Source organism: Microbispora sp. NPDC049125, from assembly GCF_040802045.1.
Taxonomy (GTDB): Bacteria; Actinomycetota; Actinomycetes; order Streptosporangiales; family Streptosporangiaceae; genus Microbispora.
Genome location: NZ_JBEZDW010000001.1, coordinates 115344 through 173014 on the forward strand (window position 1 = coordinate 115344; position 57671 = coordinate 173014).

The window sequence follows — 57671 nt, forward strand, 5'->3', positions numbered from 1 at the left end:
TTCACCCGCGCCTTGACGCATGCCAGGGCGTAACGGCCGTCCTCCAGCGACGAGGTGACGTTCCGGAGGTCGTCGGGGCGCTTGGCCGCCGCGAGCTCGGTCTTGGCCCGCTCGTAGGAGTCGAGCGCGCGCTGCCAGTCGGTGGTCGTCTCCGACTGCGGGAGCATCCTGACGTCCATGTCGAGCGCGGTGATCTCCTCACCGAACTTCGTGACGTCCTCCTCGACCGTCTGCTTGACGGCGGCGAGCTCGGCTGCCGCCTTCTCCTCACGCTTGCGCTTGCTGCGGCGAGCGAAGATCCACAAACCGGCACCTCCCAGCACCGCGATGCCCAGAATGCCGATCAGTACACCGGATCCGCCGCCTGAGCCGCCCTGGCTGCCCTTCCCCAGGGCGCCCTTCCGGTCTCCGGCCGCGAATTTGTCGACCCGGCTCACGAAGTCCTGCATGCCTGCGACGGGGTCGCGCGGGTTGTTGGCCACCGCGAGATTGGCGAGCTGCCCGGCGGCTCCCTGAGAGTTCTTCCCGAGCGCGCTCGACCCCGCGAACAGGTTGGTGCCGTCGAGCACGGCGACGGTCGCCGCCGACCGGCCCGCGTTGGTCAGCGCCTTGCCGAGCTCGGTGATGTACGCGCCCGCCTGCTGGCCGGACGTGATCGTCCCGTCAGGGAGGGCTACGACGTAGATCTTGGTGTTCGCGCCTTCGACTGCGTCGCGGATGCCCGACTGCTGATCCCGCGACAGGGATGAGCCGCTCTGGACGAACAGCGGGTCGCCGCCGTGCCAGGACGCCAGGACCGTGTTCGGGTCCGGAGGGGCCGCCGCGAGGGCGGACGGCGAAAGGGCGAACAGGGCGCACAGGCCGACGAGCAGCGTCGCCACGGCGGCTCCCACGCGGCCCAGCGGTTTGTTGATGGTCACGGCTTCAAGCCTCCTTCGCCCTTCAGGACGAACGGCGATGCGTGATTGTTCCTCTGCACAGCCACCGTATCCCGTCTGGCCGCGCCGCAACCGCGCTCGCATCCGCCTGTGGACGAAGGGCGGGCTCAGGCGTCCTTGATCTCGCAGATCACCGCGCCGGCGGTGACGGTCTGGCCCACGGCGGCGGCCAGGCCGGTCAGCGTGCCCGCCTTGTGGGCCGTGAGCGGCTGCTCCATCTTCATCGCCTCCAGCACCACGATCGTGTCCCCCGCCGCGACCGTGTCGCCCTCCGCCGCGACGACCTTGACGATCGTGCCCTGCATGGGGCTGACGAGCGAGTCGCCGCCCGCCGCCTTCCTGGCGCCGTTGGACCCGGCGCGCCTGGGCGCCTTCCTCGTCTCAGCCGGACGGCTCGCCGCGCCGAGCCCGGCGGGGAGCACGACCTCCAGGCGCTTGCCGCCGACCTCGACGGTGATGCGCTCCCGCTCGGCGGGCACGCCCCCGTCGACGTCCCCCTCGTACGGCGGGATCTCGTTGGCGAACTCGGTCTCGATCCAGCGGGTGTGGATCGAGAACGGCTCGCCGGTGAAGGCGGGGTCGTCCACGACGGCCCGGTGGAACGGCAGCACGGTCGGCATTCCATCGATCTCGAACTCGGCCAGCGCCCGCCGCGACCGCTCCAGGGCCTGCCTGCGGGACGCGCCGGTCACGATCAGCTTCGCCACCAGCGAGTCGAACGCCTGCGGGACGCTCATGCCGGTCTCGTAGCCGGCGTCCAGCCGTACGCCGGGGCCCGCGGGGACGCGCATCGACGTGATCGTCCCCGGTGCGGGCAGGAAGCCCCGGCCCGGGTCCTCCGCGTTGATCCGGAACTCGATGGAGTGGCCGCGGAGCACGGGGTCGTCGTAGCCCAGGGCCTCGCCCTCGGCGATGCGGAACATCTCGCGTACCAGGTCGACGCCGGCGACCTCCTCGGTGACCGGGTGCTCGACCTGGAGCCGGGTGTTGACCTCCAGGAAGGAGATCGTGCCGTCCTGGCCGACGAGGAACTCGCAGGTGCCCGCGCCGACGTAGCCGGCCTCGCGCAGGATCGCCTTGGACGACGAGTACAGCAGCTCGCGCTGCTCGCCGGACAGGAACGGCGCCGGCGCCTCCTCCACGAGCTTCTGGTGCCGCCGCTGGAGCGAGCAGTCGCGGGTGCTGACCACCACGACGTTGCCGTGCGTGTCGGCCAGGCACTGCGTCTCGACGTGGCGGGGGCGGTCGAGATAGCGCTCGACGAAGCACTCCCCTCGTCCGAAGGCCGTCACGGCCTCGCGTACGGCCGATTCGTAGAGGCCGGGGATCTCCTCGCGCGTCCTGGCGACCTTGAGGCCGCGGCCGCCGCCGCCGAACGCCGCCTTGATGGCGACCGGCAGCCCGTGCTCGTCGGCGAAGGCGATCACCTCGTCGACCCCGGAGACGGGGTCGGCCGTGCCGGCCACGAGCGGCGCGCCGACGCGCTGGGCGATGTGCCGGGCCTGGACCTTGTCGCCGAGCGCGATGATCGCCGCCGGCGGCGGGCCGATCCAGATCAGGCCCGCGTCCTCGACGGCCCGCGCGAAGTCGGCGTTCTCCGACAGGAATCCGTATCCGGGGTGAACGGCGTCCGCGCCGGTCTGCCGCGCGACGGCGAGGAGTTTGCCGATGTTGAGATAGGTGTCCGCGGGGCTCTGCCCGCCCAGCGCGTGCGCCTCGTCGGCCACCCGCACATGGAGGGCGTCCAGATCCTGGTCCGCGTAGACCGCGACGCTCGTCAGCCCGGCGTCCTGGCAGGCCCGTGCGATCCGGACGGCGATCTCGCCCCGGTTGGCGATCAGAATCTTCTGCACCGGCTTCTTTCCTTCCTCAAGGGCTGGCGAGCCTTCCTGGAGTGTAAGCGGGAGCCCACCGTCCGACATGACCACCCCCGGAGATTAGGACCCGTTAAATTCGCCGAAATGCCCCCTATAGGGGCCCCCGTCGTTATCGTGGACGCGGTTGACCATGAGACAAGAGGGACGAAAGGGGAAATAGGATGGGTGACAAGGTCGGCGGAATCCTGCCCGACATGGACAAGATGGCCCAGACCTTCCGCACGCAGTCCGACGCGGTGATCTCCGTCCAGAAGGCCCTGGACGCCGAGGCCAAGAAGATTCCGGCCTCCTGGTCCGGCCCCAACGCTCAGAAGTTCCTCGACGCGTGGGAGGGCTACAAGAAGACCTTTGAGAACGTCCAGCAGACCCTCATCGAGGCTCAGGACGGGATCAAGAAGAATCGCGAGGCGATCGCCGCCGCCACCGGCTCCTGATCCGTGGAGTCACGAGGGGGTCCGGCCTGACGGCCGCGACCCCCTCTTTTTTCTGCCACCTCGCACACGCCCCGCGGGTGTCGCCCGCCTCATCCGGGCAGGCCCTGACGTCAGGGCCGGGCGACCTGGATCTGCTCCCAGGCGCCGCCGAGCACGAGCAGGCCCCGCCCGGCCGGTCCCGTGCCGCCGGCGACGCTGCGCGGGAGCCGTACGCCGAGCAGGTCTCCCTGGCCCGGTGAGCTCGGGCGCAGCAGCAGGCCGCAGCGGGACTTCTTCATCGCCACGACCGGCCCCCGGTACATGGAGTCCAGATCGTCGGCGCTGCCCGCGCCGATCACCAGCGACCCCGTGTCGCGCAGCTCGGCGACGTGCTCGGTCACCCACTCCGCCAGCTCGCTGTCGCCTCCCAGCAGCTCCAGGTCGTCGATCATCAGCACGTGGCGGCCCTCGCCGATCGCCGCCTTGACCTCCTCGGGCGTCGAGTCGGCCGTGAACGAGCCCCGCACGCCGGGGCGTCCCGCGAAGTCGCGCAGGGGGCTGCGCCGGGGCGTGATGATCACGGCTTCGTACGACCGGTCGAGCAGCCAGGTCAGCATCGTGCACAGGGCCGTGCTGCGCCCGCTCTTCGGGGGGCCGCCGACGACGATGCCCGGGCCGTGCTCCTCGGCCTTGAAGTAGCGCGCTCCGAGCGTGTCGCCGCCCACGCCGAACAGGACGGCGTCCGCGGGGAGCGGTTCGTCGATCAGGGCGACGGCCTCCGCCAGGTCGAGGACGGGCGGCAGCGCGTCCACCCGGAAGGGCCGTGCCGCCCGGGGGAGGTCGCCCGCGCGTGCCCGTGCCGTACGGGCGATCTCGTGCAGGGCGGCCACCTGCGCCGTGCCGGCGGGATCGTCGGCGAGCAGGGCCACCTGCACCTCCCGGATGCCGGTGGCGGCGCGGAAACCGCGTCCCGGGGGGAAGTGCACCGGCACGTCCTTGGCCTTGATCCCGGCGTAGGAGTAGTCGATCGGGTCGGTGAGCTTGAGCACGAGCCGGTCGTCGAACTGCGTGGAGATCCGGCCGACCAGCGTCGACCGGTCGCCCGTCATCACGATCTTGACGCCCGCCCCGGCGCCTTCCTGGAGGATCTGCAGCCACTTGTCGATCAGCGTGCCGTTGTCGTACGACTCGAAGGCCGCCATGAAGCCCTCCCACCGGTCGAACAGCACCAGCAGGTACGGCAGGGGCCGGTCCGAGCCCGCCCGCTGCTCGGCCACGTCGGCGAAGCCCTGGGCCGCGAGGAGCTGCTGGCGGCGGGTGATCTCGTCGAGCAGACGGTCGGTGAGCCGGCCCAGCCGGTCGGGCGAGTCGCGGCCGACGACGGCGCCCGTGTGGGGGAGCCCGACCAGCGGGAGCAGGGCGTTGTTGCCGCAGTCGACGGCGTAGAGGTGGACGTCGCGCGGGTCGGCGTACCGGCCGACGGCCCCGGCGATCGCCCGCAGGACGGTGGATCTGCCGGTCCGGCTCGCGCCGCTCACCAGCAGGTGGCCGCCGGCGGCCAGGTCGTAGCACTCGGCGGCCCGCTGCTGCAGCGAGGGGATGTCCGCGAGCCCGAACGGCAGGCGTGTCCAGTCCTCCGCCGGCAGCGTGTCGAGGGTGAGCGTGTCGGGCAGCGGCGGCAGCCACGGGCTGCGCTGCCGCTCGGCGCCGAGCGCCCTGGCCGCCTGACCGATCGTGTCCACGAGGACGGCGAGGTCGGTGACCATCGTCGACTCCTCGCCGTCGTCGCCTGCGGCGGGCAGGGGCAGGCCGAGCCGCGGCCAGGTGAGCGGGAGCACCTGGACCGGCTCCGCCTTCGCGGGGCCGGTCCCGGGCCGCCGCCCCCCGATGCGGGCCGACTGCACGGCGTGCAGCGACGAGGCGCCGGAACGGACGTAGCAACGTCCGGGGGTGGACTTGGAGATCGACGCGGCGGCGGGGGAGTTGATCACGTCGCTCGACTCGGCGCCGCTGGTGACGCGCAGCGCGATCCGAAGGTTCGTGTTGGCCGCGATGTCGGGGGTGACCACGCCGGCGGGGCGCTGGGTGGCGAGGATCAGGTGGACGCCGAGTGAACGGCCCCGTCGGGCGATGTCGACCAGCCCGACCACGAAGTCGGGCAACTCCTGGACCATCGCCGCGAACTCGTCGATGACCAGCAGGAGCCTCGGCATGGGTTCGAGATCTTCGCCGCGGTCGCGCAGGTCGTTGTAGTCCTCGACGTCCTTGGCGTCGGCCCGCAGCAGCAGGTGCTCGCGCCGCTTCAGCTCGGCGGCGAGGGACTCCAGGGCGCGCTCGGTGAGATGGCCGTCGAGGTCGCTGACCATGCCGACCGTGTGCGGCAGCTTGGCGCAGTCCTTGAAGGCGCTGCCGCCCTTGTAGTCGATCAGCACGAACGTCATCTCGTCCGGCCGGTTGGCCACCGCCAGCGACGCGATGAGCGACTGGAGCAGCTCCGACTTGCCCGCGCCGGTCGTGCCGGCCACCAGGCCGTGCGGGCCGTCCAGGCGCAGGTCCACGAGGAACGGCCCGTCGGAGCCGACGCCGATCGGCACCTTCGTGGTCCGCCCCCGGCGCCAGAACGCCTCGATCTGCTCGGGCCGCGGGTCCGGCATGCCCAGCAGGTCGAGCAGCCGGGCCGAGCCCGGGATGGCGGAGTCGGCGTCCTGCCTGCTGACGTCCCTGACGGCGGCCATCGCCCTGGCCATGCGGTCGCACCAGCCGAGCGTGACCTGGTCCCCGATCACGTCGCCGGGCAGGTCGAGGCCGCCGCCGCGCAGCCGTACGAGCCAAGGGCGCTCGTAGTCGCAGACGGCCACGGCCGCGCACTCCTCGGGCAGCAGCCGCTGGTCGTCGTCCACACAGATGGCGTAGACCCCGGCGGTCGGGCCGAGCTGGAGCACCTGCGGCATCCCGGGCAGGCCGCGCAGCATCCGCGCGCCGTCCAGGACCACCAGGACGTTGTACGGCAGGGAGCTGGCGTAGCCCTGCGGCGAGTCGCCGAAGGCGGCGTCCTGCCGTCCGGCCCGGCGTTCGTTGATCTTGTTGACGAGCTCGGTGACCCTGCGGCCCGCGGACTCCGGGTCGGCCCCGACGAGCGCGACGCAGTCCTCGCCGTCGTGCGGGGCGCAGTGCGGCAGCCAGCGCACCCAGCTCCAGCTGCTCGCGGCCTCGGGGTCGGCCGAGAGCACGACGATGGCAAGGTCACGCGGGCTGTGGAGGGCCGCGGCTTGGGCCACGAGCCAGCGGGCCAGCGCCCGGGACGCCGGGCGGGAGCCGGTCACGCCCACCACGCCGAGCTGGGGGAGGGGCAGGGTCACGGGCACCGCGTGCGACATGGGGATCTCGGGCAGCTCCTTGGCCGAGGCTCCCATGCCCCGCTCGGCCACCAGCTCGATGTTGGCGGGCTGGTCGGCGAGGCCGACGCGCAGGTGAAGGGTGTCGGCGTCGTGGGCCCGGCGCTCCCACAGGCGGCGGCGCGGGCCGGTCGCGGTGAGCAGCACCTCGGCCGGGTCGGGGAACTCGGCCCTGCGCTCGGCCTGATCGACCCGGGTCAGCCGGTCGAGCTCGCCCGCGAAGGCGGCCTTCTTCTCGCGGTACTCCTTGAGCGCCTGGCGGTGCCGCTTCTTGCCGTACCGGCGGTCGCTCCACCACTGCCCGACCATCGACAGCGGGGTGAGCAGGGCCATGAGCAGGAAGAGCGGCTGATGGAACGCGATCGCCATGACGACGCCGCCGACGGCGAAGATGAGGGTGGAAAGCAGCTGCAACCGGTGGTGGTCCGGACGCGACGGCTCCACGGGCACCTCGACGGTGCGCGTACGCGACGGCCCGGCCAGCCGGGGCGGCCGGTTGTAGGCGAGCCCGCCGTCCGGCAGCGGCGTCAGGTGGGCGTCGGGTTTCTCGGGGACCCGGAGCGTGAAGACCGACGCCCCGGCGATCAGCACCCCGCCCTCGGGCCACGGCCGGGCCTCGGTGAGCGGACGGCCGTCGAGAGTGGGGGCCGCCGCCCCCGCCACGGGCTCCACCAGGGTCTCGTGGGCGGACACGTGCACGTGGACCGCGACCGGGGGCAGCAGCGGGTCGTCGACGGCGACGGTGGCGGCGGCTCCCAGCCCGGACGTGCCGAACCCGAGCCGGTGGACCGACCCGGCGGACGGCCCGCCGCAGACCCGGATCTCCACGATGCCGCTCGGCTCGCTGCGCCAGGTGGCGGCGGCCGCCGCCGAGTCGAGCGTCACCAGGTCGCCGTCCCGCAGGGCGGCGCCGACCGGGACGGCCGGGTCGAGCCGCCGGCCGTTGGCCCACATGTCCACCCGGGCGGGGATGCGGCCCTCGCCCCAGCGTGGATGGGGGACGACCTCGGCGAGCCGCTGGCCCGGCACGGTGAGGGAGCGGGCGAGCGCCTCCGCCAGGCCGCCGACCGTCGTGCGGTCGTCGCCGCTGGCGATCACGTCCGTCGGGCCGTCGCCGGTCAGCGCGGTGAGAGAGATGCGCACTTCGCCTCTTCCTAGGTCGAGGACGCCGCGCCCTGGCGGGGGCTGTCTCCAGCGGCGCTTCCGCTGTCATGGCTCCCGCGGCGTCCGAGTCCCCCCTTGGGTCCGCCCTTGGGTCCGCTCCCGGTGCCGCCCTGCGTGTCGCCGGCATCCGTGAACGGGCCGTACCCGGCGCCGATCTCCCCGGCCCGCGCGTCTGGTGAGCCGGTCAGCCCGGTTTGATCGGAAACATCCGTAGCATAGCCAACGTGATCCCGGCGTTCGGTGGAGTCGCCGGGGTGGCACCTGCTCGCGCTGGTCACGGAGGTGGCCGCGTCGGCCGACCTGACCGAAGGCGGGATGAACGGCACACCTGGGGGCTCAATTGGGGGCTCAATTGGGGGCTCAGTTGGGGGCTCAGTGAGCGGCCTTCTTGGCGTCCTCACGCAGCTTCGCGGCCGAGCGGCGCAAGTTGGCGGCGGCCGTCCGGCAGCTCTCGGACAGGGCGCCGGTCTCCGCCCTGCGCTCCCGCACGCCGCCGCTGAACCGGTCGGCCGCGGGGCCCGTCCAGACGGCGGCGCCCTTGGCGGTCACCGAGACGCCGTCCAGGAGGCCGCTGAGCTGCTGGGCCCAGCTGTCGAAGCGCGTCGCCAGGCGCTCCTTGTCCTCCGCCTGATGCAGCAGCGAGGCCTTGCTCGGGCCGGTTTCGTCGCGGGGCTCGGCCACGGTCAGCCTCCTCTGTCCTTCAGCGCGTCGATGATCGGTTCGAAGTAGAGGCCCTGGACCGCGTTGAGCAGCATGACCTCGTCCGCCTGGCTCAGCGGCGGCTTCCCGGCGTCGGCGAGGCGCTGCTTGAAGTGGTCGATCTGCTCCTGCGCGAGCGACTTGGCGAGGTCGCTCGCCTCCCCGTTGTCGTTGCCGTGATTGAACAAGCCGCCGATGACGGGAAGGCCGCTCAGCCATCCTCCGTCGTCCTTGTCGAGGTCCTTGGTGATCAGGTCTTCGAGCTTGCTCATTCCGAGGCCGTGGATCTCGCCGGGCACCGGCTCGACGATCTTGCCGATGGTGAAGTCCACCGGCATGAGGGCCAGCTGCACGGCGAGCTTGCGCTTGTCCTCGGCGCTCATGTCGAGCGCGTGGACGCCGCTGACCATCAGCCCGCCGATGCCGGCGGCCTCGGCCATCGCGAGGGTGAACTTCTCCCGGTCCGAGGGGTCGTTGAGGTTGCCCCCGCCGACGTCGAGTGTGCCGAGGTAGGTCGTGAAGGCGGCCACGACGGCGTCGCGGCCCTCCTTGCGCTGGAAGACGCCGGCGAACAGGTTCCCCAGCTCCTTCTCGTCCAGCCTGCCCCAGTCGCCTCCGGGGTTGAGCGTGGCCAGGGCCGGGTCGTGCCGCCAGGCCTGGAGCCGGGACAGCTCGGGCAGGTACTTCCCCAGGTGCTCGGTGAAGATGTGGTTGACCTGATCGTCGTTGAGGATCGCAGGCGGCTTGCCGCCGTGGGCGAAGATGTCCGCGATCTCTTGGAAGGCCGCCTTGCCTTTCTCCGGATCGTTGAGCTCTCGCTCGAGGGCGGTCACGAAGACTTGCTTGAGTTCGGGATCCCTCGACAGCGTGTGCCATCCCGCCTCGCCGCCGTACACCCGGGCGACGTTGAAGAACGCGGCACGCCGCTGGGCGTCGGTTCCGGTGCCGGGCGCGATCGCGCTCTGGAGCGCCTTGACCAGCAGAGCGTGGACCCCCGGGGAGGCGTGGTCGCCGCTGACGGCCGGCTGCAGGAGAAGCTCGGCGTTCTTCGGGTCCTTGGCGAGGAGCTGCTGGAGCGCCTCGGGGTCGGCTGTGAGCGCCTGCAGGAACCAGTGCAGCCGCCAGTTGTCGCCGCCCGGCACGGAGGTGGTCGCCGACAGCAGGTACTGCCCCGTGTCCAGCAGGAACTGTCTCGACTGCGGCGCCGCCGCCAGCAACGCCGTGAGGAGGTCCGGGCCGCCGCTCTCCACCAGGAGCTTGTGCAGGGAGGGGGCCAGGCCCGCGGCGTCCGCTGTGGTGAACGCCTGGATCAGCGGCCCCAGGTCGGTCTTGAAGCGCTCCAGATCCTCAGGGGTGAGCCCGACGCCCTGGGGGTTCTTGTCGCTGTCGAGCACCAGCGAGAAGACCCCGTGTGCGGCGGCGGGGGTGAGCCCGTTCAGGAAGCCGGCGGCGTACTCCGGGTCGCCTGTCGCGTTCGCCGCCTTGAGCGCCTCCATGAGCTTGTCCCGGGTGTCTGCGTCCCGCGCCCTGTCGTAGGCGTCGTAGGCCTCTTTGAGCTTCTTGCCCGCCTCTGCTCCGGCGTTGCGCGCCTGGTCAGGGGTGTCGAAGACGAAGGTGGCCGAGCGGAAGCCCCCGGCCCCGACGGTGTTGCCGGGCACCGAGGTGATCGTCTGGATCCGCCACTTCAGGTCGCGCTGCGCGTCGGTCAGGAAGGATCCCGACCGGTTCAGCGCCTCGGCGCCCCCGGCCGCCGCGGGGTAGTCCGTGCCGGCCTGGCCGATGCCCTCGGCGAGCGCGGCCTTGATCGTGGACACCTGGGAGAGCACGGTGCCCATCGTGGTGCACAACGCGCGGGCGCCCCCGGGTTCGAGGCCGACGAACTCACCCATGGGGTCTGGGCCCGCCTTCGGCGCCTGTGCCGTCGGCGGCGATCTCGGTCAGGAAGGCCACGATGTCGGCCTTCTCCTCCTCCGTCAGGTCACCGGTGGCGAGGGGGGTCAGGTCCTCCACCTGCGCCGGCTCGTCGCCAGGCGGATGGGCGGCCTCGATCAGGATCCACCTGGCCCCCGGGACGCCGTCGTCCTCCCCGGCCTGGGTGGCGGCGCGGTCCGCGTCCCATACGGCGTCGGCGGCGTCCTCGTCGCCGCTGAAGTGCCAGCCGGTCAGGGGCAGCCGGGCCGCGAGCCGGGCCACCACGTCCTGGGCGTCGTCACCGGGCAGCTCGCCCACGACCGCCGCGTTCAGCCAGCAGCCGGGGAACTTGTCGTACCGCTCCGGCTTCCCGCGGCCGGCCCCCGGCGCCTCCAGCGCGGACAGCACCTGGTCGAGCACGGCCGCCGTCGCGGCCGGCCCGTCCGCGCGCGCGATCACCGTGACGTTGACTCGCCTGCTCATCCGTGCGTGACCCTTCCCGTTCCCCATTCGACGTTGAGGTGGCTCCCGTCGCCGGTCAGGGTGGAGATCCCGCCCTGGCCCTTCACCTGCACGTCCCACTCGTACGGCTGGCCGCCGCGGCCGGGGCCCTTGTGCCACACGTTGCCATAGGCGTCCACGAAGCCCTCGCGGCCGTTCAGTACGTCCTTCTGCGGATTCCTGGGATTCCAGTTCTTCGGCGGGACGAACGGCACCGGGCCGTCGGTCGGGAGGTTGAGGCTCTTGGCCTTCTCCGCCCACCTCGGGTACCGGGCGTACAGCTTCTCGGCGTCGGTGTGCAGCCGGTTGACCACGCCGAGGGCGTCGAGCAGCTTGCCCGGGTTGTTCTTGAGCACGACCTTGACGGTGTTCTTCAGGTCCTCGAAACCCTTGGTGATCGCCTCGACGTACTGCTGCAGCTTGGTCAGGTCGCCGAGCGCGTCGTCGGGCACCTTGAAGAAGATCTTGAGCGCGGGGTAGACCTTGATCAGCTTCAGGAAGGTCTGGATCGGCTTGGCGGCGGCGTCCCCGAAGTAGGGGATCATCGCGGCCGCCGACAGCAGCGCGCCCTTCCAGTCGCCCTGCCCGAGCGCCATCAGGCCGGACACGCCGTCAGAGATCGGCGTCGGGTCGAAGATCCCGGCCAGGTCGGCGCACAGCTGCGCCGCGTCGTACCAGGTCATGCCGCCTTCGGGCAGCAGGTCCTCGGTGTAGGTGCCCTTGAAGAACCGCTGGACGACGTCGACGAACGCGTTCTCGACCCCGGGGAAGGCGAAGCGCTCACCCGGGTGGGCGCCCACGGTCTGGAACAGCCGCAGGGCGAGCTGGTCGGCCGGGTTGACCCAGCTCTGGTCGCCGGGAGGCCGGCTGCGCTCGAAGACCTCGGCCGCGTCCACGGTGGCGGCCTTCATGAACGCGCCCAGCGGGTCGCCCAGCTTGGGGTTGGTGGTGTTGGTCCAGCCCGGCAGCTTGCCGTACGCCATGTTGTTGATCAGGTCGAAGTTCTCGCTGTAGAGCTGGTGCGCGGCCAGGGGGTTGTGCGAGATCCCGTCGAGGATCTGGGCGGTGAGCACGTTCCCGCCGCCGAGCTGGCTGCCCTTCAGTGCCCGGTTGCCGATGTTCACCAGGGTCTTCGTGTCCCACACGCCGTACTGGATCAGCGCGGCGACCGTGTAGAGGTCGGGGCCCTGTCCGCTGGTGGTGAACTTCTCCAGCCAGGCGTCGTCGATAACGCCCCGGTGGCTGGCCACGCCCATCAGCGTGGCGAACGCCTTGAGCCGCTCCTCGTGGCCCTGCTCGCCCCACGTGCGCAGCCGGCCCGCGATCCAGGCGGCCTTCTCCGGGCCGAGCGCCTTGAGGAACGCCTCGGCGAAGTCGGGGTCGTTCTGGTACTTGACGATCTGGTCCCAGACGTCGTCGGGGAAGCCGCCGGGCTGCTGGTACTTGCCGGCCAGCTCCTTGGCCTTCGCCTCCGCCTCGGCCTTGCTCGCGAACAGGCCCGTCCACTCCGTCTGCACCATCGGCGAGGTGAAGCCGTACTGGCCGTTCTCCTTGAGGAGCTGCTCGGCCATGCCCTGACGCCGGTTCAGCATGGGCAGCTCGCCGCCGACCCAGGCGGCGACCCCGGTGAGCGTGGTGATCGGCTTGGTCGACAGGCCGACCTTGTCGAACTCCGCCTTCAGCCCCGGAATCCGGCTCTCGACCAGGCTCTTCGCGTTCTCCAGATCCTTGATCATGGCGCGCATGAGCGCGGGATCGATCCCGGCGAACTCCTGACCGTCGTCGTCACGTGGTGCCATCGCTCCGGAAACCCCAGTCGTTCGCGGCCCTCGACGTGCCCGCCGAACTCCCCCCGCTTCGGCCTGGTCGGCGGAAAACATCCGTAGCATAGCCACTTGATCCGCTCGCCTGCCCCGGAAAACGCACAGACCCGTCGTCGGTGGTCAATCGAGGCGCATGGACCTGCTCAGCTTCTCCCAGCGCTCCAGATCGTCCGCCAGCAGCCGGTGGTGGGCGCGGATGGCGTCCACCGCGTCGTCGCCGAGCGCGAGCCGCAGCGGAGGGTCGCCGGAGTCGAGCACCTCGACGATCGCCCGCGCCGCCCTGGCCGGGTCGCCCGGCTGCGTTCCGTCCATCCCGTCGACCGCGGCCCGCGTCGCGGCGGTCGAGACCCGGTAGGCGTCGATCTCCCGCGAGCGGTGCATGCGGTGCCCGCCGAACTCCGTGCGGAAGGCCCCCGGCTCCACGATCAGGACCCGTACGCCGAACGGCGCGACCTCCGCGGCGAGCGCCTCCGAGAGCCCCTCAAGGGCGAACTTCGCCGCGCAGTACGCGCCGAAGCCGGGCATGCTGAGCTGCCCGCCCATCGAGCTCATCTGCACGATCGTCCCGCCGCCCCGCTCGCGCAGGTGCGGGAGGACCGCCTTGGTGACGGCGACCGCCCCGAAGAACATGACCTCCATCAGCGCCCGCAGGTCGGCCATGTCCAGCTCCTCGACCGCGCCAACCGATCCGTGGCCGGCGTTGTTCACGACCACGTCGATCCGGCCGAACGCGGCCAGCGCCCGTGCCACCGCGGCGTCGGCCGCCGCCGGGTCGGTGACGTCGAGTGCCGCCGTCAGCACCCGGTCGCCGCCTGCGGCGGCCAGGTCCGCCAGCGTCTCGGGGCGGCGCGCCGTCGCGACGACGCGGTCGCCCGCCTCCAGCGCGGCCTGGGCCAGGTGACGGCCGAACCCCGCCGAGCAGCCTGTGATCAGCCAGACCCGTTCCTGTCGCTCGGGCATCGTCGTGTCCTCCCTCCGATGGTGTCCCCTGTGGACGCGGACCACTGTGCCGCCGGTGCGGCCGGCGCGGCCAACACCGGCTTCCTCCGGCCGTTACAGTCGTGGACTGTGACCCCCGAGCTGCGGCACCTGCGGTACTTCGTCGCCGTGGCGGACCGGCTGAGCTTCACCCGGGCCGCCGAGGACCTGCGCGTCGCCCAGCAGTCGCTGTCGCAGCAGATCACGGTGCTCGAACGGACACTGGGCCTGCGGCTGTTCGACCGGGACACGCGCGGCACCCGGCTTTCCGAGGCGGGCCGCGTCTTCCTCCCCGAGGCCCGCGCGGTCCTGGCGCGTGCCGAGGAGGCCGTGGCGGTGGCCGGCCGGGTGGCGCGCGGCGAGATCGGGCGGCTCCGCCTGGCCTTCCTCGGCAGCACGACGCACTACATGCTGCCCACGGTCGTACGCGCCTTCAGGGAGCGCTTCCCGGAGGTGGAGCTGACCACCGACGACGTGGGGATCGGCGACCTGGTGGCCGGCCTGCGGGAGGGGCGCTATGAGGCCGCGTTCACCCGGCCGCCGCTCGTCGGCGACCTGGCGACGCGGACTCTGATCACCGAGCCGGTGTGCGCGGTCCTCCCCGCGGGCCACCCCCTGGCGGGACGGGCCGAGCTGCGGCTCGCGGATCTGGCCGGTGAGCCGTGGGTGCTCACGCCGCGTGAGTCGTGGCCGCCCTGGCACCGCAAGTACGACGAGGAGTTCCGCGCGGCCGGCTTCGAGCCGCGGGTCGAGCAGCGGGCGTCGAGCGTTCCCGGCCTGCTCGGCCTGGTGGCCGCCGGTGTCGGCGTCACCCGGCTGGCCCGGTCGGCCCGGACCATTCGCCGTACCGGCGTGGTGTTCGTGCCCCTCGCCGGTGAGCGCGCCGAGACGGTCGTGGCGTGGCGGCCGGAACCCGGCGACCGCGTACGTGGCGTGCCGGATGCCGGCGGGCAGGGCGGGGGAGCGCCGGATGTGCGTGAGCCGGTGCTCGCCAACCTGCTCACGCTGGTCACGGAGCTGGCCGCGTCGGCCGACCTGACCCAGGCGGGATAGGCGGCACCGGCCGGGGTTCGGAAAGCGGCGCGGGCGTCCCCGGGGCCGGCGCCCTTACCGGCCCAGCTCGGCGCGCCAGATCCTGGCCTCCTCGGGGGAGCACTTCTGCGGCGTGCGCGCGATCATGGCCGCCAGCTCGTCGTCGAGACCGTTCACCGCGCCGTTGTACGCGTTGCACTGGCTGGACAGGCGGTTACTCCAGTCCTTGGCCGTGCTGCTCGTCCACACCGCGCCTCCGGCCATGTTCTGGGTGGGCTTGTCCAGCTTCGCCGTGAGCTCGTCCTGGATCCGCTGAACGCGGCTCAGAAGCTGGGTCAGGTGGGTGTGCAGGGGATTGGTCACTTCCGCCACGGCGGCAGCATAGCCACCTCACCGCCGCTCCGACCGAAAGTTGCGTAGTTTGTCCGGTTTGTCAGATTGCGTGACCGTAAAGGTTGAAACTTGCATCACATTGCGATGTCCTTGCGACCTGGGAAGACGTCTGGTGGGGTTGTTGACTACGGGCTTAATGTGACCACGCCGGTTTTATCTCGCTATTGTCGTGATTTGTCACCAGCGTCCTCAACTTTGGAGTCCCCGCTGATGAGGGTCACCGAATCACCGCCTTTTCGCAGCCCGGAGGCGCAACGGCTGGCCGATCAGACGCCGTCGAAGCCGGGCGCCCAGGGGCGCCGGCTCCCCGTCTCCCCCCGGGAGCGCAAGCCCGCGCTCGCGGCGCTCGCCGTGCTGCTCATCGTCGGCGGCGCGATGCTCACCGTCACGCTCGTCCTGCGCAGCGGGGACCGGGTCTCGGCGATCGAGATCGGGCAGCGCGTCGGAGCCGGGCAGCCCATCCCGCTGTCGGCGCTCAGAGAGGTGCAGATCGCGGAGGACGGGCCGGGGTTCGTGTACTGGTCGGCCGCCCAGGACATCACCCGCTACTACGCCGCGGTCGACCTGGTGCCGGGCACGCTGCTGAACCAGAACATGATCTCCGAGAGCTCGGCCGAGCTCGTGCCGGGCAGGGCGGTCGTGGGCCTGTCGCTCAAGTCCGGTCAGGTGCCGCCCGGCCTGCAGACCGGGCAGCGCGTCCAGGTCATCTACGTGCCGGGGGAGAACAGCGAGGGCCAGCCCAAGATCCTCGCCCACAGCGCGCTGGTGAACGCGGTGCTCGGCGGCGACGCCACCACCGGCAACCTCACCGTCGCGGTCGTCGTGAGCGACACCGTCTCCCCGGTGATCGCGGCGTACGCCTCCACGGGCCGGATCGCGCTGGCCTACCTCCCGGGGGCGGGCCCCTCGGGCCAGGCCGAGCCTCCCCCCACGCCGGAGGCGAGCGCGAGCCCCGGCGTCCAGCCGACGCCGACCAAGCGGCGCAAGACGCCCGTGGCGACGCCGCCCCCGGTGGACGAGCAGCCGAGCAGCACGCCGACCACCCCGCTGGGCACGGTCAAGCCCAAGGTGAGCGGCACCCCCGGCGGCCTCGTGGACGGGCAGGGCTGACATGGCGCTGATCGCGCTGGCCGCCGACAAGGGGGCTCCCGGCGTCACCACCGCGGCCACGGCCCTGGGCGCGGTGTGGCCCCGCGCCGTGCTGGTCGCGGAGTGCGACACCGCCGGGGGCGACCTGGCCTACCGCCTTCCGGCGCAGGGGGGTGGGGCGCTGAACCCGGCCAGGGGCCTGCTGAGTCTGGGCGCCACCGCCCGGCGGGGGCTGCAGCCGCAGCAGATCCAGGAGCACACCCAGCAGCTCGTCGGCGGCCTGGAGGTGCTGATCGGGATCAACGGGGCCGAGCAGGCGGCGGGCCTGACCTGGCTGTGGGACCCCCTCGCCCAGGCGCTGAAGGCCATGCCCGCCGACGTGCTGGCCGACTGCGGCCGCATCGGGTCCAACCCGGAGATCCTCGACCTGCTCGTCCAGGCGGACCTGGTGGTGCTGTTCGCGCGTCCCACCCTTGACCAGGTCGCGCACCTGCGCGAACGCGTCGTCACGCTCGGCCGGGCGCTGGCGGAGCGCGGCCGGAGGCATCCCGAGATCGGCGTCGTGATGGTCGCCGAGCAGCGCGAGTACGGCAGGGCGCTCGCCGAGGTCAGGCGGGTCATGCAGGGCGCCGGGCTGCCCGACGTCGTCCTCGGCGGCCTGGCCTACGACGTCAAGGGAGCCGACCTGCTGCGCGGGGAGTGGGGCGGGCGGCTCGATCGCACGCTGCTCATCCGCTCGGCGCGGGAGGTCGTGGGCACGCTGCTCGCCCGCGTTCCCGGGCCGGTCGGCCCGCCCGCCAGGGAGGCCGCCCGATGAGACCCGTGAAGATCGACCACGGGCTGGTGAAGCGGTTCCGGCAGGAGGTCGGCGACCGGCTGGCCCATCAGCGGCGGCTGGACCAGGCCAGTGGTGTGCCGGCGATGACGGGGGAGGACGAGCGGCAGTTCGCCCGCGCCCTGATCGCCCAGGTGCTGGAGGAGCACGCGCGCACCGAGATCGGGGTGGGCCGCACGCCTCCCACCGCCGAGGAGGAGGAGGCGCTCGCCGGAGGCATCCACGCCGCGCTGTTCGGCGTCGGCCGTCTCCAGCCGCTGCTCGACGACACCGAGATCGAGAACATCGACATCAACGGCCACGACCGCGTGTTCGTCAGCTACGCCGACGGGCGCGAGGTGATGGCCGATCCGGTCGCCGAGTCCGACGAGGAGCTGATCGAGCTCATCCAGATCCTCGCGGCGTACTCGGGGTTGTCGTCGCGGCCGTTCGACACCGCCAACCCCCAGCTCGACCTGCGCCTGCCCGACGGCTCCCGGCTGTCGGCCGTCATGGACGTCACCGTACGGCCGTCCCTGTCGATCCGCCGCGCCCGGCTCGGCAAGGTCTTCCTGAGCGATCTGGTGGGCAACGGGACCATCAGCCGGGAGATCGGCCGGTTCCTCACGGCCGCCGTCGCGGCGCGGAAGAACATCATGATCGCGGGGTCGACCAACGCGGGCAAGACGACGCTGCTGCGGGCGCTGGCCAACGAGATCCCGCCGAACGAGCGTCTGATCACGGTGGAGCGTGCGCTGGAGCTGGGGCTTGACCAGTTCCCCGAGCTGCACCCCAACGTGGTCGCCTTCGAGCACCGGCTGCCGAACTCCGAGGGCCAGGGCGAGATCACGATGGCCGAGCTGGTGCGCCGGTCGCTGCGGATGAACCCCTCCCGCGTCATCGTCGGCGAGGTCCTCGGCGACGAGATCGTCACCATGCTGAACGCGATGACCCAGGGCAACGACGGATCGCTGTCGACCATCCACGCCAACTCCAGCATGGAGGTCTTCAACCGCATCGCCACCTACGCCCTCCAAGCCGAAGAACGCCTCCCCATCGACGCGACCCACATGCTCATCGCCGGCGCCATCGACTTCGTGATCTTCATCGAGAAGCGCAACGACTACGGCAGGGGTGGCCGGCTGCGCCGCTTCGTGGCGAGCATCCGCGAGGTGACCGGCGTCGACGGCCGGGTGCTGTCGTCGGAGGTGTTCGCCCCGGGACCGGACGGCGCCGCCATGCCGCACGCGCCCATCTCCTGCGCGATCGAGCTCTCCCACTACGGCTACGACCCCGGATACGGAGCGTGGTCGTGAACGGCGCCGGCGAGATGACCCTCGCCCTCCTCGGAGGCGCGGCGGCCGGAGGAGGGATGTTCCTCCTCGGGGCCTTCATCAGGGGCGTCGAGCCGAGGCCGGCCGCGCCGGGCCGTACCGAGCAGCGCAGGCAGCAGCTCAGGAAGCTGTCGGTCCGCCTGGGCGGGGCGGCCCTGACAGCCGCCGTGGTGCTCGTGGTCACCCGGTGGCCGGTCATCGCGGCCGGCTCCGGGTTGCTGGTCATCGGCTGGCACGGGCTGGCGGGCGGCGCCGCCGAGGAACGGCGGGCGATGCACAACCTGGAGGCCCTGGCCGCGTGGACGGAGTCCCTCCGCGACACGATCGCCGGCGCGGCCGGCTTGGAGCAGGCCATCCCCGCGTCGGTGCGGGCCGCCGCGCCCACCCTCCAGCCGCACCTGCGCGCGCTCGTCGACCGGTTGCACACGCGTATGTCGATGCCGGACGCCCTGCAGCGCTTCGCCGACGACCTGGCCGACCCGTCCGCCGACCTCGTCATCGCCGCGCTCGTACTGAACGCCAAGCTCCGCGGCCCGGGTCTGCGCGAGGTGCTCGGCGCCCTCGCCGGATCGGCCCGCGAGGAGCTCGACGTACGCCGCAAGGTCGAGGCCGAGCGCCGGTCCACGCGGCGCAGTGTCCAGATCGTCGTGGGCGCCTCTCTGGGCTTCGCCGCCCTGCTGATCATCTTCAACCCGTCGTACGTCGCCGAATACCAGGGTCTGCTCGGTCAGCTCGTGCTGCTCGTGGTGGCGGTGCTGTTCGGCGCGGGCTTCGCCTGGATGCGGCGGCTCGCCAAGTTCGACAAGCCCGAGCGCCTGCTGGCGAGGACGGCGGCGCCGGCGACGGTCCCCGACTCGTTCGGCGCGCCCGCTCCGGAGGTGCCGGCCCGATGAGCAGTGTCTCCACCGCCCTTTTCGCCGGCGCCCTGATGGGGCTCGGTTTGTTCGCGCTGGTGCGCGCGCTGTTCCCGGCCCGCCCCGGCATCGCCGCCCGGCTGTCCGCCATGGACGCCGTACGGCAGGGCGGCGGCGTGTCCCGGGTCAGCCTGGTGACGACGGACGAGGACGTCAGCCCGCTGCGTCGGCGCGTCGGCGAGTCGGCCCAGAGGTTCTACGCGGCGCGAGGGTGGGAGCTCCGCTCGACGAGGGCGGACCTTGCCCTGCTCGCGCGGTCGTTCGAGGGGTTCCTGGCGACCAAGTGCCTGCTGGCGGCCTCCGGCCTGCTGGCCGCGCCGATCCTCGCCGCCTGGCTGTCCCTGATGGGCTGGGGGGTGAGCCTCACCGTCCCGCTGTGGTCGGCGCTGCTGGTCGCCGGGGTGTTCTTCATGCTGCCGGATCTGCAGATCAAGCGGGACGCGGCGGCGCGCAGGCGCGACTTCAGGCACGCGGTGGGCGCCTTCCTCGACCTGGTCGCCATGAACCTCGCCGGCGGCCGCGGCGTGCCGGAGGCGCTCATGATGGCCTCCTCGCTCGGCGAGGGCTGGGCGATGATCCGGATCCGTGACGCGCTGGCGAACGCGCGGATCATCGGCATCACGCCATGGCAGGCCCTCGGCCAGCTCGGCGAGGAGGTCAATCTCGACGAGCTGCGGGACCTGTCGTCCGCCCTCGGCCTCGTCGCCGAGGACGGCGCCAAGGTCAGGCAGTCGCTGGCCGCGCGCGCCGAGACCATGCGCCGCCGGGAGCTCGCCGAGGTCGAAGGGCAGGCCGGCGAGCGCTCCCAATCGATGCTCGTCGCCCAGCTCCTGCTGTGCGCGGGCTTCCTGGTGTTCCTGAGCTTTCCCGCCGCCATGAAAATGCTGGGCTGATGAAGGAGTTACTGCCGATGAATCCGATGGAACATCCCGCCGTCCTCTATATGCGAGCGTTGCTCGGCGATCGCCTGCACCGGGCGAGGACGGCGCCGTCCAAGGGCGCCTCCGCCGTCGAGTGGGTCATCATCACGGCCATCATCGCCGGCGTCGCGCTCACGTTGGCGACGCTCATCCAGGGCCTGGTGAGCAAGAAGTCCGCCGACATCTCCAGCCAGTTCGGCGGCGGCGGGGCGGCCAATACCGGCGGCTGAGCGGACCGGCCGGGCCGACGACATGCCCGCCTCAGAATCGCACGGCCGGGCTCCGCGAGGGCCCGGCCGTGGCAGGCGCGCGCCCGATGGGGGCGCGTCCACAGTCGAGCTCGCCCTGATCATGCCGGTCGTGCTGGTGGCGATGCTGGCGATCGTGCAGTTCGCGCTGGTCTTCCACGCCCGGCAGATCGCGGACGGCGCGGCCCGTGTGGGGGCGCGGGTCGCCCGGGCCGCCGGGGTGGGGGCGCAGTCGGCGGGCTGGCAGCGCGCCGCCGAGACCCAGGCGCGTCAGCGCGTGGCTCTCATCGGCAAGAAGGTGCTGGAGAACCCCACGGTCCAGGCCTGGCAGGAGGGCGACGAGCGGGGTGTCACGGTGCGCGGCAACGTCACGGCGGCGATCCCGCTGCTTCCCGGCATGACGTTCACCATCACGGCCCGTTCGGGAGGCCCCATCGAATGCTTCCGTCCCGACGACGGCACCGGAGACTGCCAATGAGCGCCACGGCCTCAGGCCGCCCCGAGCCGCCTCGCCGGAGGCGAGGCAATGAACGCGGCTCGATGGCGGTGGAGGCGGTGTTGCTGGCGCCGGTGATCCTGCTTTTCCTGCTCTTCATCGTGGGGGCGGCCCGGATCGTGGAGGCGAAGGGCGAGGTGGACGGCGCCGCGCGGGACGCGGCGCGGGCGGCGTCGGTGACGCGTGACTTCGGCGCGGCGCAGTCGGCGGCGGCGCGGGCGGCCAGGGCCGGGGTGGACTGCAAGGGCGGGCCGAGCGTCAGCCTGGCGGGCAGCGCGTGGCGGCAGGGCGGGAACGTGCGTGTGGAGGTGGGGTGCGACGTGGATCTCAGCGCGGTGAGCGGGTTCGGCTTCGCGCCGACCCTGCACATGACGAGCACGTCGGTGGCGCCGCTTGAGGAGTACAGGAGGATCGATGCCCAGGGATAGGGAGCGGGGCTCGCTGTCGGTGTTCATGGTGGGTTTCGCGTTCCTCGGGCTGGGGCTCGCGGGGATCCTGGTGGATCTGTCGTCGATGACGAACTCCTACCTGCGGGCCGCGGACATCGCCGAGCAGGCGGCGCGTGCGGGCGCGGGGGACATCGACGAGGACTATCTGCTCCGCACCGGGAACGTGCGGATCGCCGACACCGGGTCGTCGTGCGGGAAGGCCAGGGCGATCGTGGCGGCGCACCGGGACGACCAGGTGGCGCTTCTGGGCTGCCGGGTGCCCGACGACCAGCATGTCGTGGTGACGGTGCGGCTGCCCTGGGACGCGTACTTCCTGGCGGCGTTCGGCGTGCGGGGGGGCACCCGGGACGCGACGGCGACCGCCGGGCCGAAGACAGGACAGGGGGGCTGACGGCATGTCACCACGGCAGGCCGCGAAGGTGAAGGTGGGCCGGTCGGCGTCGGACGTCGCGTTCGGCGTGCTGGCGGTGCTGGCGCTCGCCGGTCTCCTGGCCGGCGTGCCGTACGCGCTGGTGAAGTGGTTCCGCTCGCCGATCCCGGACGGCGGGTTCACCCTCAGCATGCTGACGCAGGACGTGGGCCTGAGCACGGTCCTCGACATGTTGTCGATCCTGGTGTGGCTGGCCTGGCTGCAGCTGGCCGTCTGCGTGCTGGTGGAGCTGTGGGCGGGCATCCGCCAGGTGGGGGTGCCGGCGAGGGTGCCGTTCGCGAGGGGGCCGCAGGCGCTCGCGAACCGGCTGGTGACGGCGGCGCTGCTGCTGTTCACCGCGACGGCGGTCATCGCGCCGGTGGCGAGCTCTCTCACGTCGGGGCCGCCGCAGCAGCACTCGCACTCGGCGGTGGTCCAGGACAGGACGCCGGCGGTGGAGAAGCAGGTGCTGGCGCCGGTTCAGAAGACGAAGAAGGTCTACGTCGTGCAGCCGCCGCACGGGCGTCATCACGAGAGCCTGTGGGAGATCGCGGAGAAGTGCCTGGGGGAGGGCCGCCGCTACAAGGAGATCTACCACCTCAACGAGCATCGGGAGCAGCCGGACGGCACCCGCCTGAAGATGGCCGACCTGATCCGGCCGGGGTGGGTCCTCGACATGCCCCACGACGCCGTCAACGTGCACGTGGTGCCGGTCGACGAGGACCGCCCGGCCACGCTGGAGCACCACCCGGACAAGCCGGTCGAGCTGGACGGCGACACGCATTACGACCAGGTCGGCGAGGACGGCCGGGGGCCGGTGGCGACGCCCGACGGCGGGCACGCCGAGCAGACGGTCCGTGCCGCCGACCCGGAGACCACCCAGGACATCCGGGAGCACGTCAGGGATCTGCGCCCGGCCACCCCGGACACGCCGCGGGTGCACGAGTCGCCGGTCGCGGACATCGCCGCGGCCTGGCCAGACTTCCTGGCCGCCGCGTCGCTGGCCGCCGCCGGGCTGCTGGCCGCGCTGGGCGGCCGCAGGCGGGCGCAGCTGTGGAGCAGGGCGTTCGGCCGCCGTCTCCCACACCCCGAGGGCGACGCCGCGCTCGCCGAGATGGCGCTGATGCTGGGGGCGGACACACAGGGCTCCCGGCTGCTCGACGTGGGGCTGCGCCATCTCAGCCACGCCCTCGCCGCGCAGGGCCGCACGCCGCCGACGGTGTTCGCCGCGTTCCTGGCCCGTACGCATCTCGACCTGTGGATCCACCCGGCGGACCGCGACGCGCCCGCGCCCTGGGCGGCCCTCGACGGCGGCCGGATCTGGCGTCTCACGGCGGCGGACGGCCTCCGGCTGCCGGAGCTGCCGGGCGTGCTCGCGCCGTACCCGGGCCTGGTGTCGCTCGGCACAAGCGAGGCGGGGCGGGTCCTGGTGGACCTGGAGGCGGCGCACGGGCTGATCAACCTGCGCGGGCGCGCGCACGTCGTGGCGGCGGCGCTTGCGGCTCTCGCCGTCGAGCTGGCCACGAACCGCTGGTCGGACCACATGCGGCTGGTGCTGGTCGGCTTCGGCCGGGAGCTGTCGCTGATCGCCCCCGACCGGATCTCGGCGTACGCGACGTTGGAGGAGGCGCTTCCCGAGCTGGAGGCCCAGGCGGACGACGTCCGCCGGGCGCTGGCGGCCTCCGGCCTCGACTCCGTGCTCACCGGACGGTGCAGGGGCGTGTACGGCGAGGCCTGGATGCCCGTCTACCTGCTCACCGCCGTGCCGCCCGACGCGGCGCAGGCGGCCCGGCTGGCCGAGCTGGCCAGGACGGGCACCCGGCTCGCCTCGGGCTATCTGGTGGCGGGGGACGAGGTGCCGGGCGCGTCGTGGACGTGGGAGCTGTCTCCGGACGGCCGCGCCGCGGTCGCCGCGCTGGGGCTGGACGTGCGCGGCCAGCTCCTCCCCGAGCAGCAGTACGCCCAGGTGATCGAGCTGTTCCGGAGCCTGGGCAGGGACGAGGTGGCGATGGACGACCCCGAGCCGTCCGGTCCCGCCGCCGCTCAGCTCCGTCCCGGGTTCCGGCCCGCCGTCGAGGTGCGGGTGCTCGGCTCCGTCGAGGTGCGTGCGCCCGGGCCGCTGGAGGAGGAGCGGCTGCCGGTCTGCGCCGAGCTGGTCGCGTACCTGGCCACGCATCCGGGTGGCGTGCATCCCCGGGTGCTCGCCGGCGCCCTGTGGCCGCGCGGCGTGGAGGTCTCCGTACGGGACGCCGCCGTGGACCGGGCGCGTCAGTGGCTCGGCACCGACAGCGCCGGGCGGCCCAACCTGTACGCCGACGAGGAGGGGCGCCTCCACCTCGGCCCGGAGGTGCGGGTCGACTGGCTGGTCTTCCGCGAGCTCGTACGGCTCGCGCGGCGCGAACCGGCACGCGAGACCGAGCACCTGAGCCGCGCGCTGGACCTGGTGCGCGGCCCGCTCCTCCAGGGGCGGCCGCCCGGCCGCTACCTGTGGCTCGCGGGCGACGGCCTGGTCTACGAGGCGTCCGCCCGGGTGTCGGACGCCGCCCGGCGGCTGGCGCGGCTGCTGCTCGACGCGGGCGACGCGCCCGGTGCGATGACCGCCGCGCAGTCGGGCATGCGGATGTCGGACGAGGACGAGGCGCTCTGGCGGGAGCTGCTGCGCGCCGCGCACGCCACCGGCGACGGCGCGGCCCTCCAGCACTGGGTGACGGCGCTGCGCCGCCGGGCGGCCTCCTCCCGCTATCAGGGCCGGCTGGTCCCCGAGACCGAGGCGCTCATCGAGGAGCTCCTGCCCGCCCCTGTCAGGGCCGCCGGATAGGAGCCTCCATGCCCGCACCGCCTGCCCCCTCACCGCCCGTGGCGCGCCCGCGCGTGGTGGGGGTGGCGCGCGCGTGGATGTTCCGGGTGGCGTGCGCGGCCGTGGTCGTCGTGGTGCCGGCCGCCGGCTGCGGGAGCACCCCGACGTCGGGCTATGTCCCGCCGCCGGTGAAGAGCGAGGCGGCGGCTCCACGGGCGGGCACGCCTTCCCGGAGCGTCCCTTCGGGCGATCCCCCGTCCGCAGCGCCCACGCCCAGCCGTACGGCGCGGCCACGGTTCGCCTTCCCGAAGGACTTCAAGGTCGTCGTCCAGGCCGAGACTCCGCCCGCCAGAGCGGCCGGGGCCGTGCGGACGTTCCGGGAGTTCTGGCAGGCCTGGTGGTACGCGGTGACCACGCAGGGGCGCGACCGGCGTTACCTGGAATACATCGCCCCAGGCGCGGACGCGTACGGCACCGGTCTGTTCGCCCGGGTCGTGGGCGATTGGGCGCGGGAGAACGTGCGGCCGACGGGGGTCGTCCGCGCGCGCGCCGTCCAGGCGCTTCAGGGAGACGGTCCTGGAGTCACCCTCGTCGGCTGCGGCGACGAGACCCGGGCGGGTACCAGGAACCTCACGACCGGCCAGGTGAGCTGGACGTTCGGGCAGCACGACACATCGCGCTACAAGATCAGAATCATGATGGTCCCGGGGCCGGGGGGCGGCTGGCTGATCCGCGCCTACCAGTCCGTCCCGGTGACGAGCCCTTCAGGCAGGGAGTGCCGATGACGTTACGAAGGATCCTGATGGTCGTGGCGGTCCTCGCCGCGACGCTGGTGCCGGTGGTCCCGGCGCACGCCGACCCCAGCGGAGGAGGCGGCGGCAACGGGAAGGGCGACTACTACGCCTGGGTCGCGTCGCGGGTCAAGTACAAGGGACATGCCGTGAGCAACAATCCCAAGCCGGTGGCCGTCGACCCGCCGCACTGCTGGTACCAGCCCGAGTACACCCATCCCGAGATGCTCGAATGGGCGCAGCGGATCTATTTCGCGTGGCATCACCAGGGCCGGGAGGACCAGGTCGGGGCGCACGACTGGTACGAGAAGACCCTGGCGGAGATCAACAAGCACGCGGGTGAGCCGGGCGTGATCTTCTGGTTCCTCACCGACGACGGCACCGACGCGGGCTGGGACTGCTATCTCAGCACCGACCCATTCTGGATCTACGTCGGGCCGGGGGCGCCGTCCGTGCCCGGCGACAAGATCATCGACCCGCAGGACCTGGCGCTGCTCGCCCGCGCCCACCTGTCGTTGCCCCAGCCGAAGGTCGAGCTTCTTCCCGGGAGGAAGAACGGCGTCTACACCAGTTACGTCGGCCTGCGCACGTGGGTGAAGGCCCCGTGGCCAATCGGGGTGAAAGACGTGACCGCCTACGTCGAGGGCTATCCCGCGCTGTCCGCGACCATCACGGCCAGGCCGCTCCGGATGAAGATCACGGCCGACAACGGGACGGCACACGTCGGGGCCGACTGCCCGCCGTACCGCAAGGGGGGAGACGGCTGCTGGGTGGTGTTCAACCGGGCGTCGCTCGGCGGGAGGTACCGGATCACCGTGACGCAGGTCTGGGCGATCGGGTCGGACGTGCCCGGCGCGAATCTGCAGCCCAATCCGGCCGAGATGTCCACGACGCAGACGGTCGTCGTCGACGAGATCCAGTCCGCCGTGACCCGCTGACGCTACGCGGCGAGGAAGTCGAGCAGGGCCGGGTTGACCACGTCGGGGTGGGTCCAGGCGATGTTGTGCGGGCCGCCTTCGACCGTCACGAAGGTCAGATCGGAGATCAGGCCCGGCAGCCGCGCCGCGGTGCTGGCGTACGGCAGGATGCGGTCGGCGTCCCCGTGTATCACCAGCACGGGGACGTCGATCTTCGGCAGGTCGTCCCTGAAGTCGGTCAGCCAGGAGTCGACGCACGCGTACGCGGCGTGGGCCGAGGCGGCGACCGCGACGTTGAAGCTGTTCTGCCACGCCTGATCGCTGATCCGGGTGCCGCCGAGGACGTCGACGTTGTAGAAGTCGTCCAGGAACGCCTTGAAGTAGGCGGGGCGGTCGGCGACGACGGCGGCCTTGATCCCCTCGAAGACGGCGCCGTCCACGCCCTCGGGATTGTCGTCCGTTTTCAGCAGGAACGGCGGGATGGCCCCCAGGAGGGCCGCCTTCCTGACCCTCGCGGAGCCGTGGCGGCCGAGGTAGCGGGTGACCTCCCCGCTGCCCATGGAGAAGCCGACGAGGTCGACGCCGTCGAGCTCCAGGTGGTCCAGGAGCGCGACGAGGTCGTCCGTGAACGTGTCGTAGTCGTAGCCGATCGTCGGCTGGCTCGAATTGCCGAATCCGCGGCGGTCGTAGGTGATGACGCGATAGCCGGCCTCCAGCAGGACGCGTTCCTGCTTCTCCCAGGAATGGCCGTTGAGGGGATAGCCGTGAATGAGGACGACCGGCTGACCGGTGCCGTGGTCTTCGTAGTAAATCTCGATGTCGCTGCTGTTCTCCTGGCCGACGATCATTTTCGACATATGGATGCCTCCTTTGCGTCTGTCCGAAATGTCTAGCCCAACCGAAGCGCGATGCATAGCGGCTCGGTATAAAGCCTTTACACCTTTGGAAAGAGATCTACGGTGAGGGCGCCCCCTTTGTCGATGAAGGAGTGACTGATGTCCAACAGCTTGCTCGGCGGCGACCCCGCGGAGATGCAGGGCATGGCCGCGCAGTTCAGCCAGCAGGCGGACCAGGTCCGCGCCACGATGGCCAACCTGGACCGTGAGGCGGCCAAGGTCGGCACCGCCTGGACCGGCCCGGGCGCGCAGCGGTTCCACGACGCCTGGCAGAGCTACCGGGCGGCCTTCCAGCGCATGTCGGAGGAGCTCAACGAGGCCTCCCGCGTCATCACCACCTACCGCGGCAACATCGAGTCCGCCACCCGTTAGAGACCGTCAGCCTGCGAGGCCGCTCCCGCGGTCGCGGCGGGGGCGGCCTTCCGCTGCTCCCGTCCGGCAAGGCTCAGGCCGGTACGGCGGCCTGGATGGGGGTCACGGCCCCCGCGATCACCAGCAGGCCGCGTCCCGGCGGCCCTCCGACCGCGCCGCGCGGCAGCCGTACGGTGAACAGATCTCCGTCGGCGGGGCTCTGCACCGACAGCAGCAGGCCTGTCCGGGCCTTGCGCGCCTCGGCGGCGAAGCCCCGGTACGCCGTCGCCAGATCCCCGGTGGTCCCGGCGATCAGCAGCCCGTGCTCCCCGTCGCGCCCGGTGCGCAGGATCTCGTCCAGGGCCAGACCCAGCGGCGAGTCGGGCGAGATCAGCTCCGCGTCGTCCACGACCACCAGGAAGCGCCCCTGCCCCACGACCAGGGCCAGCGGGTCGTGCGCCCCCGGCAGCCCGCCGAAGTCGTCGGCGCCGCCCCCGGTGACGCTCCGCGCGTTGCCGTCCAGCACCGCCAGCACGCCCGGCGACCCGGCGAGCTCCCGCAGGGGGCTGCGCCGGGGGGTCACGACCAGCACAGGGACGCCGCGCTGGAGCACCGACCTGGCGGCGGTGAGCAGGCACGTCGAGCGGCCCGAGCGCGGCGGCCCCGCCACCACCGCCGCCGGTCCCTGGCCCAGCAGGTCGATCCCCAGAGGGGTGAGGGAGTCGCCGCCCGCGCCGAGCAGCGTCCACAGGCCCGACGGCGGCTCGAACGACGGCTCCAGGTCCAGGGCCTGCTCGGCCGTGATCCGCATGGGCAGCGCGTCCACCCGCAGCGGCGGCTCCGACGGCCACGCCCATCCGCCACGCCGCTCCTCGCGGACGCCGCGGGTCCCTTCGCCCCCGAACCGGGCGGTCGCCGTACGGCCGAGCTCCTGCAGGGCCGCGACCTGCCCGGGGCCGGAGGCGTCGCCAGGCAGCAGCGCTATCTGGCTCTCGATCAGCCCGTTCTCGCCGATCGACAGCGCCCGTCCCGGCGGCATCGTGCCCGGCAGGTGCCGCAGGGGCAGCCCCGCCAGGCCGTAGTCGGCCGGATCGGCGAGGCGCAGGACCAGCCGATCGTCGAAGACCGTGGAGATCTGCCCGAGCAGGCCCGACCGGTCGGAGGTGACCACGGCCCGCAGCCCGACGGCCGGACCCTCCCGCAGGAGCTGCAACAGGGCGTCGATGAGGCGGCCGTAGTCGTAGTTCTCGAACGCCGCGACGTACCCCTCCCACCGGTCCACCATCAGCACCAGCCAGGGCAGCCGGCCCACCCCTTCGGTCGCGCGCGAGGCGCGGGCGGCGGCGCGCGCCTCCGCCAGCGACGCGTACCCGGCCGCCGCCAGCAGGTGCTGCCGGCGGCCGACCTCCGCTCGCAGGCGGGCCAGGAGGCGCTCCACCCGGTCGAGCTGGTCGCGGGTGACGACGGCGCCGCAGTGCGGCAGCGTCATGAGCGGGAGCAGCGCGCCCGAGCCGCAGTCGATCGCGTGGAGGTGCACGTCCTCGGGGGAGGCGCCGGCGGCGATCGAGCCCGCGATCGTGCGCAGCACGGTGGACCTGCCGCTGCGGGCCGCGCCCGCGACGAGCAGATGGCCGCCCTGGCGGGGATCGAGGACCAGCGGCCGCCTGTCCTGCTCGGCCGGCAGGTCGACCACGCCGAACGGCAGCGGGGGCACCTCCTCGGCACCCGGCCGGTACGGCGGCGGCGGCGCGATCGTCGTGCCGTCCCCACCTGGCCGGATGCCCGTCACGCCGTCTCCGGCGCGCGCGGCGGCGCCGTCCTCCGCGTACGGCCGGGCTCCGGCGCGCGCGGCGGCGCCGTCCTCCGCGTACGGCCGGGCTCCCGCGCGCGCGGCGGCGCCGGTCAGGACGGGCGACAGGACGACCTGGTCGGGGAGCGGCGGCAGCCAGGGGCTCGGCTGGACGGGGACGCCGCGCCCGGCGGCCCTGATCGCGTCGACGAGCAGGGCGAGGTCGGTGCCGGAGGAGGCCTGGGCCGCCGGCACCGCCGCCGGGTGCCCGAGCGCGTGCCACGGCAGGTCGGCCACCCGCACGTCCTCGGCCTGGCCGGGCCGCTCGCCGGAGGGCCGGCCGGGGGTGCGCCCCCCGATCCGGGCGGTCTGCACGGCGACCGGCGCCGCCGAGCCCGCCCGGACGTAGCAGCGTCCCGGAGTGGACCGTGAGATGTGCGCGGCGTCCGGTGCGTCGATCACGTCGGCGGACTCACGGGCGTCCGTCACCCGCAGGGCGATCCGCAGCGAGGTGTTGGCCTGGATGTCGGCGGTCACCACGCCGCCGGGGCGCTGGGTGGCGAGGATGAGGTGGATGCCGAGCGAGCGGCCCCGCCGGGCGATGTCCACCAGGCCGTCGACGAAGTCGGGCAGCTCGGCCACCAGGGCGGCGAACTCGTCGATGATCAGCACGAGCCGGGGCAGCGGCGGGCGCTCGCCGCCCGGCTCGGGGACGTCCCCGGGCACGGGCGCGCCGAAGATGCCGCCGCCGCGCCCCTGCCGCACTCCGCCGGCGCCGAGGACCCAGGTGGACCCCCGGGCCCGCAGCCGCTGGTACTCCTCGATGTCCTTGGCTCCCGCGTCCAGCAGCAGCCGCTCCCTGCGGCGGATCTCGGCGGCCAGGGACGCCAGGGCGCGCTGGGTCAGATGGCCGTCGAGGTCGCTCACCATGCCCACGGTGTGCGGGAGCCGTACGCACTCCTTGAAGGCGGCCCCGCCCTTGTAGTCGATCAGCACGAACGTCATCTCGTCGGGCCGGTTGGCCGCCGCCAGCGAGGAGATCAGCGTCTGCAGCAGCTCCGACTTGCCCGCCCCGGTGGTGCCGGCGACGAGGGCGTGCGGGCCGTCCCGGCTCAGATCGACCTCGAACGGCCCCTCGGGCCCGACGCCGATGACGGCACGGGTCGTGCGGCCCCACTCCCGGGCGAGGGCCGCGGGGTCCAGCGGCGACAGCGGGGCCAGCAGGTCGAGCAGCCGGACCGACTCCGGCAGCGCCGACGACGGGTCCTCCCGGCTCACGTCCCTGAGCGGGGCGAGCGCCCGGCCGAGCCGGTCGGCCCACGCGGGGGAGACCTGGTCGGCCCGGATGTCGCCGATGGGGTCGAGGCCGCCGCCGTGGAGCCGTACGGTGCCGTCGGCGGCGCACGACAGCACCGTCGCGCACTCCTCGGGCAGCAGCCGCTCGTCGTCGTCGACGGCGATCGTGTAGACGCCGGCCCGGGGGCCCTGCCTGAGCACCTGTGGCATTCCGGGCAGGCCCCGCAGCACCTGTGCGCCGTCCAGCACGACGAGCACGTCGAAGGGGCGCTCGTCGTACGTCGCGAAGGCGGGCTCGGCCGTCTGGCCCCCGCCCTGGCGGCCCAGCTCCTCCCAGCCCGCCGGGCCTCCCGCCAGGCCGCCCCGCAGGACCCCGCCGTACGGCCCGGTCGCGGCCTCGGGGTCGAGCCGCGCGGCGATCAGCGCGGCGAGCTCGGCGACACGGCGGGCGGCCGCCTCGGGGTCGGCGCCGACGAGCGCGACGCAGTCGGCGGCGAGCGAGCCTCCCCGGGAGGCGGCGCCGGGGGCGCAGTGGGGCAGCCAGCGGACCCACCCCCACTGCTCGGCGCTGTCGGAATTGGCGGACAGGACGACGACGGCCAGGTCACGCGGGCTGTGCAGGGCCGCCGCCTGCCCGACGAGCCATCGGGCGCAGCCGAGCGCCACCTGCCTCGGCCCGGTGAGCCCGGCCACGCCGAGCCGCCGCATGACCAGCGCGACCGGGACGTCGTGGCAGGTCGGCGGCGTGGGACGGGGCGCCTCCGGCGGCGTCCCGGTCTCGGGCTCGAATTCCAGGTCGGCCGGCAGGTCGGCCAGCCCCACCCGCAGCCGCAGCGCGTCGCGGTCGTGGACCCGGCGCTCCCACAGCCGCCGCCGGGGGCCGGTCGCGGTGAGCAGCACCTCGGCCGGGTCGGGCGCGCCGTTCCGCCGGGCCGCCTCGTCCTCCTCGACCGCCCGCGCGACCTCCGCCTCGTAGGCCGCCAGCCGCTCGCGGTAGGCCTTGACGGCCTGGCGGTACTTCTTCCTGCCGTGCCTGCGGTCGCTCGCCCACTGCCCGAACATGATCAGCGGCGTCATGCCGGCGATCAGCAGGTAGTACCACTGGTGGAACACCTTCGCCATGACCACCCCGAGGACGGCCGGGAGCAGCGCGGCGAGCAGCTGCAGGCGCATCCCCTCGCCCCGCTTCGGCTCGCTGGGGACCACGATCCGCCGGTGCCGCTCCGGCCGCTGGAGCCTCGGCGGCCGGTTGTAGGCCAGCCCGCCGTCGGGCAGCGCGTCGAGGTGCGCGTCCGGCGGCTCCACAGGGGCGGCGGAGAAGACGGAGCCGCCGCAGGAGAGCATGGCGCGGGCGGGCCACGGCACCGGCTCGGTCACCGGCTCGCCCTCCAGCGCGGCGGCGGGCCCGTCACCGCCGCCGGGCGGCTCCACGGTCACCGAGCCGGGCGCGAGGCGGACCACGGCGGCCACCGGGGGCATCCGCGGGTCCGGCACGGCCACCGCGCACGCGGGGTCGGCCCCCACGGTGTGCGCGCCGAGGCCGAGCCGGTGGACCGACCCCGCGCCGGGGCCGCCGACCACGCGCAGCTCCACCAGGCCGCCCGGTTCCTCGATCATGGTGGCCGCCGCCGCGTGGCCGTCCATCGCGACCAGATCGCCGTCGCGGAGCAGGCCGAAGACGGCGGCGCCCGGGTCGAGCGGCCGCCCGTCCAGCCACAGCTTCGTCTCGGGAGCCCGCGGCCGGCCGCCCGGCCCGCCGTCCGGCCCGCCGTCCAGGTCGTACGGCGCGCGTGCGCGCGGGAGCCGTACGACGTTGGTGGGGCGCGCGGTGGAGCCGTCGAGGGCGGCGCCGAGCGCGGCGGCGAGACCGGCCACCGTGGTGGCCTCGTCGCCCTCGACGAGCACCTCCCGGTGGCCGTGCTCGGTGACCACGGTGAGCGTGATGCGCATGCGCAGGCCCCCATACGGCGGTCGCGTGACGGCCGCCGTGGAGGAGGCCGCCGGTGAACCGGCTGTTTCTCACGATGACCGCCACGATGACGGCCGTCGGGGTGGAGACGTCCTCCTGAGAGCGTTTCATCCCATGGCGCGTCCGTGAAGATCTCCGCCGCGGGGACGCTCCCCGGGGATGGTCCCCGGGCTTCCCGGGGGCACACGCTAGCGACGCGGCCCGCGCGCCCGGCGCCGTTTCCCGGATTCGGTAAAACAGGCGGTCAGAGTGGGATCCCCCGCCGTCCGCGGCCCTGCCGTGTCTTCTCGCCGTGCTCCCGATCAAGATCAATGTGAATGGTGTGACAAATGTGGATGGAGTTAATACCACTTATCACGAAATTCGGGAACCGCAAAGGCATCTGGTCATATCGCGATAGATCCACTGCCGTTGACAGGCGTATTGCTAACGGATAAGCATGGGTCGCCCCTTCAGGTCACTAACGACGGCGAAAGCTGCCCATAATGTGATGAATTCGGAGCAAAGCGCAAGACCGTAAACACATTCGAGCGGCCCGAAACAATGGGCGCGACGTCCCTGGGAGCCCCCCACCCATGAGGATCAGCGAGAAGCCGTCGCAAGACGGCCGCGTGCCGGCGAGCGAGCGGCCTGGGCTGTCCGGCCCCGCCTCGCGGAAGCTTCCCGTGCCGCCGCGCGAGCGCAAGCCCGCTCTCGCGGCGCTCGCCGTCCTGCTCATCCTGGGCGGCTCGCTCGCCACCACCCTGCTCGTCATGCGCAGCGGCGACCGGGTCTCCGCCGTCCGGATCGTCCAGCAGGTGGGCGAGGGGCAGGCCGTCCCCGTGAGCGCGCTTGAGGAGGTCCAGATCGCCGACACGGGGATCGACTACGTCCCCTGGCGGTTCAGCGACCGGGTCGCCGGGACGTACGCGGTGGTGCCCCTGCTGCCCGGCACGATCCTCACCGAGCGGATGGTCACCTCCGACTCCGGTCAGGTCGGGGCGGGCAAGGCGAGGGTGGGGCTCGCGCTCAAGGCCGGGCAGGTGCCGGACGGGCTCCGTATGGGCGACATCGTGCAGGTCATCTACGTGCCCGCGACGGGCAAGGGGTCGAGCGCCCAGCAGCAGCGGGTGCTGGCGTCGGCCGCCCGGGTCGAGAGCGTCGGCCTGCCGGGCAGGACGGGCAGCGGCCAGGTCACGATCCTCGCCGACACCTCCATCGCGCCCACCATCGCCCTGTACGCCTCCAGCGGGGAGGTCGCCCTCATCGAGCTTCCCGGGGTCAAGTGACGTGGCCCTCATCGTCCTCGCCGCCGACAAGGGCGCGCCCGGCGTCACCACCGCCGCGACGGCTCTCGGAGCCGTGTGGCCCCGTCCGGTGCTGCTGGCCGAGTGCGACCCCGCCGGAGGCGACCTGGCGTACCGGCTGCCCGGCGCGGACGGCGGGGTCCTCAACCCCGGTCGCGGCCTGCTCAGCCTGGGCGCGGTGGCACGTCGCGGGCTCCACTCGGAGCAGGTCTACGAGCACGCGCAGAAGCTCGTCGGCGGCCTCGACGTGCTGGCCGGCCTGACCAGCGGCGAGCAGGCGGCGGGCCTGACCTGGCTGTGGGGCCCTCTCGGCCGGGCGCTGGCCGCGCTGCCGCACGCCGACGTGCTCGCCGACTGCGGACGTCTCGGCCTGCACCCGCAGATCAACGACCTGATCGCCGAGGCCGACCAGGTCGTGCTGTTCACCCGGGCCAGCCTGGACCACGTCGCCCATCTCCGGGAGCGGCTGACGCTCCTCAACCGGCCCGCCGGCGTCGTGGTGATCGCCGACCCCCGGTCGTACCGCGCCTCGCTGGACGAGGTCCGGCGCATCGTCTCCGGCTGGGACGTCGCGTTCGTCGGCGGCCTCGCGTACGACCCGAAGGGCGCCGAGCTGCTGCGCGGCCAGTGGGGCGGGCGGCTCGACCGCAGCATGCTGATCCGTACGGCGAGGGAGCTGGCGGTGCGCCTCGCCACCCACGTCGCCACTCCGGACCAGGCGCCCGGCCGGCGGCAGGAGCCGTCGAGCGGGGTGACGCGGTGAGCTCCCCGGCGCGGCCGATCGACCACGGGCTGGTGAAGCGGTTCCGGCAGGAGGTCGGCGACCGGCTGGCCCATCAGCGGCGGCTGGACCAGGCCAGTGGTGTGCCGGCGATGACGGGGGAGGACGAGCGGCAGTTCGCCCGCGCCCTGATCGCCCAGGTCCTGGAGGAGTACGCCCGGGGGGAGATCGGCGTCGGGCGGACGCCGCCGAGCGTCGAGGAGGAGGAGGCCCTGGCGGCGGGCATCCACGCCGCGCTGTTCGGCGTCGGCCGTCTCCAGCCGCTGCTCGACGACACCGAGGTCGAGAACATCGACATCAACGGCTGCGACCGGGTCTTCGTCAGCTACGCCGACGGCCAGGAGCTCATGCACGATCCCGTGGCCGAGTCCGACGAGGAGCTGATCGAGCTCATCCAGATCCTCGCGGCGTACTCGGGGTTGTCGTCGCGGCCGTTCGACACCGCCAACCCCCAGCTCGACCTGCGCCTGCCCGACGGCTCCCGGCTGTCGGCCGTCATGGACGTCACCATCCGGCCGGCGGTCTCCATCCGGCGGGCCCGCCTGGGGAAGGTGTTCCTCACCGACCTCATCGGCAACGGCACGCTGACGCCGGAGGTGGGGCGGTTCCTGTCGGCGGCGGTGGCGGCGCGGAAGAACATCATGATCGCGGGGTCGACCAACGCGGGCAAGACGACGCTGCTGCGGGCGCTGGCCAACGAGATCCCGCCGAACGAGCGTCTGATCACGGTGGAGCGCGCGCTGGAGCTGGGGCTTGACCAGTTCCCCGAGCTGCACCCCAACGTGGTCGCCTTCGAACAGCGCCTGCCGAACTCCGAGGGCCAGGGCGAGATCACGATGGCCGAGCTGGTGCGCCGGTCGCTGCGGATGAACCCCTCCCGCGTCATCGTCGGCGAGGTCCTCGGCGACGAGATCGTCACCATGCTGAACGCGATGACCCAGGGCAACGACGGATCCCTGTCGACCATCCACGCCAACTCCAGCATGGAGGTCTTCAACCGCATCGCCACCTACGCCCTCCAAGCCGAAGAACGCCTCCCCATCGAGGCCACGCACATGCTCATCGCCGGCGCCATCGACTTCGTCGTCTTCATCGAGAAGCGCAACGACTACCACCGCGGCGGCACCCTGCGCCGCTTCGTGTCCAGCGTGCGGGAGGTGACCGGCGTCGACGGCCGGGTGCTGTCGTCGGAGGTCTTCACCCTCGCCGGGGAGCGGGTCGTCCCGCACGCCCCGGTCTCCTGTGCCGAGGAGCTCGCCGCGTACGGCTATGACCCGTCGCAGGGAGCGTGGCGATGAGCGCCCGCGGCCCGGTCCGTCCGGCTCGAAGGAGGCCATGATGCCGCTGCTGCCGCCGGGAGTGTTCGATCCGGCCGTCCTGCTGTCGGGGGCGGTGGCCGGCGGCGGGCTGTTCCTCCTCGCCCTGTCCCTGTACGGCATGCGCCCCCGGCCCGCCGGACCCGACGGCAAGGCAAGGCGGCTGCGGCTGCTGCGCACGCTGTCCACCAGGACGGCGATCGCCGCCGTCACCGGCGTGGTCGTGCTCGTGGTCACCGGATGGCCCGTCATCGCGGCGGGGGCCGTCCTGCTCGTCCTGGCATGGCGCGGGCTGACCGGCGGGGCGGCGGAGGAGCGGGCGGCGATGCGGCGGCTGGAGGGGCTGGCCGCCTGGACGGAGTCCCTCCGCGACACGATCGCCGGCGCCGCCGGCCTGGAGCAGGCCATCCCCTCGTCGATCCGGGCCGCCGCCCCGATGCTCCAGCCCCACCTGCGCGCGCTCGTCGACCGGCTGCACACCCGGATGCCGCTGGCCGACGCGCTGCGGATGTTCGCCGACGAGCTCGACGACCCGTCGGCCGACCTCGTGGTGGCCGCGCTGATCCTGAACTCGCGGCTGCGCGGCCCCGGGCTGCGGGACGTGCTGTCCGCCCTGGCCGTGTCGGCCCGCGAGGAGCTCGACATGCGGCGGCGGGTCGAGGCCGAGCGCAGGTCGACCCGCAAGAGCGTGCAGATCGTGGTCGGCACGGCACTGGCGTTCGCGGCCGCGCTGGTCGTCTTCAACAGGTCCTACGTCGAGGAGTACGACTCGCTGCTCGGCCAGGCCGTCCTCGTCGTGGTGGCGGGCCTGTTCGGCGCCGGGTTCGCCTGGATGCGGCGGCTGGCCCGCTTCGACAAGCCCGCCCGGATCCTCGCGCCGTACCACCGCCCGGCTCCGCCCGCCCCGGTGGTGCCGGCCCAGGCGCGAAGGGGAGGTGAGCTCCTCGGTGACCAGGTGTGATTCCACGGCCGGTGCGAGAAGGGAGGCGCGATGATCGAGACCGTGCTCGCGGGCGGTGTGCTCGGGCTGGGGCTGTTCCTGCTGCTACGGGCGTTGTTCCCGCCGAGGCCGGGGCTGCTCGCCAGACTCGCCGCGCTCGACCTGGCCCGGCACGGGACGCGGACGCGACGGGCGCCGCTGATCGCGGAGGAGGAGCAGGTCAGCCCGTTCCGGCGCGGCCTGGGGGAGCGGGTCGCCCGCTTCTACGCCTCGCGCGGCTGGGAGGCCCGCTCCATCCGGGCCGACCTGGCGCTGCTGGGCAAGTCCTTCGAAGGCTTCCTCGCGACGAAGGTGCTGCTCGCGGTCTGCGGCCTGCTCGCCTTCCCGATCCTCGTCGGCTGGCTCGCCGTGATGGGGTGGGGCGTCTCGGTGCAGGTGCCGTTCTGGTCCGCCCTCGTGGCCTGCCTGGTCTTCTTCCTCCTGCCGGACGTGCAGATCCGCCGCGACGCGGCCGTACGCCGGCGTGACTTCCGGCACGCGGTGGGGGCCTTCCTCGACCTGGTGTCCATGAACCTCGCCGGCGGCCGGGGCGTCCCCGAGGCGCTGATGATGGCTGTCTCGGTCGGCAGCCCGTCGGCGTCCGCGTCGGCGTCCGCAGCCGCGGCCGCGTCCACCACCGGTCCTCTCACGGGGGGCACCGCCACGCAGGCGAACGGCGCAGGCCCCGCTCCCGGGTCCAACTGGGCGATGGAGCGGATCCGCGAGGCGCTCGCCAACGCCCGGATCGTCGGCATCACCCCCTGGCAGGCCCTCGGCCAGCTCGGAGACGAGATCAACGTCGACGAGCTGCGCGACCTGTCGGCCGCCCTGGGTCTCGTCGCCGACGACGGCGCCAAGGTCCGCGCGTCGCTCACCGCCCGTGCCGCCACCCTGCGACGCCGCGAGCTCGCCGAGGTCGAAGGCAAGGCGGGGGAGCGGTCCCAGTCGATGCTGGTCGCCCAGCTCCTGCTCTGCGCCGGCTTCGTGATCTTCCTCAGTTTTCCGGCAGCCATGAAGATGTTGGGGTCCTGATGCTCTGGTTCCATTACCTGGTGGCCGTGCTCCACGTGCGGATCGACCGGGCCCGCAACGCTCCGACCCGAGGGGCCTCGGCCGTCGAGTGGGTGATCATCACGGCCATCATCGCCGGAGTCGCCCTCGGCCTCGCCACCCTCATCAAGACGCTCGTCACCCAGAAGGAAGGCGAGATCACCAGCAACTTCGGCGGCGGCGGTGGCGGTGCCGGCGGCCCTGCCGGCACCGGCGACGGCAGCAAGAATTGAGCGCTCTCCACGCGGCGCCCGGCCGGCGCGGCCGTGCCGGGCCGGGCCGTCGTGCCCGCCTCGGCGGGCGAGGTCACCGGCGCGCGCAGGGCCGCCGGGGCCGGCGGGGTCACCCGCGCGAGCGGGGCGCGACGGTGATCGAGCTCGCCATGCTCATGCCGATCATCTTGGCCGTCGTGCTGCTGGTCGTACAGGTGACGCTGTGGTTCCACGGCCGCCAGGTGGCCGACGCCGCCGCGAGGGAGGGGGCGCGGATCGCCCGCGCGGCGGGCGCCGACGGGGACGGCTGGCAGGACGCGGCGGAGCAGAAGGCCCTCCAGATCGTCCAGGCCGTGGGCCCCGAGCTGCTCAAGAACGCCCAGGCGAAGTCATGGGAGCAGGGCGACCAGCGGGGTGTCGACGTCACCGGCAGCGCCGTGCAGGTCGTGCCGCTGCTGCCCGAGATGACGTTCACGATCACCGCGCACTTCGGCGGCCCGATCGAGTGCTTCCGCCCCGACGACGGCTCGGAGGGCTGCCAATGAGCCCCCCGCTACGGGCCGACGGGGGTTCCATGACGGTGGAGACGGTCATGCTGGCCCCGGTGTTCCTGCTCTTCCTCATGTTCCTCGTGGCCGCCGGCCGGGTCGTGGAGGCCCAGGGAGAGGTCAACGGCGCCGCCAGGGACGCGGCGCGCGCGGCGTCGGTGCAGCGCACCCTGTCCGCCGCCGAAGCCGCCGCCGCCGACACCGCCGAGTCCTCCCTGTCGGGTGAGTGCTCTCCCCAGGTCGGCACCTCGGGCACGGACTGGAAGGAAGGCGGCATCGTCAAGATCACCGTGACCTGCGAGCTCAACCTGGACTTCCTCGGCTTCGGCGCCGTCAAGCAGATGGCGGGCAGCGCGGTGGTGCCGCTGGAGCAGTTCAGGAGGGTCCAGTGACCCGTTCCCGGATCCGCGACGTCCGCCCCTCCGGGCCGCCCCGCCCGCCCGCGGCGGAGCGGGGATCGATGTCCGTCTTCGTCGTCATCTTCTCTGTCACGGTGTTCCTGCTGGCCGGGCTGCTGGTCGACGGAGGGGCGGCCATGAACGCCAGGCTCAAGGCCGCCGACATCGCCGAGCAGGCCGCCCGCGCCGCCGCCGACCAGATCGACACGGAGAGATTGAGGTCCACCGGGGAGGTGCGGCTGCAGGCGGGGAACGCCGTCTGCGGCAGGGCCGAGGAGATCGTGGCGGCCCACGACGTCGACGGCGTACGGATGACCGACTGCGCCCCGGGTGACGCCGGCGCGGACGTGACGGTGGGGGTGTCGGTCCACTGGGACGCCCTCTTCCTGTCGGTGCTCGGCTTCAGCGGCTCCGACATGAAGGCGGCGGCCACCGCCGCCCCGGACCCGGGGGCCGCCGCGTGAATCGGACGCTCACCCCGCACAGTCCCGGATCCGAGTGCCGCGTTCAATCGATGCCCATGTCCCGCCGCCTCCCGTCGCCATGCCGAACGTCTCGGATCGCTGGCGGGCCGGTGCGTACGCGAGGACGCTGGGGGAGTCCCGCAACCAGGCCCACGGCCTCGGAGAGGGGTGAGGCATGACGCGCGAACCCACGCCACCCGGCTCCCGGCCGCCGGACGGCCGGGACCACCCTCCGGCGGGCGGCGGCTGGCCCCGGCCCGCCGTGCCGCAGGCGCGTCCACGGGGAGGAGCCACACCGCCCCCGTCAGGCTCATCGCGGTCAGGCACGCCGTCCCCGCCAGGCTCGCCTACGGCAGGCTCTTCACGGTCCGGACTGATGTCCTCGTCGGGCCCGTCCAGGTCAGGCTCGGCGTGGCCAGGAGGGTCGTCGGGCTCGTCCAGCTCGCCGGGCTCGCCGGGCTCGTCTGGATCGGGCCCGCCGCGTCCCGGCCCGCCGCGGCCGCCCGAGCAGTGGCGGGAGCGCACGCCCGTCCGCGTGCCGCCCAGGCGCACGGCCGGGGACGTCCTCGCGGGCATCGCGGCCCTGCTCGCCCTGATCGGGCTCGTGGGCGGCGTGCCGTACGCGCTGATCCGGCTGGCCGGGCCTCCGATCTCCAGCCCGCTGCTCGATCCTGACCTGTTCACGAGCCGGGTGGGCCCCGAGACGATCATCGCGATCCTCGTGCTGCTGGTCTGGCTGGCCTGGCTGCAGCTGTTCCTGTGCGTGGTGGTCGAGGTCTACGCCGGTCTACGGCATGTCGGCATGCCGGCCCGGGTCCCGTTGTCGGGTGGCACCCAGGCCCTGGCGAATCGGCTGGTGTCGGCGGTGCTGCTGCTGTTCACGGCGACCGCTGTGGCCGTGCCTATCGCCCGTGCGGGTCTGCCGGCCCCGATCCGGCCTCAGGTGGCCGCGCTGTCGGCGCCCGTGGAGACCGAGGCCGAGCGGCCGGCCCTGCACGCCCGGGAGGTCAAGAAGGTCTACGTCGTCCAGCCGCCGCACGGGCGCCATCACGAGAGCTTGTGGGAGATCGCGGACAAATGCCTGGGTGACGGCCGCCGCTACCACGAGATCTACCGGCTGAACCAGCACAAGGAGCAGCCGGACGGCAGCCGCCTGCACATGGCCGATCTCATCCGGCCCGGCTGGGTGCTGGACATGCCGGACGACGCCAGGAACGTGCACGTCGTCCCCGTCGAGGAGGACCGGCCCGCGGTGTCGCAGGAGCACCGGGGCAAGCCCGCCGAGCTCGACGGCGGGACCCACTACGGCTCCGGGGCAGAGGCGCCCGGCGCCGCCGAATCCCGCACCGGTTCCAGCAGCGGCGCCGGTTCTGGCACCGGTTCCGGTTCTAGCGCCGGGGGGCGCGGTGATGCCACCCCGGACGCGCACGAGGGTGACCTCACCCGGCCGGACCACGCGCGGCCCACTCCGGGCACCGCCACGCCGGGGAACCCCAAGCCGGACGAGGGAGGCGCCGCGCTGCCGCACGCGAGCGGCACACGTCACCCCGGCACGCCCGCCACGCCGGGCATCGTCCTCCCGCCGCCTGCGATGCCCGAGCACACCGGGACGGCCCGGCCCGCCCCGCCCGCGACCGGCAGGCCGGGGGCGCATCCGAGCGCCCCACCCACGACGCGCCCAGCGCACCCCGCCACCGCACACCCCGCCACCGCACACCCCGCCACCGCACACCCCGGGACCGCGCACTCCGGGACTGCGAACCCGGCGACCAGGACCCCGGCGACCACGACCCCGGCCGAGCCGCCCGCCGCCGGGCGGCCGGGATCGGGGCCGGGGCTGGGACCTGAGGCCGGCACCGACCGGGCCCCGGGCATGGACATGGTCGACTACCTGGCCGCCACGACGCTCGCGTCGGCCGGGCTGCTCGCCGTACTGGGGCGCAGGCGCAGGGAACAACTGTGGCGGCGCGCGTTCGGGCGGCGCGTCGTGCGCCCGCGAGGCGACGCGGCCGACGCCGAGGTGGCGATCCGGCTGGGAGCCGACGCCCCCGGCAGCCGGATGCTCGACATCGGCCTGCGCCTGCTGGGCAGGTTGCTGGCCGACCGCGGCAGGCGCCTTCCGACGGTCTTCGCCGTCCACCTGTCCAGCCGCGGCCTCGACCTGTGGGTCCACCCCTCCGACGAGGACGTGCCCGAGCCGTGGGAGGCCTGCGACGGCGGCCAGGTGTGGCGGCTGCCCGCGCATGAGGGCCGCCGGATCGACGAGCACGTGCTCGCCGGGACACCCGCGCCGTACCCGGGGCTGGTCTCGCTGGGCACCGGCGAGGGCGGCCGGGTGCTGGTCGACCTGGAGGCCGCGCACGGGGTCATCGCCATGACCGGCGCGCACACGGTCGCGGCCCTGTCGGCGCTCGCGGTCGAGCTGGCCACCAACCGCTGGTCCGACCACATGCGGATCACGCTCGTCGGGTTCGGCGAGGAGCTCGCGCTGATCGCCCCCGAGCGGATCACGACGGCGGGAAGCATGGCGGAGGTGCTGCCCGAGTTCGAGGAGCGCGCCCGGCACACCGGCGACGTCCTCACCGGGCGGATCCACGGCCGGGTGGCCGACCCGGCGTGGACGCCCCACTACCTGCTGTCGGCCCTGCGTCCCGATGAGGACGAGGCCCGGCGGCTGGCGCTGCTCGGCAAGGGGAGGAGGACGGCGAGCGGGTTCGTCGTGGCGGGAGACGTGCCCCACGCCACGTGGACCTGGGAGATCACGGAGGACGGCCGGGCCAGGATCGACGCGCTCGGCTTCGACGTACGGGCTCACCTGCTGCCGCGCAGGCACTACGACGCGGTGGTCACCCTGTTCCGTACGGCGCAGCGCACCGAGGGCGAGCCGCTCGCCGGCTCCGGCGGCCCACTTCGCGCCGGACCCGGTACGGCTCCCGCCGAGCGGCTGCCGGACGAGCCGCCCTCGATCGAGGTGCGCATCCTCGGCCCGATCGAGATCAGCCCGGTGAACCCGCTTGAGGAGGGCAGGGCCGCGATCGCACACGAGCTGGTCGTCTACCTGGCCACCCACCCGGCGGGCGTCCACCCGGTGGTCCTCGGCGGCGTTCTGTGGCCGCGCGGCGTGCAGCCGGCGGTCCGCGACGCCACCATCGCCCGCGTGGCCGAATGGCTCGGCACCGACTCCGAGGGGCGCCCGCACATCTCCCCCGACGGCTCGGGCCGCCTGCGGCTGGGCCCGGAGGTGCGCACCGACTGGCGGCTCTTCCAGGACCTGGTGCGCCGGGCCGGCGAGTGCGCCGACGCGGCACGGCCCGGGGAGGTCGAGGCGGGGCTGCTGGAGCAGGCGCTCGGGCTGGTGCGCGGGCCGCTGCTGAACGGCAGGCCGGGCAACCGGTACGCCTGGCTGGCCGCCGACTCCCTGGAGTACGACGTGACGGCCTGGGTGGCGGACGCGGCCCACGCCCTGTGCGAGATCCGGCTGGCGCAGGACGACCCGCACGCCGCGGTGGCGGCGGCCAGAGCGGGGCTGCTGCTGGCCGCCGACGACGAAGGGCTCTGGCGCGACCTGCTGCGCGCCGCCCACGCCACCGGCGACCCGGCCCGCCTCCGCGCGGTCGTGGACGGCCTGCACCGCAGGGCCGCCTCCCATCCGTACGGAGGCGGCATGGCACCAGAGACCGAGGCGCTCATCGACGAGCTGCTGCCGGACTGGCGCGGCGGCGCCGCCCACGACCTCAGAACCCCCCGTCTCGCATGACCGGAGCCTGGATGCGTGCCCACAGCGCCGCCGACCACAGTGCCGCCGACCGCCGTGCGGCCTACCACCGCGCGGTCGAATCATGCCGATCCGTGCATACCGGTGGATCCCGGCGGGTGACGCTCGCTACCGTCGTCCGCGCGGGGGATCGGGTCCTTCGAAGGGCACTGCCGATGCGCTCGACCGCCGTCGCCGCCGCCGTCTCGGCGTGCGCCCTGCTCGCCGCCGGCTGCTCCGTGCCGGGCGAGGAGCGGGGATTCACTCCGGCGGGCGTGGTGGCCGGTCAGCGGTCCGGGGGCTCGCAGCCCGCACCGGCCCCGTCAGTCGAGACCGTCGCCGTCGCCCCCGGGCTCACGGTCCAGATCGAATGGCCGGAGGCCCTCGAACCGGCGCACACCGCCATGGTCAAGGCGCTCACCGGGACCTACACCGCTCAGTGGCGTGCGGTCGGCTCCCTCGGTGAGGACGAGTCGTACCTCGGCGCCGTCGAGGATGCGGCGAGCCGGGACGCCTACACCTGGGTGCACGGCTTCGTCTCGGAGAAGTTGTCCGCCCGCGGCGTGGCGAAGATCTACGGGCTGCGGGTGGCCTCGGTCAGCGGCCGGGGCGCGGAGGTGGACGCCTGCGTCGAGGAGTCGGGCGTGCGGGTCACCGACAAGAACGGCGACCCGATCGCCGAGCAACCCCTGTGGACCAAGCCCCCGCGATCCACCTACCTCCAGGTCGCGGCGGTGCGGAAGGGCGACGACGGCGCCTGGCGCGTCAAGCTGTTCCAGCACGCCGCCTATCCCGACGAGCGCGCGAAGGAGTGCGTCCGATGAGCGTCAGAGCCAAACTGGTGCCCCTGCTGGCGGGTGGCCTGCTCACCGTGGCGGCGGCCCCCGGCCCCGGAGGGCCGCAGGGGGAGGGCTTTCAGCACGGGCGGACCGTGGGCGTGCGGCTGCAGAACAGCAACATCGTCGTCAAGGGCTCCGGCCTGGGCGCGCGGAGCGACGGCTACCGGGTGAAGCGCCCCTGCTGGTACGAGCCCGGCAAGACAGCCGAGGAGATGCTCCAGGATCAGGAGGCGGTGCGCACCTGGTGGTTCCACACGAATCCGGGCGCCACCGAGGAGAAGTTCCAGGAGTTCCTCAAGCAGTTCAAGGACAAGGTCGGCCAACCCGGCCGGTGGTGGAGCCCCGCCTACAACGCCGCCGATCCGAACGGCATGTCGTGCTGGACGGGCCTGGAGGGGGCGGTCTGGGTGCCGCCGGGGCAGACGCCGCCCGCCGGCATCACCATGCAGGAGCTCATGGACATCGCGCGGGCGGCGCTGACCGTGCCCAAGCCGGTGATCAAGCTGAGCCCCGACGCGAAGAGCTACGTGAACCTGGACACGTGGGTCTGGCTCGACGGGGCCGGCCCGACGACCCGCTCGGTCACCGCCACGCTGCCCGGCGTCATGTCGGCCACGGTCACGGCCACGCTCAAGGGCATCACGATCAAGTCGGGGACGACCCCCGAGCGGGCCGAGGTGCACGACGACTGCGGCGCGACCGGCCGCCCGTACACCGAAGGAGGCACCTTCACCTGCGGCGTCCGCTACCTGCGGGCGTCGATCGACCAGCCGCGCAAGGTCTACACGCTGACCGTCACCACCAACTGGCCCGTCACGGGCGAGGGCAACGGCGCGGGCGCCGGGCCGGTCACGCCGTTCATCTACGCGCCCGTCGGCGGCTTCCAGCCCGTCCAGGTGACGGCCACCCGTGACGTCCCCGTCGGCGAGGTCCAGAGCATCGTGAAGCCCTGAGCCCTTCCCTCAGGAGGCGGCAGCTTCAGGAGGCGGCGGCTTCGTGGGCGAGCAGCCACTGCTTGACCGGGCGGCCGTAGTAGTAGCCGCCGTGCCCGCCGCTCGCGGGCAGGACCCGGTGGCACGGCACGAACGGGGCGATGAGGTTCTGCGCGCAGGCCGATCCCGCCGCCCGCGCCGCCGTTTTCGGCAGCCCGGCCCGCTCGGCGAGCTCGCCGTACGACACGGTGGTGCCGGCGGGGACGCTCCGCAGGGCGGCGTACAACCGCTGCCGGGTGGGCGTTCCGGGCTGTTCGGCCGCGACCCGGTCGAGCGCGTCGATCTTCCCGTCGAGATACTCCCGTACGGCCTGGGCGGTGTCGCCGAGGTCGCCCTCCTGTAGCGGGAGAGCCCGCAGCGGCTCGGGGAGCCGCAGGAACATCTCCCGCGGGTCGGGGGTGAAGCCCGCCGACACGAGGACGCCGTCCCGGGCGAGGATGCTGAGGGGCCCGACCGGGGTGGGCAGGATCTGGGTGATGATCATGGCTGTCGCGGCGCGTCGGCCGCTTCCTCCTTCGGGTGATCGGTCAGGGGATCGGCGCTGCTCGCGCCCCACAGGTGGAGGGCGGCGTACGCACGCCAGGGGCGCCACCGCTCGGCCTCCTCGGGGGCGATGCCGAGCCTCGCCATCGTCTTCTTCAGCACAAGGTCGTCGCCGGGCCACGCGTCCGGGTCGCGCAGCGAGCGGAGGGCGACGTAGCTCGCGGTCCACGGCCCGATGCCGGGGATCCGCAGCAGCTTGGCGACGGCCTCCGCCGGGTCCTCGGCGCCGTCGAGGTCGATCTCCCCGGCCGCCACCGCCTCGGCGAGCGCGGTGAGAGTGGCGACCCGGCGGGTGGTCAGCCCCAGGCCGGTGAGGTCGGCCGCGGCCAGCATCCCGGCCGTGGGGAAGAGCAGCCGCGGCTCGCCGTCCGCGATGCCGGAGAGCGCCCCTTCCGGAGCGTCGGGCTGTGCATCGGCCGAGGCGTCGGGCTGTGCGTCGGGCTGTCCGTCGGCTGGGATGCCGGCCCGGGCGGCGATGCGGCCGAGGATGGTCCGCGCTCCCGCCACCGAGATCTGCTGGCCCACCACGGCCCGCACCGCCATCTCGAACCCGTCGAACGCCCCCGGCACCCGCAGCCCTGGGCTGGCCAGCACCAGCGGCGCCAGAGCGGTCGTGCCGAGGACCGACGCGACGGCCTCCGGATCGGCGTCCAGATCGAGCATCCGGCGGCAGCGCGAGACGATCCGGGCGAGCTGCCGGGTGTCGGTGGTCCGCACCGTGAGCCGGATGTGGTCGTCCGCAGGCACCAGCGTCACCGCCCCGCCGGGGATCGCCCTCGCGTAGCTCAGCACACGGCCCTCGTGGGCCGGGGGCCGCGACCACGTGACGCTCTCGACTCCGGGGACGGCGCGGGCCGCCAGGAAGCGCAGCACCGACTGGGCGTCGTACGGCGTGCGGTAGCCGAGCCGGAGGACCAGCCCCGTCCTGCCGCTGCCGGCCGTCGTGAGCGGCCCGGCGGCCTTGCGGAGATCTCCGGGCGCGAAGCCGTACGACTCCTTCATGGCGGCGTTGAACTGCCGCACGCTGCCGAAGCCTGAGGCGAACGCGACGTCGGTGATCGGCAGGGAGGTCTCGGTGAGCAGTTGTTTGGCGAGCAGGAGCCGCCTGGTGCGGGCGACGGCGAGCGGCCCGGTGCCGAGCTCCGCCACGAACAGGCGGTGCAGGTGGCGCTCGGTCACGTGCAGCCGCCGGGCGAGGCCGGCGACACCCTGCTCGTCGGCCGCTCCGTCGTCGATCAGGCGCAGCGCCCGGCTCACGAGGTCGGCGCGCACGTCCCAGCCCGGGTCGCCGGGGCTGAGCTCCGGCCGGCAGCGGCGGCACGGCCGGAACCCGGCGGCCTCGGCGGCGGCCGCGTGGCGGTAGAAGCGCACGTTGCGGCGCGCGGGCGTGCGGGCGGGGCAGATCGGGCGGCAGTAGATGCCGGTCGAGGTGACGGCCGTGTAGAAGCGCCCGTCGAACCGGGAGTCCCGGGCGGAGACCGCCAGGTAGCACGCGTCGAAGTCGAGCTGTCGTGTCGTCACGTCTACGACGCTATGCGCTGGCCACCGATGCGGACCGGCGGAAATCGGACCCCAGCGTTCACTTGCTGGAGATGCCCACCCCGAGGTCGAACTCGCGGTAGACCCTGGCCCAGAAGCCGTCGCGTAGCCAGACGCGCGCCTCGGGGAAGGGCCGCAGCGAGTGTCCCAGCTCCTTTTCCGCCTCGATCAGCAGCTCGGTGTCGATCACGGTGGGCAGTATCGGGCCGGGCAGCAGATCGCGGATGTTGTCCCTGCCACGAGTCAGTATCCACTTCTGCGCCACGTGCTCGCCGACCTCTTCCACCCGTGGACGGCCCGGCCCCAGCTTGGTGAGCTGGCCGGCCGGCGGCGCCTTGGGCACCGGCTTGACGGTGCGGCCCGCGAAGACCTGGGCGGGCGACGGGGCCGGCGGAACGGGCACGGGCACCGGAGCCCGCGTGAAGAAGGGGCGCAGGAAGTCGGCGCCGATGATCTCGACGGTATCGGACTCCCAAACCAGACGCTCGGCCTGGTTCGTCCCGAACGGCGGCTCGACGCCCCACAGGTGGACCCGGACGCCGTACGCCTGGGCGGCCTCGACGGCGGGCACCATGTCCTCGTCGCCGGCGATCAGCACGGTGTCGCTCACGGCGTGGTGGCGGGCCAGGGCCTCGAGGTCGCTGCGGATCTGGGCGTCCACGCCCTTCTGCTGGCCGCGGGCGTTCAGGTTGCCGAGCCGGACCTTGACCCAGGGAAGCTGGGCGATCACCCGCTGGTCCACTGTCGGCACCCGGTCCCGGGCGGCGTCGTACCAGTAGATGCGCAGCAGCTCGCCGGGGATGCGCTCAAGCGCGTGTTTCTGGAGGGCCTGGATGAGTTCGTCCGCGGATACGCGGTACTCCTTACGCTCCTTGGCCCCTAACAGAACTTCGCCGGCCGCCGCGTAAAGGTAACCCACATCTACAAGGACGGCGTACTTCGCGGCAATGCCATGTGCGCCGAAGTCCGGGATGGCCATGGTGTCCTCCTGGACTCGTCACTAGGTGATCGGCTGACTATATTCCCCCACTTTCTAGATAGTCCCAACTCTTGGACCACTTGACACCCTGTTCCGCTGATGTAATCACTCCGTGGTCACCGGGAGTGTGGGAGGAAGGCGCCACGCCAGGCTCCCGGGCCGTGCGGCAGCTCCCGGCGCAGCCGCCGAGCCGGGTCGCGCCAGCGTTCCTCGCTGGTCACGGGGGCGGGCTGGCCGGCTGTCTCGCTGGAGGAGACGGCCGCGGCCGCCAGCAGCGCGGCGATCTCCTCTGGGCTCGCGTCGCCCCGCAGGATCCTGAGGTACGGCCGGCCGGCGGTCACAGCGGGATGTTTCCGTGCTTCTTGGGCGGCAGCGCGGCCCGTTTGTTGCGCAGGGCCCGCAGGGCGCGGACGATCTGGATCCGGGTGTCCGACGGCCGGATGACCGCGTCCACGTAACCCCTCTCCGCGGCGAGGTAGGGGTTGGCCAGCGTGTCCTCGTACTCGGTGACGAACCGCGCGCGGGCGGCGTCCGGGTCGCCGGCGGCGGCGAGCTCCCGCCGGTAGAGGATGTTGACCGCCCCCTGCGCGCCCATCACCGCGATCTGCGCCGTGGGCCAGGCCAGGTTGACGTCCGCGCCGAGGTGCTTGGACCCCATGACGTCGTACGCCCCGCCGTACGCCTTGCGGGTGATGACGGTCACCAGGGGCACGGTCGCCTCGGCGTAGGCGTACAGGAGCTTGGCGCCCCGGCGGATGATGCCGTTCCACTCCTGGCCGGTGCCGGGCAGGAAGCCGGGCACGTCGACGAAGGTCAGCACCGGGATGTTGAAGGCGTCGCAGGTGCGGACAAACCGGGCGGCCTTCTCGGAGGCGTCGATGTCGAGCGTCCCGGCGAAGCTCATCGGCTGGTTGGCCACCACGCCGACCGAGTGGCCCTCCACCCGGCCGAAGCCGACCACGATGTTGGGCGCGAAGCCCGCGTGGACCTCCAGGAACTCGCCGTCGTCCACGACGTGCCCGATGACCGTCTGCATGTCGTACGGCTGGTTGGCCGAGTCGGGGATCAGCGTGTCGAGCTCGCGATCCTCGTCCGTGGTCTCCAGCTCCACCTCGACCGCGTAGGCGGGAGCGTCGTCCATGTTGTTGGACGGCAGGTAGGACAGCAGCGCCCGGGCGAACTCCAGGCAGTCCTCCTCGTCCGCGGCCTCGTAGTGGGCGACGCCGGACTTCGAGTTGTGCGTGTGGGCCCCGCCCAGCTCCTCGAAGGTCACCTCCTCGCCGGTGACCGTCCTGATGACGTCCGGCCCGGTGATGAACATGTGTGACTTCTCCTGCACCATCAGGACGAAGTCGGTCAGGGCGGGGGAGTAGACGGCGCCGCCGGCGCACGGCCCCATGATCAGCGAGATCTGCGGGATCACGCCGGAGGCGTGCACGTTGCGCTTGAAGATCTCGGCGTACAGGCCCAGGGAGACCACGCCCTCCTGGATGCGCGCCCCGCCGGAGTCGTTGATCCCGACCACCGGGCAGCCGGTCTTCAGCGCGTGGTCCATGACCTTGACGATCTTTTCGCCGAAGACCTCGCCGAGCGAGCCCCCGAAGACGGTGAAGTCCTGGGCGAACACGGCCACGGGCCGGCCGTCCACCGTGCCGTGCCCGGTCACCACCCCGTCGCCGTACGGCCGTTCGCGGTCGAGGCCGAAGCTCGTCGACCGGTGCCTGGCGAGCTCGTCGAACTCGACGAACGAGCCTTCGTCGAGGAAGGCGGCGAGCCGCTCGCGGGCCGTCATCTTGCCCTTGGCGTGCTGCTTCTCCACCGCGCGCTGGGAGCCCGCGTGCGCGGCCTCGCTCAGCCGCCGCTCCAGGTCCGCGATCTTTCCCGCGGTCGTGTGGATGTCCGTCTCGTGGACGCGGTCGGCGCTCACCGGCCGTTCACCGCTTCCCGCTCCGCGCACGCTCCGCGATGGGTCCGCTCCGAACTCATGTCGGACAGGGTAGCCATTCGCGGGCCGACCGGCGCCGGGGGGTGGCCTTCGGGAACCGTGTCCTGAAGTGGAGGAAACCCGGGGCGGGCCCCGTTCGTTCGATCGACGACGACGTCCACGAGGGGAACTCATGGCGGATGCGGTGCGCACCCAGGGGTTGTTCAAACGCTTCGGGCAGCAGGTGGCGGTCGGCGGGATCGACCTCGTCGTGCCCAGCGGCAGCTTCGCCGGGCTGGTCGGCCCCAACGGGGCCGGCAAGACGACGACATTGAGCATGGTCACCGGCCTGCTGCGCCCGGACGGCGGGCTGATCGAGATCGGCGGCCACGACGTCTGGGCCGACCCGGTCGGCGTCAAGGCGCACGTCGGCGTCCTGCCGGAGGGGCTGCGGCTGTTCGAGCGCCTGTCCGGCAGGGAGCTGCTGCTGTACAACGGGCAGCTGCGGGCCATCCCGCTCGACGAGGTCGGACGGCGGGCCGACGAGCTGCTTCGGGTCATGGACCTCGTCGAGGCGCAGGACAAGCTGGTGGTGGACTACTCCACCGGCATGCGCAAGAAGATCGGCCTTGCGGCGGCGCTGCTGCACAACCCGCGCGTGCTCTTCCTCGACGAGCCGTTCGAAGGCGTCGACCCGGTGTCGGCCAACACCCTCGTGGAGGTCCTGCGCCGCTACACCGCCTCCGGCTCCACCGTGATCTTCTCCAGCCACGTGATGGACCTCGTCGAGCGATTGTGCGACTGGGTGTCGGTGATGGACCGCGGCCGCATCGTCGCCCAGGGCCCCCTCGGCTCCGTACGGGGGGACCGCTCGCTCAACGAGGCGTTCCTGGAACTGGTGGGCGCGCACGGGAACGGCGAGGAGGGCCTGTCGTGGCTCGGCTCGCCGGCGTCGTGACCCCGCCGGAGGCGCCGGTCACGGCGGCGCTGTTCGTCCGGCTGAAGCTGCGCCTGATCAGGGGCGGCCTGCGCGGCGACGTCACCAGGCAGGTCGGCTTCGTGTCCACTGTGGTGGTCGCCGCCCTGGCGGGGATCGCGGGCTTCGCGCTGTTCGCCCTGCTGCGGCTCGCTTCTGGCGACGTCGCGCTCAACCTGGGGATCATCGGGTTCGTCGTGTTCACGGCGGCGTGGATCGTGGTGCCGCTGCTCGCCTTCGGGCTGGACGAGACCCTCGACCCGGCCCGGCTGGCCCTCTTCCCGCTCACCACCCGGCAACTCGCGACCGGCCTGCTTGCCGCGTCCGCCGCCGGGCCGTGGCCGCTCGCCTCCCTGGCAGCCATGGCCGGAGCCGTCATCGGCCTGGCCTCCGGGCCGGTGGGCGTCGTGCTCGGCCTGCCGGCCGTGGTGTTGCAGTTCGCCCTGTGCCTGGTCTCCTCGCGGCTGGTCACGACGGCTCTGTCAGGAGTGCTGCGCAGCCGCCGGGGGCGGGACATTCTCGCGGTCGCCGCCGTGGCGGTGCTTCTCGTCTTCCAGCTGCCCAATCTGCTGATCAACCGGGGGCTCCCCGGTGACATGACCGCGCTGCTGTCGTCGATCGGCGGCCTTCTGCGGTGGACGCCTCCGGGCCTGGCCGCGCATGCCATCGCCGACGGGGGGCTCATCGGGGCCGCCGAGCTGATCGTCGTCGCGATGGTCGTCGTGGTGCTCGCCTGGCTGTGGATCACCGCGCTGCGGCGGGCGCTCGTCCGTCCCGACTCCTCCACCCAGGGTGGCGGCTCGGTACGCCGGTCACGCGGGCAGCGGTTCCTGCCTCGCGGGATGCTGGGGGCGGTCGTCGCCAAGGAGCTCAAGTACGCCCGCCGGGAGCCGCGGGGACGGGTCACCTGGTTCAGCGCGATCGCGATCAGCGTGGTGATCATGTTCACCATGGGCGGTCCGGACGTGGCGGGAGGTCTGACGCCCGCCATCGGGCCCGCGTGCCTGGCCGCCGTGATGATGGGACTGCAGGCGTCGAACTCGTTCGGCATCGACGGGCGGTCGCTGTGGATGAACGTGGTGGCGTTCTCCACCGCCCGCGACATGCGGACCGACCTCGCCGGGCGGCATCTGGCGATGTCGATCATCGCGGTGCCCGTGCTGGCCCTGATCTCACTGACCACCGGCCTCGTCCTGGGCCACCCCACCTGGGGCCTCGCCATCGCCCCCGTGGCGTGGGGCGTGTTCGGTGTGACCATCGGTGTCGGCGCGGTGTTCAGCGTGCTCCTGCCGTACACCTACCCCGAGCGGCTGAACGCCTTCACCGGCGCCGCGCCGGGGCAGGGCGGCCAGGCGTTCGTCGCGTCGTTCGGCACGATGACGGTGGCGAGTCTGCTGTCGCTGCCCCTCGTGGTGCCCCTGCTGTTCAACGCCCTCTGGTTGTGCCCGCTCGCCGTGCCGTACGGGCTGCTGGTGGCCTGGGCGGGCCGCCGCCTCGGCGGCTCCATCGGCTTCGCCCGCCTCCCCGACCTCCTCGCCGCCGTCTCCCGCCCCGTCTAAGAACAAAGGGGTGGTGGTTTCGGTGCGGTAGAAGTCGGCCGCGGTGACGGTGGTGGGGACGCCGAGTTCGGCGGCGACCGCGGTGATCGCGGAGGCGCCGACGGCGAGGTCGGCCTGGCCGTCGGCGGTGAAATAGGGTGCGATGAACATCTCGTAGTGGGCTCGGGCTTCGTCCGCGGTGTGTCGGCCGAGGAACGTCTGGATGTGCCGCACCGTGGTGTCGGGTTCGTCATGGATCACCTGCAGGGCGCGCCGGTGGGCTCGTACGACGGCCTGGACGGCGGGGTCGTCCGGGTGGATGTACGTGGGGTCGACGGCCACGCCTACGGTGGGGATCTGGAAGTGGTCGCCGACCCAGGCCAGCACCCGCCAGCCGTGCTCGGCGGCCACCGCTTCCGGTGCCATGGTGCTGCCGACCAGGGCGGCGTCGATCCTGCCGTCGCGCAGCCGGCGCAGGTCCATGCCGTAGTCGCCGGGCGGGCGGACGATGGTGTGGACGTCGCGGTCCGGGTCGAGGCCGGCCCGGCGCAGCACGATCCGGGCGATGCATCCGGGTGCGGTGTGGGGGGCGTGTACCGCCAGCCGTCGGCCGGCCAGGTCGGCCAGGGAGGTCAGGCCGGGGCGGGCGAGGAACCAGAACAGCGGGCGGTGGGTGTTGACATTGAGTGCGACCCAGGGGGTCCCATCGGCGAGCCGGGACAGCAGTGCCCGGGCGAGCCCGATGGTGGCGCCGTGGCGCAGCCGCTCCTCGCCCCAGGAGCAGCCGTCGCGCAGCGCGACGTGGACGCCCTCGTCGGCATAGAAGTCCTGCTGGTCGGCGATATAGGCGGCCAGTTCCTCGTGCAGGCCCCGCCCGACGTAGGCGAGATCGATCGTGTACATGAACGTTCTTCCTTGAGGGGCGGTATGGCCCGTACGCGGAGACGGCGGGGCGTCAGTACATGGACAGCCCGCCGTTGACGGCGGCCGTGGTGCCGGTCATGAAGGCGTTGTCCTCGCCGGCGTAGAAGGCGACCGCTTGGGCGACGTCGCCCGGGTGTGCCAGGCGGCCCAAGGGGGTGGCGGCCACCTGCCGCCGCTTGTGCTCCTCGTCGATCACATGCGCCATGCGGGTGTCCTCCACCGGGCCGGGCTCGACGACGTTGACCGTGATGCCCCACGGGCCCAGTTCCTGGGCGAGGTACCGGGCGAACTGCGCCAGCGCGGCCTTGGCCGTGCCGAGTGCGATCATGCCCTCCCGGGGCTGGCGGCTGAGGCCGGTACCGAGATAGATGATGCGTCCCCAGCCCTGTTCGGTCATGGCGGGCAGCACGGCTTTGGTGACCGCGAACGCCGCACGCATCTCGTCGTCGAGCTTGCCGCCCAGTTCCTCCCACGTCATGTCCTGGAACGACTTGATCGCATACGGCGTGAGCGCGTTGTTCACGAGCACATCGATGCCGCCCCATGCCTCCTGGACTCGCGCGATCATGCTCTCGACCGCCGCCGTCTCGCGCACGTCGGCCCGCACGGCCATGGCCTGGCCGCCCGCGGCCCTGATGACGGCCACGACCTCCTCGGCTTCGGTGACGCTGCGGAGGTAGTTGACCACCACGCGCATCCCTCGTGCGGCCAGAAGGCGCGCGGTGGCCGCACCGATTCCGCTGCCGGCCCCTGTCACCAATGCCACCCTGCCGGTCGCCCCGGTCATAGGCCCACCTCCTGCCGGTCATCGCGCCGCCGGCACCACCGTCCGGAGTCGTTCACCGGTGATGCCGGGCATGCCGAGCGGATTGCCCCGTAGAGCACGGTGGCACGGTCACCCGGCAGATCGGCCGAGGTCCAGTCGAGTTCGCGCGCTGAGCAGCCGCTCCAACGCGCCGGGCGAGTGATCTCTCCCCATATGAGGTCTTTCCCCACGGTATCAAGGCACGCTTTCCCGGCATGTGGGGCCAGGTGATCGAATGCCGTGATCCTGGCTGTCTTGGTCGCTGCGGCACCGCAGCCGCCAGACGCCGCCAGTCCGGTGCGGCCGCACGCGCCGGACGAGGTGGTAGGACCTTCCTGTGGCCGGGTACACGGAGCCTATGGCGGTGTACATCGATGTCGAGCCATTGGACGACCACAGATACCTCGTGCGCATCCGCGAGGATGCCGAGGAAGCCGAGGTCCGGTTCCAGGCCGGCCCGGCCGTGCTCGACGAGTTGGACATCACCGGCGCCGACGAGGCCCAGATCGTGAAGGAGACCGCGGCCTACCTCACCCGCCGGCAGTCGGTGATCGACCTTCCACCGATGATCGACCTCTACGACGTCGCGGCCGCATACGGCGAAGACTATGTCCAGGAACTGAGGCGACGTCTGCGGCCACTGTGAGGCAGCACGCGGGCGCCGACCCGGCAACCGCTACCGCGCGCGGCTACGCCTTCGGCTTCGCCGTCGCCGCCGGTCTTCCGTGCCGTCGCGGGCGGCACGGTCAGCGGAAGGCCTCCATCACGGGCCTCGCCGGAGGCACGACCATGAACGCGGTCCAACTGGTGAGACCGGTCTCGGGCGGATCAGGGGGATTCGCTAGCCTTCCTGCCATGGCCGCCATCGCTCCTGCCGAACGTCACAACGCCGTCGCGGAGATGCCGGACGAGCTCCGCGCCGACGTGCGTCTCCTGGGTGGACTGCTGGGTCAGGTGATCGCCGAGCACGGCGGTCCCGACCTCCTGGCCGACGTCGAGCGGCTCCGCAAAGCCGTGATCGCTGCCCGCCGCCGGGAGACGACGGCGGACGAGGTGGCGGACATGGTGGCGGGCTGGCCGGTGGACCGGGCGGTCGAGATCGCCCGCGCGTTCACCTGCTACTTCCACCTGGCGAACCTCGCGGAGGAGCACTACCGCATCCGCATCCTGCGGCAGCGCGACAAGGACGACGTCCCGCTGCGCGAGTCGCTGGCGGAGGCCGTGGAGCGGCTGCGGGGCGACGACCGGCTTCCTGAGCTGATCGAGGGCCTGGAGTTCCGCCCGGTGCTGACCGCCCATCCGACGGAGGCGCGCAGGCGGGCCGTCGTCACCGCGATCCAGCGGATCAGCGCTCAGCTCGACGCGTACAACATGCCAGGCCGGGGCGCGGCGGAGCGTGAGGAGGCGCACCGGCGGCTGCTGGAGGAGATCGACATCCTGTGGCGGGCGGCGCAGCTGCGGTCCACGAAGCTGGACCCGCTGGACGAGGTGCGCACGGCCATGGCGGCGTTCGACGAGACGCTGTTCCGGACGGTCCCTCAGATCTACCGGTCGTTCGACGCGGCGCTCGCTTCGGGGACCGGCACGCGGCCGCCGATGGCGCGGGCGTTCATCCGCTACGGGAGCTGGATCGGCGGCGACCGCGACGGCAATCCCAACGTCACGGCGAAGGTGACCAGGGAGGCCGTGCAGATCCAGGCCGAGCACGTGCTGATCGCGCTGGAGAACGCGACCACGCGGATCGGCCGTTCGCTGACGCTGGCGGAGCTTTACACCCCCGCGTCGGCCGCGCTGCGGGCGGCGCTGGCCCAGGCGGAGGACGACCATCCGGACCTGGTGTCGGAGATGGCGACCCGGTCCCCGCAGGAGCCGCACCGGCAGTGGCTGCTGTTCGTGGCGACCCGGATCGCGGCGACCCGCCGGCGTGATCTGGATCTGGCCTACCGGGTGCCGTCCGAGCTGCTCGCCGACCTGCGGCTCGCGCAGGAGTCGCTGCGCGACGCCGATGCCGTACGGCAGGCGTTCGGCGAGTTGCAGCATCTGATCTGGCAGGTGGAGACGTTCGGCTTCCACCTGGCCGAGCTGGAGGTGCGCCAGCATTCGGCCGTCCACGCCGCCGCGTTGAAGGAGATCGCCGAGGGCAGGCCGTCCGAGCGGACCGAGGAGGTCCTGGCGACGATCCGGGTGATCGGCTGGATCCAGGAGCGGTTCGGGGTGACCGCCTGCTCCCGGTACGTCGTGTCTTTCACCCGTTCGGCCGACGACGTCGCGGCGGTCTACGAGCTGGCCAGGCACGCCATGGGCGACCGGGCGCCGGTGCTCGACGTGGTGCCGCTGTTCGAGTCGGGCGAGGACCTGGACAACTCCGCCTCCGTGCTGGACGGCATGGTGTCCCTGGAGCCGGTGCGCAGGCGCCTGGAGACGAACGGCCGCCGGATGGAGGTCATGCTCGGCTACTCCGACTCGGCCAAGGAGCTCGGCCCGGCGGCCGCGACGCTGCGCCTGTATGACGCGCAGGCGGCGCTGACCGCGTGGGCGACCGCGAACGACGTGCGGCTGACCCTCTTCCACGGCCGTGGCGGCGCGCTCGGCCGTGGCGGCGGCCCGGCCAACCGGGCGGTGCTGGCGCAGGCTCCGGGGTCGGTCGGCGGGCGGTTCAAGGTTACCGAGCAGGGTGAGGTCATCTTCGCCCGTTACGGGCATTCGGCGATCGCCAAGCGGCACATCGAGCAGGTGACCAACGCCGTGCTGCTCGCCTCCACTTCGGACGTGGGGTCGGAGGCGACGGCGACGGCCGCCCGGTTCCGCGGGGTGGCCGAGCGGGTGGCGGCGGCGTCCGAGCGGGCGTACCGTTCGCTGACCGAGGCTCCGGGCTTCCCCGAGTGGTTCGCGCTGGTCAGCCCGCTGGAGGAGATCGGCTCGCTGCGGCTCGGCTCACGACCGGCCCGGCGCGGCCTCGGCGCACCCCGGTCGCTGGACGACCTGCGGGCCATCCCGTGGGTGTTCGCGTGGGCGCAGACCCGGGTCAACCTGCCCGGATGGTACGGCCTGGGCAGCGGCCTGGCGGCCGTGGCCTCCGAGGACGGCCTCGACTCGCTGCGTGAGGCGTACCAGGACTGGGCGCTGTTCGCGGCGATGCTGGACAACGCGGAGATGTCGCTGGCCAAGACCGACCGGGCCATCGCCGGGCGCTACCTGTCGCTGGGCGGCCGGGAGGACTT

At 72.9% G+C, this 57671-nt stretch carries 48 protein-coding genes and 1 pseudogene (2 of these 49 cut by a window edge); 31 read left to right on the forward strand and 18 right to left on the reverse strand.

The features are described from left to right. Both AB0B72_RS00495 and AB0B72_RS00500 read right to left on the reverse strand, forming a co-directional pair. On the reverse strand, positions 1-920 hold the 5' portion of the coding sequence (locus tag AB0B72_RS00495; RefSeq protein ID WP_367736102.1) for a hypothetical protein. It extends 496 nt beyond the left edge of the window; the window shows 920 of its 1416 coding nt (coding positions 1-920); the start codon lies at positions 918-920; its stop codon lies off the left edge, out of view. Positions 921-1045: 125 nt separating this feature from the next. Continuing rightward, a complete protein-coding gene (locus tag AB0B72_RS00500; protein WP_367736103.1) occupies positions 1046-2791 on the reverse strand; it encodes a biotin carboxylase N-terminal domain-containing protein in 1746 nt (581 codons plus the stop codon). A 185-nt stretch (positions 2792-2976) separates the two neighbouring features. Here AB0B72_RS00500 and AB0B72_RS00505 point away from each other — a divergent pair, with 185 nt between their 5' ends. Beyond that, positions 2977-3249 (forward strand): WXG100 family type VII secretion target, encoded by a 273-nt coding sequence (locus tag AB0B72_RS00505; protein WP_036328258.1) that lies wholly within the window; start codon positions 2977-2979, stop codon positions 3247-3249. Between the two features lie 110 nt (positions 3250-3359). Here the strand turns inward: AB0B72_RS00505 and AB0B72_RS00510 are convergent, their stop codons facing one another. The 6 genes from AB0B72_RS00510 to AB0B72_RS00535 form a co-directional block, all read right to left on the reverse strand. Beyond that, positions 3360-7766 carry an FtsK/SpoIIIE domain-containing protein gene (locus AB0B72_RS00510; RefSeq protein WP_367736104.1) on the reverse strand — a complete coding sequence of 1469 codons (4407 nt, stop codon included), beginning with the start codon at positions 7764-7766 and terminating at the stop codon, positions 3360-3362. A 393-nt stretch (positions 7767-8159) separates the two neighbouring features. Beyond that, entirely contained in the window at positions 8160-8468 is a 309-nt protein-coding gene (locus AB0B72_RS00515) for a hypothetical protein (RefSeq protein ID WP_367736105.1), read from the reverse strand. A 2-nt stretch (positions 8469-8470) separates the two neighbouring features. Then, complete coding sequence (locus tag AB0B72_RS00520; protein WP_367736106.1) at positions 8471-10375, reverse strand: hypothetical protein; 1905 nt, start codon at positions 10373-10375, stop codon at positions 8471-8473. After that, on the reverse strand, positions 10368-10880 hold the full coding sequence (locus AB0B72_RS00525) for a hypothetical protein (RefSeq protein WP_367736107.1): 513 nt from the start codon (positions 10878-10880) through the stop codon (positions 10368-10370). The genes AB0B72_RS00520 and AB0B72_RS00525 overlap by 8 nt, the downstream gene beginning before the upstream one ends. Beyond that, on the reverse strand, positions 10877-12697 hold the full coding sequence (locus AB0B72_RS00530) for a polymorphic toxin type 17 domain-containing protein (protein ID WP_367736108.1): 1821 nt from the start codon (positions 12695-12697) through the stop codon (positions 10877-10879). The genes AB0B72_RS00525 and AB0B72_RS00530 overlap by 4 nt, the downstream gene beginning before the upstream one ends. A gap of 144 nt (positions 12698-12841) precedes the next feature. Then, a complete protein-coding gene (locus AB0B72_RS00535; RefSeq protein ID WP_367736109.1) occupies positions 12842-13681 on the reverse strand; it encodes an oxidoreductase in 840 nt (279 codons plus the stop codon). 108 nt (positions 13682-13789) lie between these two features. On the opposite strand from AB0B72_RS00535, the gene AB0B72_RS00540 reads away from it, so the two are divergent. After that, entirely contained in the window at positions 13790-14752 is a 963-nt protein-coding gene (locus AB0B72_RS00540; protein ID WP_367736110.1) for a LysR family transcriptional regulator, read from the forward strand. Positions 14753-14806: 54 nt separating this feature from the next. Here AB0B72_RS00540 and AB0B72_RS00545 read toward each other — a convergent pair whose 3' ends face one another. Continuing rightward, complete coding sequence (locus AB0B72_RS00545; RefSeq protein ID WP_367736111.1) at positions 14807-15103, reverse strand: hypothetical protein; 297 nt, start codon at positions 15101-15103, stop codon at positions 14807-14809. Between the two features lie 231 nt (positions 15104-15334). Between AB0B72_RS00545 and AB0B72_RS00550 the strand changes: the two genes are divergently transcribed. The 12 genes from AB0B72_RS00550 to AB0B72_RS00605 all read left to right on the forward strand — a co-directional run bounded on the left by AB0B72_RS00550 (position 15335) and on the right by AB0B72_RS00605 (position 26323). Beyond that, positions 15335-16234: a hypothetical protein gene (locus AB0B72_RS00550; protein WP_367736112.1), complete on the forward strand. Its 900-nt coding sequence runs from the start codon at positions 15335-15337 to the stop codon at positions 16232-16234. A 1-nt stretch (position 16235) separates the two neighbouring features. After that, positions 16236-17030 carry a hypothetical protein gene (locus AB0B72_RS00555; RefSeq protein WP_367736113.1) on the forward strand — a complete coding sequence of 265 codons (795 nt, stop codon included), beginning with the start codon at positions 16236-16238 and terminating at the stop codon, positions 17028-17030. Beyond that, positions 17027-18343 (forward strand): CpaF family protein, encoded by a 1317-nt coding sequence (locus AB0B72_RS00560; RefSeq protein WP_367736114.1) that lies wholly within the window; start codon positions 17027-17029, stop codon positions 18341-18343. The genes AB0B72_RS00555 and AB0B72_RS00560 overlap by 4 nt, the downstream gene beginning before the upstream one ends. After that, positions 18340-19254, forward strand: a complete 915-nt coding sequence (locus tag AB0B72_RS00565) for a type II secretion system F family protein (protein WP_367736115.1) — start codon at positions 18340-18342, stop codon at positions 19252-19254. The genes AB0B72_RS00560 and AB0B72_RS00565 overlap by 4 nt, the downstream gene beginning before the upstream one ends. Continuing rightward, positions 19251-20168, forward strand: coding sequence for a type II secretion system F family protein (locus tag AB0B72_RS00570; RefSeq protein WP_367736116.1), 918 nt, complete (start codon positions 19251-19253; stop codon positions 20166-20168). Before AB0B72_RS00565 ends, AB0B72_RS00570 begins: the two co-directional genes overlap by 4 nt. 17 nt (positions 20169-20185) lie before the next feature. Next, positions 20186-20425: a hypothetical protein gene (locus AB0B72_RS00575; RefSeq protein WP_367736117.1), complete on the forward strand. Its 240-nt coding sequence runs from the start codon at positions 20186-20188 to the stop codon at positions 20423-20425. 22 nt (positions 20426-20447) lie between these two features. Next, positions 20448-20921: a TadE/TadG family type IV pilus assembly protein gene (locus AB0B72_RS00580; protein ID WP_367736118.1), complete on the forward strand. Its 474-nt coding sequence runs from the start codon at positions 20448-20450 to the stop codon at positions 20919-20921. Between the two features lie 62 nt (positions 20922-20983). Further along, positions 20984-21367 carry a TadE/TadG family type IV pilus assembly protein gene (locus AB0B72_RS00585; protein ID WP_367736119.1) on the forward strand — a complete coding sequence of 128 codons (384 nt, stop codon included), beginning with the start codon at positions 20984-20986 and terminating at the stop codon, positions 21365-21367. Beyond that, entirely contained in the window at positions 21354-21779 is a 426-nt protein-coding gene (locus AB0B72_RS00590; protein ID WP_367736120.1) for a flp pilus-assembly TadE/G-like family protein, read from the forward strand. Before AB0B72_RS00585 ends, AB0B72_RS00590 begins: the two co-directional genes overlap by 14 nt. Before the next feature lie 4 nt (positions 21780-21783). Next, on the forward strand, positions 21784-24615 hold the full coding sequence (locus AB0B72_RS00595; RefSeq protein ID WP_367736121.1) for a BTAD domain-containing putative transcriptional regulator: 2832 nt from the start codon (positions 21784-21786) through the stop codon (positions 24613-24615). Between the two features lie 8 nt (positions 24616-24623). Beyond that, positions 24624-25379, forward strand: a complete 756-nt coding sequence (locus AB0B72_RS00600) for a hypothetical protein (protein WP_367736122.1) — start codon at positions 24624-24626, stop codon at positions 25377-25379. Next, positions 25376-26323, forward strand: coding sequence for a hypothetical protein (locus AB0B72_RS00605; RefSeq protein ID WP_367736123.1), 948 nt, complete (start codon positions 25376-25378; stop codon positions 26321-26323). Before AB0B72_RS00600 ends, AB0B72_RS00605 begins: the two co-directional genes overlap by 4 nt. Before the next feature lie 2 nt (positions 26324-26325). Here the strand turns inward: AB0B72_RS00605 and AB0B72_RS00610 are convergent, their stop codons facing one another. Continuing rightward, on the reverse strand, positions 26326-27159 hold the full coding sequence (locus tag AB0B72_RS00610; protein ID WP_367736124.1) for an alpha/beta fold hydrolase: 834 nt from the start codon (positions 27157-27159) through the stop codon (positions 26326-26328). A gap of 138 nt (positions 27160-27297) precedes the next feature. Here AB0B72_RS00610 and AB0B72_RS00615 point away from each other — a divergent pair, with 138 nt between their 5' ends. After that, positions 27298-27570 (forward strand): WXG100 family type VII secretion target, encoded by a 273-nt coding sequence (locus AB0B72_RS00615; protein WP_367736125.1) that lies wholly within the window; start codon positions 27298-27300, stop codon positions 27568-27570. A 73-nt stretch (positions 27571-27643) separates the two neighbouring features. Here the strand turns inward: AB0B72_RS00615 and AB0B72_RS00620 are convergent, their stop codons facing one another. Continuing rightward, positions 27644-32584: an FtsK/SpoIIIE domain-containing protein gene (locus AB0B72_RS00620; protein WP_367736126.1), complete on the reverse strand. Its 4941-nt coding sequence runs from the start codon at positions 32582-32584 to the stop codon at positions 27644-27646. Between the two features lie 594 nt (positions 32585-33178). Between AB0B72_RS00620 and AB0B72_RS00625 the strand changes: the two genes are divergently transcribed. The 12 genes from AB0B72_RS00625 to AB0B72_RS00680 all read left to right on the forward strand — a co-directional run bounded on the left by AB0B72_RS00625 (position 33179) and on the right by AB0B72_RS00680 (position 45183). After that, on the forward strand, positions 33179-33871 hold the full coding sequence (locus tag AB0B72_RS00625; protein WP_367736127.1) for a hypothetical protein: 693 nt from the start codon (positions 33179-33181) through the stop codon (positions 33869-33871). A 1-nt stretch (position 33872) separates the two neighbouring features. Beyond that, the gene (locus tag AB0B72_RS00630; protein WP_367736128.1) at positions 33873-34652 is read left to right on the forward strand and encodes a MinD/ParA family protein; all 780 of its coding nucleotides are present in this window, start codon (positions 33873-33875) and stop codon (positions 34650-34652) included. Continuing rightward, positions 34649-35968: a CpaF family protein gene (locus AB0B72_RS00635; protein WP_367736129.1), complete on the forward strand. Its 1320-nt coding sequence runs from the start codon at positions 34649-34651 to the stop codon at positions 35966-35968. The genes AB0B72_RS00630 and AB0B72_RS00635 overlap by 4 nt, the downstream gene beginning before the upstream one ends. A gap of 37 nt (positions 35969-36005) precedes the next feature. Further along, the gene (locus tag AB0B72_RS00640) at positions 36006-36947 is read left to right on the forward strand and encodes a type II secretion system F family protein (RefSeq protein WP_367736130.1); all 942 of its coding nucleotides are present in this window, start codon (positions 36006-36008) and stop codon (positions 36945-36947) included. A 30-nt stretch (positions 36948-36977) separates the two neighbouring features. Beyond that, positions 36978-37997, forward strand: coding sequence for a type II secretion system protein (locus AB0B72_RS00645; protein ID WP_367736131.1), 1020 nt, complete (start codon positions 36978-36980; stop codon positions 37995-37997). Then, positions 37997-38248, forward strand: a complete 252-nt coding sequence (locus AB0B72_RS00650) for a hypothetical protein (protein ID WP_367736132.1) — start codon at positions 37997-37999, stop codon at positions 38246-38248. The genes AB0B72_RS00645 and AB0B72_RS00650 overlap by 1 nt, the downstream gene beginning before the upstream one ends. A 134-nt stretch (positions 38249-38382) precedes the next feature. Next, complete coding sequence (locus tag AB0B72_RS00655) at positions 38383-38772, forward strand: TadE/TadG family type IV pilus assembly protein (RefSeq protein ID WP_367736133.1); 390 nt, start codon at positions 38383-38385, stop codon at positions 38770-38772. 29 nt (positions 38773-38801) lie between these two features. Next, entirely contained in the window at positions 38802-39167 is a 366-nt protein-coding gene (locus AB0B72_RS00660; RefSeq protein ID WP_367736134.1) for a TadE family protein, read from the forward strand. Then, complete coding sequence (locus tag AB0B72_RS00665) at positions 39164-39637, forward strand: pilus assembly protein TadG-related protein (protein WP_367736135.1); 474 nt, start codon at positions 39164-39166, stop codon at positions 39635-39637. Before AB0B72_RS00660 ends, AB0B72_RS00665 begins: the two co-directional genes overlap by 4 nt. 535 nt (positions 39638-40172) lie before the next feature. Further along, entirely contained in the window at positions 40173-43394 is a 3222-nt protein-coding gene (locus AB0B72_RS00670) for a BTAD domain-containing putative transcriptional regulator (RefSeq protein WP_367736136.1), read from the forward strand. A 173-nt stretch (positions 43395-43567) separates the two neighbouring features. Further along, positions 43568-44215 carry a hypothetical protein gene (locus AB0B72_RS00675; protein WP_367736137.1) on the forward strand — a complete coding sequence of 216 codons (648 nt, stop codon included), beginning with the start codon at positions 43568-43570 and terminating at the stop codon, positions 44213-44215. Further along, positions 44212-45183 (forward strand): hypothetical protein, encoded by a 972-nt coding sequence (locus AB0B72_RS00680; RefSeq protein ID WP_367736138.1) that lies wholly within the window; start codon positions 44212-44214, stop codon positions 45181-45183. Before AB0B72_RS00675 ends, AB0B72_RS00680 begins: the two co-directional genes overlap by 4 nt. A 25-nt stretch (positions 45184-45208) precedes the next feature. Here the strand turns inward: AB0B72_RS00680 and AB0B72_RS00685 are convergent, their stop codons facing one another. From AB0B72_RS00685 to AB0B72_RS00705, 5 genes are all read right to left on the reverse strand, one after another. After that, positions 45209-45706 carry a methylated-DNA--[protein]-cysteine S-methyltransferase gene (locus AB0B72_RS00685; protein ID WP_367736139.1) on the reverse strand — a complete coding sequence of 166 codons (498 nt, stop codon included), beginning with the start codon at positions 45704-45706 and terminating at the stop codon, positions 45209-45211. After that, on the reverse strand, positions 45703-47286 hold the full coding sequence (locus AB0B72_RS00690) for an AlkA N-terminal domain-containing protein (protein WP_367736140.1): 1584 nt from the start codon (positions 47284-47286) through the stop codon (positions 45703-45705). Before AB0B72_RS00690 ends, AB0B72_RS00685 begins: the two co-directional genes overlap by 4 nt. A 58-nt stretch (positions 47287-47344) precedes the next feature. Continuing rightward, complete coding sequence (locus AB0B72_RS00695) at positions 47345-48283, reverse strand: NYN domain-containing protein (RefSeq protein ID WP_367736141.1); 939 nt, start codon at positions 48281-48283, stop codon at positions 47345-47347. 116 nt (positions 48284-48399) lie between these two features. Beyond that, complete coding sequence (locus tag AB0B72_RS00700; RefSeq protein WP_367736142.1) at positions 48400-48624, reverse strand: acyl-CoA carboxylase subunit epsilon; 225 nt, start codon at positions 48622-48624, stop codon at positions 48400-48402. Further along, positions 48621-50210 carry an acyl-CoA carboxylase subunit beta gene (locus AB0B72_RS00705; RefSeq protein WP_367736143.1) on the reverse strand — a complete coding sequence of 530 codons (1590 nt, stop codon included), beginning with the start codon at positions 50208-50210 and terminating at the stop codon, positions 48621-48623. Before AB0B72_RS00705 ends, AB0B72_RS00700 begins: the two co-directional genes overlap by 4 nt. Positions 50211-50400: 190 nt before the next feature. Between AB0B72_RS00705 and AB0B72_RS00710 the strand changes: the two genes are divergently transcribed. Together AB0B72_RS00710 and AB0B72_RS00715 are read left to right on the forward strand one after the other, a co-directional pair. After that, on the forward strand, positions 50401-51165 hold the full coding sequence (locus AB0B72_RS00710) for an ABC transporter ATP-binding protein (RefSeq protein ID WP_367736144.1): 765 nt from the start codon (positions 50401-50403) through the stop codon (positions 51163-51165). Next, positions 51141-52742, forward strand: a complete 1602-nt coding sequence (locus AB0B72_RS00715) for a hypothetical protein (protein ID WP_367736145.1) — start codon at positions 51141-51143, stop codon at positions 52740-52742. Before AB0B72_RS00710 ends, AB0B72_RS00715 begins: the two co-directional genes overlap by 25 nt. Positions 52743-52970: 228 nt before the next feature. Here AB0B72_RS00715 and AB0B72_RS00720 read toward each other — a convergent pair. Both AB0B72_RS00720 and AB0B72_RS00725 read right to left on the reverse strand, forming a co-directional pair. Continuing rightward, positions 52971-53624: pseudogene (locus AB0B72_RS00720) on the reverse strand (ABC transporter substrate-binding protein); the annotation flags it as partial. Positions 53625-53676: 52 nt separating this feature from the next. After that, on the reverse strand, positions 53677-54432 hold the full coding sequence (locus tag AB0B72_RS00725; protein WP_367736146.1) for an SDR family NAD(P)-dependent oxidoreductase: 756 nt from the start codon (positions 54430-54432) through the stop codon (positions 53677-53679). A 376-nt stretch (positions 54433-54808) separates the two neighbouring features. Here AB0B72_RS00725 and AB0B72_RS00730 point away from each other — a divergent pair, with 376 nt between their 5' ends. Together AB0B72_RS00730 and AB0B72_RS00735 are read left to right on the forward strand one after the other, a co-directional pair. Beyond that, a complete protein-coding gene (locus AB0B72_RS00730; RefSeq protein ID WP_367736147.1) occupies positions 54809-55096 on the forward strand; it encodes a hypothetical protein in 288 nt (95 codons plus the stop codon). A 209-nt stretch (positions 55097-55305) separates the two neighbouring features. After that, positions 55306-57671: the 5' portion of a phosphoenolpyruvate carboxylase gene (locus AB0B72_RS00735; protein ID WP_367736148.1), read on the forward strand. Its footprint extends 271 nt past the window's final position; 2366 of the gene's 2637 nt are visible here — the first part of the coding sequence; its start codon is at positions 55306-55308; the stop codon falls past the right edge of the window.

Excerpts from the sequence above, each read along its gene's own strand:
- AB0B72_RS00505 (WP_036328258.1), top strand. The coding sequence starts at position 2,977 with ATGGGTGACAAGGTCGGCGGAATCCTGCCCGACATGGACAAGATGGCC.
- AB0B72_RS00520 (WP_367736106.1), bottom strand. The coding sequence starts at position 10,375 with ATGGGTGAGTTCGTCGGCCTCGAACCCGGGGGCGCCCGCGCGTTGTGC.
- AB0B72_RS00525 (WP_367736107.1), bottom strand. The coding sequence starts at position 10,880 with ATGAGCAGGCGAGTCAACGTCACGGTGATCGCGCGCGCGGACGGGCCG.
- AB0B72_RS00530 (WP_367736108.1), bottom strand. The coding sequence starts at position 12,697 with ATGGCACCACGTGACGACGACGGTCAGGAGTTCGCCGGGATCGATCCC.
- AB0B72_RS00535 (WP_367736109.1), bottom strand. The coding sequence starts at position 13,681 with ATGCCCGAGCGACAGGAACGGGTCTGGCTGATCACAGGCTGCTCGGCG.
- AB0B72_RS00550 (WP_367736112.1), top strand. The coding sequence starts at position 15,335 with ATGAGGGTCACCGAATCACCGCCTTTTCGCAGCCCGGAGGCGCAACGG.
- AB0B72_RS00555 (WP_367736113.1), top strand. The coding sequence starts at position 16,236 with ATGGCGCTGATCGCGCTGGCCGCCGACAAGGGGGCTCCCGGCGTCACC.
- AB0B72_RS00560 (WP_367736114.1), top strand. The coding sequence starts at position 17,027 with ATGAGACCCGTGAAGATCGACCACGGGCTGGTGAAGCGGTTCCGGCAG.
- AB0B72_RS00570 (WP_367736116.1), top strand. The coding sequence starts at position 19,251 with ATGAGCAGTGTCTCCACCGCCCTTTTCGCCGGCGCCCTGATGGGGCTC.
- AB0B72_RS00575 (WP_367736117.1), top strand. The coding sequence starts at position 20,186 with ATGAATCCGATGGAACATCCCGCCGTCCTCTATATGCGAGCGTTGCTC.
- AB0B72_RS00580 (WP_367736118.1), top strand. The coding sequence starts at position 20,448 with ATGCCCGCCTCAGAATCGCACGGCCGGGCTCCGCGAGGGCCCGGCCGT.
- AB0B72_RS00585 (WP_367736119.1), top strand. The coding sequence starts at position 20,984 with ATGGCGGTGGAGGCGGTGTTGCTGGCGCCGGTGATCCTGCTTTTCCTG.
- AB0B72_RS00590 (WP_367736120.1), top strand. The coding sequence starts at position 21,354 with ATGCCCAGGGATAGGGAGCGGGGCTCGCTGTCGGTGTTCATGGTGGGT.
- AB0B72_RS00595 (WP_367736121.1), top strand. The coding sequence starts at position 21,784 with ATGTCACCACGGCAGGCCGCGAAGGTGAAGGTGGGCCGGTCGGCGTCG.
- AB0B72_RS00600 (WP_367736122.1), top strand. The coding sequence starts at position 24,624 with ATGCCCGCACCGCCTGCCCCCTCACCGCCCGTGGCGCGCCCGCGCGTG.
- AB0B72_RS00605 (WP_367736123.1), top strand. The coding sequence starts at position 25,376 with ATGACGTTACGAAGGATCCTGATGGTCGTGGCGGTCCTCGCCGCGACG.
- AB0B72_RS00610 (WP_367736124.1), bottom strand. The coding sequence starts at position 27,159 with ATGTCGAAAATGATCGTCGGCCAGGAGAACAGCAGCGACATCGAGATT.
- AB0B72_RS00615 (WP_367736125.1), top strand. The coding sequence starts at position 27,298 with ATGTCCAACAGCTTGCTCGGCGGCGACCCCGCGGAGATGCAGGGCATG.
- AB0B72_RS00620 (WP_367736126.1), bottom strand. The coding sequence starts at position 32,584 with ATGCGCATCACGCTCACCGTGGTCACCGAGCACGGCCACCGGGAGGTG.
- AB0B72_RS00625 (WP_367736127.1), top strand. The coding sequence starts at position 33,179 with ATGAGGATCAGCGAGAAGCCGTCGCAAGACGGCCGCGTGCCGGCGAGC.
- AB0B72_RS00640 (WP_367736130.1), top strand. The coding sequence starts at position 36,006 with ATGATGCCGCTGCTGCCGCCGGGAGTGTTCGATCCGGCCGTCCTGCTG.
- AB0B72_RS00645 (WP_367736131.1), top strand. The coding sequence starts at position 36,978 with ATGATCGAGACCGTGCTCGCGGGCGGTGTGCTCGGGCTGGGGCTGTTC.
- AB0B72_RS00650 (WP_367736132.1), top strand. The coding sequence starts at position 37,997 with ATGCTCTGGTTCCATTACCTGGTGGCCGTGCTCCACGTGCGGATCGAC.
- AB0B72_RS00660 (WP_367736134.1), top strand. The coding sequence starts at position 38,802 with ATGACGGTGGAGACGGTCATGCTGGCCCCGGTGTTCCTGCTCTTCCTC.
- AB0B72_RS00675 (WP_367736137.1), top strand. The coding sequence starts at position 43,568 with ATGCGCTCGACCGCCGTCGCCGCCGCCGTCTCGGCGTGCGCCCTGCTC.
- AB0B72_RS00680 (WP_367736138.1), top strand. The coding sequence starts at position 44,212 with ATGAGCGTCAGAGCCAAACTGGTGCCCCTGCTGGCGGGTGGCCTGCTC.
- AB0B72_RS00685 (WP_367736139.1), bottom strand. The coding sequence starts at position 45,706 with ATGATCATCACCCAGATCCTGCCCACCCCGGTCGGGCCCCTCAGCATC.
- AB0B72_RS00695 (WP_367736141.1), bottom strand. The coding sequence starts at position 48,283 with ATGGCCATCCCGGACTTCGGCGCACATGGCATTGCCGCGAAGTACGCC.
- AB0B72_RS00710 (WP_367736144.1), top strand. The coding sequence starts at position 50,401 with ATGGCGGATGCGGTGCGCACCCAGGGGTTGTTCAAACGCTTCGGGCAG.
- AB0B72_RS00725 (WP_367736146.1), bottom strand. The coding sequence starts at position 54,432 with ATGACCGGGGCGACCGGCAGGGTGGCATTGGTGACAGGGGCCGGCAGC.
- AB0B72_RS00730 (WP_367736147.1), top strand. The coding sequence starts at position 54,809 with ATGGCGGTGTACATCGATGTCGAGCCATTGGACGACCACAGATACCTC.